We start from the raw sequence: 57,114 nt of genomic DNA, 5'->3' as shown, positions 1-57,114 counted from the left end.
ACAAGAACGGCAAGGAGCTGTTCTCGGCGCTGGTGCGGGCCGGCGAGACGAAGCAGGTCGCCGGCGAGGGGCCGTTCAAGGTCACGATCGGCAACAAGGCAGGCATGGACGCGGTCGCGTTCGACGGAAAACCTGTCGATCCGGCAAAATATTCGGCAGCGCGGGGTAACGTGGCGCGGTTCACGTTGCCCTGACGTCAAGCGCCGTGGCGAGGGCCTGTCCAGGACAGGCCGCGAGGGCACGGCGCTTTTTCAATTCATGCGCCGCTTCGCGGCGCATTCCGCGTAAATGGATCTATCGATGCAATCCGAAGCTCAATCCCCACGCAGCAGTCAGATTTGTTCAACCGAGCCGGTGTTCGGCGGGCATCAGCCGCGTCGCGTGTCGCATGCGGTGGATGTTCGTTGGGGCGGGCAGCTCGTGACGATCGGCGGCGATGCGCCGGTGCGCGTCCAGTCGATGACGAATACCGACACGGCCGACGCGATCGGCACGGCGATCCAGATCAAGGAACTCGCGAACGCGGGCTCCGAACTGGTTCGCATCACCGTCAACACGCCGGAGGCCGCGGCCGCCGTGCCGGCGATCCGCGAACAGCTCGACCGGATGGGCGTGAGCGTGCCGCTCGTCGGCGATTTCCACTACAACGGCCACCTGCTGCTGCGCGACTACCCGGGCTGCGCGGAAGCGCTGTCGAAGTACCGGATCAATCCCGGCAACGTCGGCCAGGGTGCGAAGCGCGACACGCAGTTCGCGCTGATGATCGAAGCCGCGGCCAAGTACGACAAGGCGGTGCGGATCGGCGTGAACTGGGGCAGCCTCGACCAGGACCTGCTCGCGCGCATGATGGACGAGAACGGCGCGCGTGCGCAGCCGTGGGACGCGCAAAGCGTGATGTACGAGGCGCTGATCCAGTCGGCGATCGGCTCGGCCGAGCGCGCGGTCGAACTCGGTCTCGGCCGTGATCGCATCGTGCTGTCGTGCAAGGTCAGCGGCGTGCAGGACCTGATCGCCGTGTACCGCGAACTCGGCCGCCGCTGCGGCTTCGCGCTGCACCTCGGTCTGACCGAGGCCGGCATGGGCTCGAAGGGCATCGTTGCCTCGACGGCCGCGCTCGGCGTGCTGCTGCAGGAAGGGATCGGCGACACGATCCGCATCTCGCTGACGCCGGAACCGGGCGCGCCGCGCACGGGCGAGGTGATCGTCGGCCAGGAAATCCTGCAGACGATGGGCCTGCGCTCGTTTGCGCCGATGGTGATCGCGTGTCCGGGCTGCGGCCGCACGACGAGCACGCTGTTCCAGGAGCTCGCGATGCAGATCCAGACCTACCTGCGCGAGCAGATGCCCGTATGGCGCAAGGAATATCCGGGCGTCGAGAAGATGAACGTCGCGGTGATGGGCTGCATCGTCAACGGCCCGGGCGAATCGAAGCACGCGAACATCGGCATCAGCCTGCCGGGTTCGGGCGAGAACCCGGCCGCGCCCGTCTTCATCGACGGCGAGAAGGTCAAGACGCTGCGCGGCGAGCGGATCGCCGAGGAATTCCAGCAGATCGTCAGCGACTACGTCGCACGCAACTACGGCCGCACCGAAGCCCTGAATTAATTCGTCCACACAACACGATGACTGAACAGAAACGCAAGATCGAGAAGCTCACCGGTGTCAAAGGCATGAACGACATCCTTCCGCAGGATGCCGGCCTGTGGGAGTTCTTCGAAGCTACCGTGAAATCGTTGCTGCGCGCGTACGGCTACCAGAACATCCGCACGCCGATCGTCGAACACACGCAGCTCTTCACGCGCGGCATCGGCGAAGTCACGGACATCGTCGAGAAGGAAATGTACAGCTTCACCGACGCGCTGAACGGCGAGAACCTGACGATGCGCCCGGAGAACACCGCGGCCGTCGTGCGTGCGTCGATCGAGCACAACATGCTGTACGACGGCCCGAAGCGCCTGTGGTACATCGGCCCGATGTTCCGTCACGAGCGTCCGCAGCGCGGCCGCTACCGCCAGTTCCACCAGGTCGGCGTCGAGGCGCTCGGCTTCGCGGGCCCGGATGCGGACGCCGAGATCATCATGATGTGCCAGCGCCTGTGGGACGACCTCGGGCTGACCGGCATCAAGCTCGAGATCAACTCGCTCGGCCTCGCGGAAGAGCGGGCCGCGCACCGCGTCGAACTGATCAAGTACCTCGAGCAGTTCGCTGACGTACTGGACGAGGACGCGAAGCGCCGCCTGTATACGAACCCGCTGCGCGTGCTCGACACGAAGAATCCCGCGCTGCAGGAAATCGCGCAGAACGCGCCGAAGCTGATCGACTTCCTCGGCGACGAATCGCGTGCGCACTTCGAAGGGTTGCAGCGCCTGCTGCTCGCGAACAACATTCCGTTCAAGATCAACCCGCGTCTCGTGCGCGGCCTCGACTACTACAACCTGACCGTGTTCGAGTGGGTGACCGACAAGCTCGGCGCACAGGGCACCGTCGCGGCCGGCGGCCGCTATGATCCGCTGATCGAGCAGCTCGGCGGCAAGCCGACCGCCGCATGCGGTTGGGCGATGGGCATCGAGCGCATTCTCGAACTGCTGAAGGAAGAGGATCTCGTGCCCGAGCAGGAAGGTGTCGACGTGTACGTGGTGCACCAGGGCGAGACGGCGCGCGAACAGGCGTTCATCGCGGCCGAGCGTCTGCGCGATACGGGCCTTGACGTGATTTTCCACTGCAGCGCCGACGGCGCGCCGGCAAGCTTCAAGTCGCAGATGAAGCGGGCCGATGCAAGCGGTGCCGCGTTCGCGGTGATCTTCGGCGAAGAAGAGGTCGCGAACGGCACGGTGGGCGTGAAAGCGCTGCGCGGTGCAGGCGAGGAAGGGGAAAAGAACGTTCAGCAGACCGTACCGGTCGAAAGCTTGACCGAATTCCTAATCAATGCGATGGTTGCATCCGCCGAAGACGGCGACGACTGATCGCGCTGGCATTCGCTCGACAAGAAAAAGCCTGAACAGGAAGGAATCGCTCGCCGATGAGTTATCACGACGAACAAGAATCGATTGAAAGTGTCAAGGCGTGGTGGGCCCGCTGGGGCAACCTCACCACGTGGATCGTGCTCGCGGCGCTGGTCGTCGCGGCCGGTTTCAACGGCTGGAATTACTGGCAGCGCCGTCAGGCCGCCGAGGCTTCCGGGTTGTACGAGCAGGTCCAGAAGGCCGCCGCCGCGAACGACAAGGCGACGATGGCCCGCGCGGCCGCCGACATGGAAGACAAGTTCGGCCGCACGCCGTATGCGCAGATGACGGCCCTGTCGGCCGCGAAGACACTCTACGCGGCAGGCGACGCCGCCGGCGCGAAGGCACAGTTGCAATGGGCTGTCGATCACGCCAGGGATGACGAGTACAAGCAGATCGCGAAGCTGCGTCTCGCGTCGCTGCTGCTCGACGAGAAGGCGTACGATGCGGGCCTCGCGCTGCTGTCCGGCACGCCGGTCGATGCATTCAAGGGCGTCGTGGCGGATCGCCGCGGCGATCTGCTGGCCGCGCAAGGCAAGACCGACGACGCGCGCGCTGCGTACAAGCTTGCGCTCGATGGCCTGTCGAAGGACGACCAGTCCGCGCGCCAGCTCGTGCAGTTCAAGCTCGACGCGCTCGGCGGCTGATTCCGGCCCCCTCAACCTCTTAACTCTGCTTCGCTAACCGATGAATTTGCTGAAACGTTACGCTGTGCCCGTAGCCTGCGCGGCGGCTGTCCTGGCATTGGCGGCCTGCTCGTCGTCGAAGGACGCGCGCCGCGTGCCGACGCCGCTCACCGAGTTCAAGCCCGTCATGGACGTGCAACAGGTCTGGAAGGCGAGCGTCGGCAAGGGCGGGCGCTACCTGTTCACGCCGGTGGCCGTGGGCGATGCCGTCTATGCCGCGGGTGAGAACGGTTCGGTCGAGAAGATCGACGCGAAGACGGGCCAGACGCTGTGGCGCTCGAAAGTCGGTTCGGACCTGTCGGCCGGTGTCGGCAGTGACGGCAACCTGACCGCGGTCGGCGCGCTCAAGGGCGGCGTGTTCGTCCTCGGCCCCGACGGCAAGCTGCTGTGGAAGACGAGCGTGCAGGGCGAGATCTTCTCGCCGCCGCTGGTCGGCAACGGCCTCGTGGTCGTGCGCACGATCGACGGCCAGGTGATCGCGTTCAACGCGCAGACGGGCGAGCAGAAGTGGAACTACCGCAACCGCGCGGTGCCGCTGAACCTGCGCGTGTCGGCCGGCATGACCTTCGCGGGCGATGCGGCCGTGCTGGCGGGCTTCCCCGGCGGCGGTCTGGTTGCGATCAACCTGCAGACGGGCGAACCGTTCTGGCAGACTCCGGTGTCGTTCCCGAAGGGTGTGACCGAAGTGGAGCGCATCAACGACGTCAGCGGTCCGCCGACGCTCGTGGGTGCCGAAGCGTGCGCGGTTACGTTCCAGGGGCAGATCGGCTGCTTCGACGCGAACTCGGGCCGTCCGCTGTGGGAAAAGTCGTTCTCGAGCCGCAGCGGCCTGGCGCAGGACGATTCGGTCGTCGCCGGCGGCGACGACTGGTCGGTCGTGACGGCCTATGACGCGGCGAGCGGCAACCAGATCTGGCGCAACGACAAGCTGAAGAGCCGCGACGTCGGCGTGCCTTACCTGCTTGGCCATGCGGTCGTGATGGGCGACTACAAGGGCTTCGTGCACTTCCTGTCGCGCGAGGACGGCAGCTTCATCGCCCGGATGAAGACCGACGGCAGCGCGATTACCGCGGCGCCGGTCCTGGCGGGCAATACGCTCGTCGTGCAGACGACGGACGGCGGCCTGTACGGGTTCCGTCCGCGCTGACGCGCACGCAACAGGCGCAATCGCGGCGCGACGGGCCTGGTCCCGCGCGCCGCGGTCGCGCGACACGAAGGCGGCCGGTGTCCCCGGCCGCTCGGTATTTGAAAGGCAGTTCGAAACGAAAGACCACGGCGTGCAACGCGCGCCCGGCGCGCGCATCCGGCGCGGCGCGAATTCGTGATATTTTCATTCAGCGCAGCCGCCCGCAGCAGCGGGCCTCCCGCTGCTGCGCATCACCGTAGAAAACACAGATGAAACCGGTCATTGCCCTTGTTGGGCGCCCCAATGTGGGGAAATCCACGCTGTTCAACCGGCTCACGCGCTCGCGTGATGCGCTGGTCGCCGACTTGCCGGGCCTCACGCGCGATCGCCATTACGGCGAAGGGCGGGTCGGCGAACGGCCGTACCTGGTCGTCGATACCGGCGGCTTCGAACCCGTCGCGAAGGACGGCATCCTGCACCAGATGGCGCGTCAGACGCGGCAGGCCGTCGAGGAAGCCGACGTGGTCGTATTCATCGTCGACGGCCGTAACGGGCTCGCGCCGCAGGACAAGTCGATCGCCGACTACCTGCGCAAGACCGGCCGCCCGATCTTCCTGGTCGTCAACAAGGCCGAGGGGATGAAGTACACGGCGGTCGCGACGGACTTCTACGAGCTCGGCCTCGGCGATCCGCGCGCGATCTCGGCCGCGCACGGCGACGGCGTGACCGACATGATCAACGAGGCGCTGGAAGTCGCGTACGCGGGCCAGCCCGAGGAAGCGGACGAAGACGATCCGTCGCGCGGCATCAAGATCGCGATCGTGGGCCGCCCGAACGTCGGCAAGTCGACGCTCGTGAACGCGCTGATCGGCGAGGACCGCGTGATCGCGTTCGACATGCCGGGCACGACGCGCGATTCGATCTACGTCGACTTCGAGCGTAACGGCAAGAAATACACGCTGATCGACACGGCGGGCCTGCGACGCCGCGGCAAGGTGTTCGAGGCGATCGAGAAATTCTCGGTCGTGAAGACGCTGCAATCGATTTCCGACGCGAACGTCGTCATTCTTCTGCTGGATGCGCAGCAGGACATTTCCGATCAGGACGCGCACATCGCCGGCTTCGTCGTCGAACAGGGCCGCGCGCTCGTGATCGGCGTCAACAAGTGGGACGGTCTCGACGACCACGCGCGCGATCGCGCGAAAGCGGATTTGACCCGCAAGCTGAAATTCCTCGACTTCGCGAAATCGCACTACATTTCGGCCGCGAAGAAGACGGGCATCGGCGCGCTGATGCGCTCGGTCGACGATGCGTACGCGGCGGCCATGGCGAAACTGCCGACGCCGAAGCTCACGCGCGCGCTGATCGAGGCCGTCGAGTTCCAGCAGCCGCGCCGTCGCGGTCCGGTGCGTCCGAAGCTGCGCTACGCGCACCAGGGCGGACAGAATCCGCCGCTGATCGTGATCCACGGCAACGCGCTCGACGCGGTGACCGAAACGTACAAGCGCTACCTCGAAAACCGATTCCGCGAAACTTTCTCCCTGACCGGGACTCCATTGCGCATAGAGTTCCGTTCGTCGAACAATCCGTACGCGGACAAGGGCTGAACATGCCTGCCACGCACGTCCCGCAAGGGATAGGCCGCATGGCCTGCTGCCGGGCGGGGCAGGCAAAATCAGCTATAGTGTAGCGATTGGCGCCGGATCTCTTTTTCTTCGGCGCCAAATTCAGATCAACCTGCAAAAAAAGATGGAGTACGCCATGAGCAACAAAGGGCAATTGTTACAAGACCCGTTTTTGAACGCACTGCGCAAAGAGCACGTTCCCGTTTCGATCTATCTCGTCAACGGCATCAAGCTCCAAGGGAACATTGAATCGTTCGACCAGTACGTCGTGTTGCTCCGTAATACGGTGACCCAGATGGTCTACAAGCACGCCATCTCGACGGTCGTGCCGGCGCGCCCGGTGAATTTCCACCCGGACGCGGAAGCCACCACGTCCTAACCTATCGCAGCGGCCGGCATCCGGTCGCCGCGAGCGACCGATGCCAGCCGCCTTATCTTGACACCCGATAATTTGATCAACGCAGCGCTCGTCGGCATCGACTTCGGCAAGACCGATTTCGAAGCCAGTCTCGAAGAACTCAGTCTTCTCGCCTCAAGTGCGGGGGCACGTCCCGCCGTCACCCTCACGGGTCGTCGCGCCAGTCCCGATGCCAAGATGTTCATCGGCAGCGGCAAAGCCGAAGAACTACGGCTTGCCTGCGACGCACACAACGTCGAAATCGTCATCTTCAACCACGCACTGGCGCCGGCTCAGCAACGCAACCTGGAGCAGGCGCTTAACAGGCGGGTGGTCGATCGCACGAGTCTCATCCTCGATATCTTTGCGCAGCGCGCCCGCAGCCACGAAGGCAAGCTGCAGGTCGAGCTTGCGCAGCTGCAATACCTGTCGACCCGTCTGATTCGCGCGTGGACCCACCTGGAGCGGCAAAAGGGTGGTATCGGCCTGCGCGGCCCCGGCGAAACCCAGCTCGAAACCGACCGCCGGCTGATCGGCGAGCGCATCAAGATGCTGAAGTCGCGGCTCGACCGGCTGCGCCGGCAACACAGCACGCAGCGTCGCCAGCGCGCGCGCAGCGGCACGATGTCGGTGTCGCTCGTCGGCTATACGAACGCGGGCAAGTCGACGCTGTTCAATGCGCTGACGAAGGCGCAGGCCTATGCGGCCGATCAACTGTTCGCCACGCTCGATACGACGTCGCGGCGCGTGTACCTGGGCGACGAGGTCGGCCAGATCGTCGTGTCCGATACGGTCGGGTTCATCCGCGAACTGCCTCACCAACTGGTTGCCGCGTTCCGCGCGACCCTCGAGGAAACGATCCATGCGGATTTGCTGCTGCACGTGGTCGATGCGTCGAGCGCGGTGCGGCTCGAACAGATCGAGCAGGTGAACGGCGTGCTGCACGAAATCGGCGCGGACACGATCCGGCAGGTGCTGGTGTTCAACAAGATCGACGCCGTGCCCGAGCTGGCGGCCCGCGGCGACGCGGTCGAGCGCGACGAGTATGGTAATATTTCGCGCGTCTTTTTGAGCGCGCGCACGGGTCAGGGTCTCGACACGTTGCGTGCCGCTATCGCCGAAATCGCCTCCGCGGAACACCTTTCCAGCGCGACGTTACCCAACGGCGCGCTCGACGGCGCTCCCGCTGAACCACACGAAGACCACACGATTTCCGAACACGGGCGCTAACCGGCCCCGGCCGGTTCGCTGGCGTCCCATCTGGTGAACAAACTCTGGTGAACGAATACAACGAGCGGAGTACCTGGCGGCGGATGCGCGCCTTGCTGTCGAACAACGATCCCCGCTGGGGACGCGGCGAAGGCAAGGGCAACGACGCATCCCGTCCGCGTGCGAACGAATCGAAGCGTCCGCCCGGTGGCGACGGTGACGGTCCGCCCGATCTCGACGAGATGTGGCGCAACTTCAACCGGCGTCTGAGCGGCCTGTTCGGCGGCAAGGGCGGCAACGGCTTCCGGCCCGACAACGGCCGGGCCGCGCGCGTCGGCGTCGGCATCGTGATCGGCGTGCTGGTCGCGGTCTACGCGGGCAGCGGGCTGTTCGTCGTGCAGGACGGCCAGACGGGCGTCGTGCTGCAGTTCGGCAAATTGTCCGGCACGGTCGGTCAGGGCGTGCACTGGCGCGCGCCGTATCCGTTCGCGTCGCACGAGATCGTCGACACGTCGCAGGTCCGTTCGATCGAGATCGGCCGCAACAACGTCGTGCGTCTCGCGAACGTGAAGGAAGCCGCGATGCTGACGCGCGACGCCGACATCGTCGACGTGCGTTTCGTCGTCCAGTACCGGATCCGTTCGGCAACCGATTACCTGTTCCGCAGCGTCGACCCCGAGCGCAGCGTGTCGCAGGCCGCCCAGGCCGCGGTGCGCGCGATCGTCGGCACGCGCAGCGCAGCCGACATGCTGAGCCAGGACCGCGACGCGCTGCGCGAGCAGCTGTCCGCCGCGATCCAGCGCGATCTCGATCGCTATCAGTCGGGGCTCGAGGTCACGGCCGTCACGATGCAGAGCGTCGCGGCGCCGGAGCAGACGCAAGCCGCGTACGCCGAAGTCGCGAAGGCGCGCGACGACCGCGAGGCCGCCAAGCGTACCGCGCAGGCCTATGCGAACGACTTGCTGCCCAAGGCGCAGGGCGATGCCGCGAAACTCGCCGACGAAGCGAAGGCGTATGCCGATCGCGTGGTCACCGAGGCCGAAGGCGACGCCGACCGGTTCAAGCAAGTCTATGCGCAGTATTCGAAGGCGCCCGCGGTGATCCGCGAGCGGATGTACCTCGAGACGATGCAGGAAATCTATTCGAACGCGACGAAGGTGTTCGTCGGCAACAAGGGCAGCAACGTCGTGTACCTGCCGCTCGACAAGCTCGTCGAGCAGGGGCGACAAAACGCCACGAGCACCGCGAATGCCGCGACGCCCGCCGGCGCATCTGCGCCCGACGCAGCGTCGGCTCCGGCCGCCGCGGCGGCGAGCGTGCCCGCGAGCGCGGCTTCGGCCGCGGCGGCGCCCGCACCGGGCAGCGACGTGCTGCGGTCGCGCGAAGCGTTCCGCAGCCGCTCGCGCGAAGACGATACGAAGTAACGGGAGCGCAGAACATGAACCGAATCATTGCGCTCGTCGTCGCAATCGTGATCGTCGCCTTCGCGGCGTCGTCGACCGTGCTGACCGTCGATCCGCGCCATACGGCCGTGCTGTCGGGCCGCGACGGCACGCAGCCCGAACTCGCGGGCCCCGGCATCCATTTCAAGCTGCCGCCGCCGCTGCAGACGGCGACGCTGATCGACACGCGCCTGCAATCGCTCGAATCATCGGATCCGCTGCAACTGGCGACCGAAGACAAGCACGATCTGCTCGTCACCTATGCGGTCAAGTACCGGATCAGCGATCCGATGAAGTACTTCGCGGCTACGGGCGGCGACTCGGCCGCCGCCACCGAGCGTCTGGCCGGCGCGCTGAAGAGCGCGCTCGGTGACGCGTTCGGCAAGCGCGCGCTCGACGACGCGCTCGGCGGACAGCGCGACGTCGCCAATGCGGCTCGCGATGCGGTGCGCGCGAAGGCATCCGGCTTCGGCGTCGACGTGGTCGATGTCCAGTTGACGCGTGTCGACTTGCCGGCTGCGCAGGCTGACGCCGTCTATCAGCGGATGATTGCCGCGCTGCGCGCCCAGGCCGCACAGGTGCGCGCGGATGGCGCTGCGGATGTCGAACAGATCAAGGCCGATGCGGAACGCGAACAGCAGGCGGTGCTCGCGAATGCGTACAAGTCCGCGCAGACGATCAAGGGCGAGGGCGATGCAAAGGCCGCGTCGATCGCCGCCGACGCGTTCGGCCGCGATCCGCAGTTCTACCAGTTCTACGCGAGCCTGCAGGCTTACCGGAATACCTTCAAGCGCAACGACATCATCGTTGTCGATCCCGACAGCGAGTTTTTCCGTTTCATGCGCAGCCCGACGGGCGGTGCCGCACCGGCGGCACCTGCTCCCCGCAAACACTGACCTTGGGGCGCCGCGTCGAGCGGCGCCGTCGCTCGCATGGATCTGGCTGGTTCGTTGTTGCTCGCGGTAGCACTGATGCTGATCATCGAGGGGGCGTTTCCCTTCGTGTTTCCCGTCGCCTGGCGCGACACGTTTCGTAGAATAGCGGAGCGGCCGCCGCATCATATCCGGATCGGCGGGCTCATCGTGATGGCGCTGGGGCTCATCCTGCTGCTGCTCGCCACCTGACGGAGACCTGAACCGGACGGCGCATCCGCCGTCCGTTCCGCACGATTCCGATTTCCGATTCATCTCGTGGCGCGCGCGTCGCGCCCTGTTTCCCGTCGTAGGACCGTACCGATGTCGACCTGGTTACTTCCCGAGAATATCGCCGACGTACTGCCGTCGGAAGCGCGCAAGATCGAGGAGCTGCGCCGCAGGCTGCTCGACCGCTTCCGTTCGTACGGCTACGAAATGGTGATGCCGCCGCTGCTCGAATACCTCGAGTCGCTCCTGACGAGCGGCGGCACCGACCTGCGCCTGCGCACCTTCAAGCTGGTCGACCAGCTGTCGGGCCGCACGCTCGGCCTGCGCGCGGACATCACGCCGCAGGTCGCGCGCATCGACGCGCACCTGCTGAACCGCCAGGGCGTCACGCGCCTTTGCTATGCGGGGCATGTGATGCATACGCGTCCGCGCGGCCTGCACGCGACGCGCGAACAGATTCAGATCGGCGCCGAAATCTATGGGCATGCCGGGCTGGAAGCCGATCTCGAGATCCAGCAACTGATGCTCGACGCGCTGCACCTCGCGGGGCTGTCGCGAATCCGTCTGGACCTCTGCCATGCAGGTGTGCTCGCGGCGCTGCTCGCGCGCGACGCGCAGGCCGCCGAGCGTGGCGAGTCGCTGTACGACGCGCTGTCGGGCAAGGACGTGCCGCTGCTGAACGAACTCACCGACGATCTCGGCGCCGACACGCGCGCGGCGCTGCGTGCGCTGCCGCATCTGTATGGCGATGCGAGCGTGCTCGACGAGGCGCGCGCACGGCTGCCGGTGCTGCCCGAGATCACGCGCGCGCTCGACGATCTCGCGCAGCTCGCGGCTCAGGCGAAGGGCGTCGAGGTGGCGATCGATCTGGCCGACCTGCGCGGCTACGCGTACCACAGCGGCGCGATGTTTACGGCGTACATCGACGGCGTGCCGAACGCGATCGCGCGCGGCGGCCGTTATGACCACGTGGGGCAGGCTTACGGTCGCGCCCGCCCGGCGACGGGCTTCTCGCTCGACCTGCGCGAGCTCGCGCGCATTTCACCGATCGAGGCGCGCGGCACCGCGATTCTCGCGCCGTGGGCGCAGGACGATGCGCTGGGCGCGGCCGTTGCGGCGCTGCGCGATGCGGGCGAGGTCGTGATCCAGGCATTGCCGGGGCACGACCACGTGCTCGACGAATTCGCGTGCGACCGTTCGCTCGTCGAGCGCAACGGCGCATGGGTGGTCGAACCCCGTTAAACAGGTGTTCGCGGGCCGTCGTTCAGCGTGCATATCGTTGAAGCGAAACGGAAAAATTCGGAAACGCCCGCGAACATAGGTAGAATACGTTTTTAACCAGCTAACGAATCAACATGTCTGCCAGCGCAGTGAACGTGACTCCCGGGCGCAATGTCGTCGTCGTGGGAACGCAATGGGGTGATGAAGGCAAGGGCAAGATCGTCGACTGGCTGACGGACCACGCTCAGGGCGTCGTGCGTTTCCAGGGCGGTCACAACGCCGGCCACACCCTCATCATCGGCGGCAAGAAAACCATCTTGCGCCTCATTCCGTCGGGCATCATGCGTGAAGGCGTCGCCTGCTACATCGGCAACGGCGTCGTCCTGTCCCCCGAGGCACTGTTCAAGGAAATCGGCGAGCTGGAAGAAGCCGGCGTGAACGTTCGCGATCGCCTGTTCATTTCCGAAGCCACGACGCTGATCCTGCCGTACCACATCGCGATCGACCAGGCGCGCGAAGCGCGCAAGGGCGCGGGCAAGATCGGTACGACCGGCCGCGGCATCGGCCCCGCGTACGAAGACAAGGTCGGCCGCCGCGCGCTGCGCGTGCAGGACCTGTTCGACGCGAAGACCTTCGCCGACCGCCTGCGCGAAAACCTCGATTTCCACAACTTCGTGCTGACCCAGTACCTGGGTGGCGCAGCCGTCGATTTCCAGGCCACGCTCGACACGATGCTCGGCTATGCCGATCGCCTGAAGCCGATGGTGGCCGACGTGTCGCGCCGCCTGTACGACGCGAACAACGCCGGTCAGAACCTGCTGTTCGAAGGCGCGCAAGGCACGCTGCTCGACATCGACCACGGCACTTATCCGTTCGTCACGTCGAGCAATTGCGTCGCGGGTGCGGCATCGGCCGGCGCCGGCGTCGGTCCGCAGAAGCTGGACTACATCCTCGGCATCACGAAGGCGTATTGCACGCGCGTCGGCGCAGGCCCGTTCCCGAGCGAGCTGTACGATGCGGACAACCCGCAGCGTCAGGATCAGGTCGGCGTCACGCTGGCGAACGTCGGCAAGGAATTCGGCTCGGTCACCGGCCGTCCGCGCCGCACCGGCTGGCTCGACGCAGCCGCACTGCGCCGCTCGATCCAGATCAACGGCGTGTCGGGCCTGTGCATGACGAAGCTCGACGTGCTCGACGGCCTCGATGAAGTCAAGCTGTGCGTCGGCTACAAGATCGACGGCAAGGACGTGGACATCCTGCCGCGCGGTGCGGCCGATGTCGCGCGTTGCGAGCCCGTGTACGAAACCTTCGCCGGCTGGAAGGAAAGCACCGTCGGCATCAAGACGTGGGACGCGCTGCCGGCGAACGCGCAGGCATACCTGAGCCGTGTCCAGGAAGTGGCCGGCGTGCCGGTCGACATGGTTTCGACCGGCCCGGATCGCGACGAAACGATCCTGCTCCGCCATCCGTTCAAGGTGTAATTTTCAGCATGACGCAGCAAATCACGATGACGGCGGCAGACTTGATGACCGATCCGCGCAACGACGACAAGAACCTGTGGGTGGGCTGGGACGAATACCATCGTCTGATCGAGCTGCTCGCGCTTCAGGTGCATGAATCGGGCTGGAAGTTCGACCAGATCCTGTGCCTCGCGCGCGGCGGTCTGCGGGTCGGCGATCAGCTCTCGCGCATCTATGACGTTCCGCTCGCGATCCTCGCGACGAGTTCGTACCGCGAAGCAGCCGGCACCGAGCAGGGTGAGCTCGACATCGCGCAGTACATCACGATGACGCGCGGCAACCTCGCGGGCAACGTGCTGCTGGTCGACGATCTCGTCGATTCGGGCGTCACGCTCGCGCGCGTGCAGGAGCACCTTAAGGAGCGCTATCCGTCCGTCACGGCCGTGCGTTCGGCCGTGCTCTGGTACAAGGGCTGTTCGAAGGTGAGGCCCGACTATCACACGCAGTATCTGCCGACGAACCCGTGGATTCATCAGCCGTTCGAAGAGTGGGACACTGTTCGTCCGCACAACATCGAGGCGTGGATCAAGCGTGGTCGCTCGCAGCGCGACGGTTCGGGCGCGTAAGCGCCCGGCCGATCGAAGGAAAGCCTTGTACGGCGCCGCTTGCGGCGCCGTTTTTCATTGGGGCGCCACGCCGGCGGGCGCGGCGATCGGGCATTCGCGGTAGGCAGGCGGCGCGGCCCCGGCTATGATGGCAGCCCTGCCACAGCTTGCGTGGGATTGCATGCGCGGCGTGGATCACGTGGTGTCAGGGCAACACGGCAGGGCGGTGTTTCAGGGGGGGCGCGAGTAGAATAGCGCTCGTTTTGTCCGAACCGGACCCGATTATTACGCTTCATATGAACGACACGATCCAGGCGACCGACGCAGCCCATGCGCATTCGACGCACCAACACTCGATGCGGGCGCTTGCGATAGCGGCCATTGGCGTCGTGTTTGGCGACATCGGCACCAGCCCGCTGTATTCGCTGAAGGAGGCGTTCAGCCCCGCACACGGCATCCCGCTGACCGAAAGCTCGATTCTGGGGGTGATCTCGCTGCTGTTCTGGGCGATCATCCTGGTGGTCGGTATCAAATATCTGCTGTTCGTGATGCGGGCCGACAACAACGGCGAGGGCGGCGTGCTCGCGCTGATGGCCCTGTCGCTGCGGCCCCTCGACTCGAAAACCCGCGTCGCGGGCGCGCTGATGGCGCTCGGGATATTCGGCGCGTGCATGTTCTACGGGGACGCGGTGATCACGCCGGCGATCTCGGTGATGTCGGCGGTCGAAGGTCTCGAAATCGCGACGCCACACTTGTCCCACCTCGTACTGCCGATCACGATCGTGATCCTGATCGCGCTGTTCTGGATCCAGCGCCACGGCACCGCACTGGTCGGCAAGCTATTCGGCCCGATCATGGTCGTGTGGTTCGTCGTGATCGCGGCACTCGGCGTGTACCACATCGTGCGCGTGCCGGGCATCATGGCGGCGATCAATCCGTACTACGCGGCGTCGTTCATGGCGGACCACCTGCTGCAGGCCTACGTCGTGCTGGGTTCGGTCGTGCTGGTGCTGACCGGTGCGGAGGCGCTCTACGCGGACATGGGGCACTTTGGTGCGAAGCCGATCCGTCTCGCCGCGTACGGGCTCGTGATGCCGTCGCTCGTGCTGAACTACTTCGGCCAGGGCGCGCTGCTGATCCAGAACCCGAAAGCGATCGAAAACCCGTTCTTCCTGCTGGCGCCCGAATGGGGGTTGCTGCCGCTCGTCGTGCTGTCGACGGTCGCGACCGTGATCGCGTCGCAGGCCGTGATCTCGGGCGCGTATTCTCTGACGTCGCAGGCGATCCAGCTCGGCTACGTGCCGCGCATGAAGGTGCTGCATACGTCCGAGCTGGCGATCGGCCAGATCTACGTGCCGGTGGTGAACTGGCTGCTGCTGTTCGTGATTCTCTGCATCGTGATCGGCTTCAAGAGCTCCGACAACCTGGCGGCAGCGTACGGTATCGCGGTGACGGCGACGATGGTCATCACCACCGTGCTGGCGTGCGTCGTGATGGTGAAGGTGTGGAACTGGAACCGGCTGCTCGTCGGCGCGATCATCGCGGTGTTCCTCGCGATCGACCTGGGCTTCTTCGGCGCGAATCTGCTGAAGGTCGCGCAGGGCGGCTGGCTGCCGATCGGCATCGGCGCGCTGCTGTTCTTCCTGCTGATGACCTGGTACAAGGGTCGCCACATCGTCAAGGAGCGCACGGCCGCGGACGGTATCCCGCTCGAGCCGTTCCTGCAGGGGCTGCTCGCGCATCCGCCGCACCGCGTGTCGGGCACCGCGATCTACCTGACCGGCAACGACAAGCTCGTGCCCGTCAGCCTGCTGCACAACCTGAAGCACAACAAGGTGCTCCACGAGCGGACCATCTTCCTGACGTTCGTCACGCGCGACATTCCGTACGTGCGCGACGACACGCGCCTGAGTTCGCGCGATGCGGGTGGCGGCCTGTACATCGTCAAGGCCCAGTACGGCTTCAACGAGACACCGGACGTGAAGGCCGTGCTCGAGGAATTCGGCCGCTCGCACGACATGACGTTCGAGCTGATGGACACGTCGTTCTTCCTCGCGCGCGAAACGGTCGTGCCGACGCATCTGCCCGGCATGTCGATCTGGCGCGAGCGCGTGTTCGCCTGGATGCATCAGAACGCGGCGAAGCCGACCGATTTCTTCTCGATCCCAGCGAACCGCGTCGTCGAGCTCGGCACCAAGATCGAGATCTGACCGACGCGCGTGGGCCGCGGATGCGGCCCAATTCGGCAGTGCGCTTGCCGACGCCATGAAAAAGCCCGCCTGTCGGCGGGCTTTTTTTCGTGCGTCGACGACCTTCGCGCGTTTAGCGCTTCAGCTTCGCGAACGCCGCGGCCATCGCGCCGGCCGGTTCCGGCTCGCGCGAACGCTGCGGGCGGGCCGCGCCGCGGCCGGCATTGCCGCGATCCTGACTGCTGCGCGGCGCCATGCCGGGCGCGGCCGCTTCGTCGTCGAGGCGCATCGTCAGCGCAATGCGCTGGCGCTTCACGTCGACGTCGAGCACCTTGACCTTGACGACCTGGCCGGCCTTCACGACTTCGTGCGGATCCTTGATGAACTTCGTCGACATCGCCGACACGTGGACGAGACCGTCCTGGTGCACGCCGATATCCACAAACGCGCCGAATGCCGCGACGTTCGTCACGACCCCTTCAAGGAGCATGCCGGGCATCAGATCGGACACCTTCTCGACGCCGTCGCGGAACGTTGCGGTCTTGAATTCAGGCCGCGGGTCGCGACCCGGTTTTTCGAGTTCGGACAGAATGTCGCGCACGGTCGGCAGGCCGAAACGTTCGTCAACAAATTCCGTCGGCGACAGTCCGGACAGCGCGTCGCGGCTGCCGAGCACGTCGTCGATCCGCTTGCTGATCTTCGCGAGGATCCGTTCGACGACCGGATAGGCCTCCGGGTGGACCGACGAGCGGTCGAGCGGATTCTCGCCGCCGTTGATGCGCAGGAAGCCGGCCGCCTGTTCGAAGGTCTTGTCGCCGAGACGCGGCACCTTGCGCAGATGATCGCGCGACGGGAACGGCCCGTTCGCGTCGCGGTAGTCGACGATGTTGCGCGCGAGCGTGGCGTTCAGGCCCGATACGCGTGCAAGCAGCGCGACCGACGCGGTATTCGCGTCGACGCCGACCGCGTTCACGCAATCCTCGACGACCGCGTCGAGCGAGCGGGCGAGTTCGCGCTGGTTCACGTCGTGCTGGTACTGGCCGACGCCGATCGCCTTCGGCTCGATCTTCACGAGCTCGGCGAGCGGATCCTGCAGGCGGCGCGCGATCGACACGGCGCCGCGCAGCGACACGTCGAGTTCCGGAAATTCCTTCGCGGCCAGCTCGGACGCCGAGTAGACCGACGCGCCGGCTTCCGACACGACGATCTTCTGCAGCCGCAGTTCGGGGTGCTTCGAGATCAGCTCGCTCGCGAGCTTGTCGGTTTCACGGGACGCGGTGCCGTTGCCGATGCTGATCAGCTCCGCCTGCGTCTGCGCGGCGATGCGCGCGAGCTTCGCGAGCGAGCCGTCCCAGTCGCGGCGCGGCTCGTGCGGGTAGATCGTGTCGGTCGCGAGCAGCTTGCCGGTGCGGTCGACCACGGCGACCTTCACGCCCGTGCGCAGGCCGGGGTCGAGACCGATCACGGCCTTCGGGCCGGCCGGCGCGGCCAGCAGCAGGTCCTTCAGGTTGCGCGCGAACACGCGGATCGCCTCGGCTTCCGCCGTTTCACGCAGTTGCGTGAGCAGTTCGTTCTCGATGTGCGGCTGCACCTTCACGCGCCAGCACCAGCGGCACACGTCGGACAGCCACTTGTCGGCGGGACGGCTCTGGTTCGCGATCCCGAAATGGCGCGCGATCATCGCTTCGCCGGGATGCGGTACCTGCGCGTCGAGTTCCTCGCCGAGGCCCAGCTTGACGGTCAGCACACCGGCGTTGCGGCCGCGGAACAGCGCAAGCGCGCGGTGCGACGGCACGGTCCGGATCGTCTCCGCGTAGTCGTAGTAGTCGCGGAACTTCTCGCCTTCCTCGTTTTCCTTGCCTTCGACCACGGCCGACGACACGACGCCCTGGCTGTGCAGGTAGTCGCGCAGCTTGCCGAGCAGTTCGGCCGTTTCGCCGAACTGTTCGGACAGGATGTCGCGCGCGCCGTCGAGCGCGCCCTTCACGTCGGCGACACCCTTGTCGGCATCGACGTACGCGGCGGCTTCCGCCTGCGGGTCGAGCAGCGGATTCGCGAGCAGCGCCTGCGCGAGCGGCTCGAGGCCGGCTTCGCGGGCGATCTGCGCGCGCGTGCGGCGCTTCGGCTTGTACGGCAGATAAAGGTCTTCGAGCACCTGCTTGCTGTCGGCCGCGTCGATCGCGGCGCGCAGTTCGTCGGTCAGCTTGCCCTGTTCGTCGATGCTCGACAGGATCGTCGCGCGGCGATCCTCGAGTTCGCGCAGATACAGGAGGCGTTCCTCGAGCTGGCGCAGCTGCGTGTCGTCCAGGTTGCCGGTCACTTCCTTGCGGTATCGGGCAATGAACGGAACGGTCGAGCCTTCGTCGAGGAGTTGCACTGCCGCCGCGACCTGGCGCGGCTGGACGGACAGTTCGGTGGCGATGCGCTGTACGATCTTGAGTGCTACGGTTTCCGTCATGTCGTGGATGATGTGCCTGCTGAAATCGCGGCGCGGGCCGGCAGACCGCGCGCGGCGGGCTGCGAGACGGGCCCGCCGGACCAGATGCCGCGGGTGAGTGAAGCGGGGCATTTTGCCATAAATGGCGGAGCGTCCAGCCGGGGGTGATAGAATTTGACACATGTCCCGCAGCTTTCCTACGACGTTGCCAACTTCCCGCATTTCTCTCGTCGCGCTCGGCGCAGCGCTTGCCGCGGCTTTGTCCGCCGGGTCCACCGTCGCGTACGCACAGGCATCGGGCGCAAGCGCGCCTGACGCCGCTGCCGCCGTGCCCGTCGCAGCCTCCGCCACGCAGGATTTTGACGCCCGTCAAAAAGTGCTCAATCAACGTTCCGCGGAAAACGATTATCGTTATGCCGTGGCGGAGCACGATTGCTACAGCAAGTTCTTCGTCAATCACTGTCTCGGCAATGCGCGCGACCGGATGCGCGAGGAGCGGGCGAGCATCCGTCAGGAGCAACTCGCGCTCGACGACGAACAGCGTGCGGTGCGGGCGCAGCAGCGCGACCAGCAGCAGGCGCTGAAGCAGGCGCAGAATGCGGCGGAGGCACCGCAGCGCGCGGCGAACGACGCGGCGAACGCGGCTGCATTCCGCGACAAGCAGGAGCAGAATGCAGTGAAGCAGGCGCAGCGCGGCGCGGAAGGGCCGCAGCACGCCGCGAGCAAGCAGGCATACGACCAGAAGCAGGCCGACTTCCAGCGCAAGCTCGACCAGGCGCACCAGCAGGCTGCGCAGAAGGCGCAGGAGCGGGCGGACAACGCCACGCGCTACGAGCAGAAGCAGAAGGAAGCCGCGCAGCACAAGGCCGATGTCGAGCGGCGTCAGCAGGAAGCGGCCCAAAAGGCCAAGCAGCAGCAACAGCAGGGGCAGTAACGTATTGGATTGATCCGGACCAGTCTCGTGCGTGCCGGCACGCCAGTCGGCGCGCTGCTTTCGATGAGGAGGCGCATATGCAAAACCGTCCCACGGAACAGCAGCAGGAATTGCACAACCGTTTGGCAGCATTGCAGGAGCAGCACCAGCAGCTCGCTCGAGAGATCGAGCTGAAGGAAGGACACTCCGACATCGACGACATTACGCTGCACCGGCTGAAGAAGGAAAAGCTGGCGGCCAAGGACAAAATCATTTTGCTGCAATCGCAGCTGGAACCGGATAAGCGCGCCTGAGCGCGGCCTGGCAAGCGCCGGCGCCGCCTGGGCGCTGGACACAGGAACGCTTGCCTTGAATTCACCGCTTGAAGCCAACCCCGATGCCCGGCGTGACGCGTCGTCTGCCGGGCGCGTTCGTGCGCCCGAAGGCACCTTCGAGCTGAGCCGCAAGCGCGTCGACGAACTCGACACGATCTTCGGTGAAGGCGGACTGCTTGCGCGCGCGCTCGACGGCTATCATCCGCGCCTGTCGCAGATCGAGATGGCGCGTGCGGTCGCGTCCGCGATGGAGGCGTCCGCGCGCCGTCTGCCCGAACCGGAAATCTTCGAAACCCGCAAGCGGCCGGCGCGCCGTCTCGGCGAAGGCGACAAGGCGGCCGAATCCGCCGCGGACGGTGCGGCGGCCGACACCGACAGCGACGCCGGCGACAACACGCTGATCGTCGAGGCCGGCACCGGTACCGGCAAGACCTATGCGTACCTGGTGCCCGCGATGCTGTGGGGCGGCAAGGTGATCGTGTCGACCGGCACGAAGCACCTGCAGGATCAGCTGTTCCAGCGCGACATCCCGACCGTGCGCAACGCGCTCGCGGTGCCGGTGACGGTCGCGATGCTCAAGGGCCGCTCGAACTACCTGTGCCATTACTATCTGCAGCGCACGGCCGACAACGGCCGCCTGCCGTCGCGACAGGACACCGCATACCTGCAGGAAATCGTCCGGTTCGCGAAGCTCACGAAAAGCGGCGACAAGGCCGAGCTCGCGAGCGTGCCGGAGACGGCGCCGGTGTGGTCGATGGTCACGTCGACGCGCGACAACTGCCTCGGCCAGGAGTGCCCGCATTACAAGGAGTGCTTCGTGATGCAGGCGCGGCGCGAGGCGCAGCAGGCCGACGTCGTCGTCGTCAACCATCACCTGTTCTTCGCGGACATCATGCTGCGCGACACCGGGATGGCCGAGCTGCTGCCGAACGCGAACACGGTGATCTTCGACGAGGCGCACCAGCTGCCGGAGACGGCGACGCTGTTCTTCGGCGAGACGCTGTCGACCACGCAGATCCTCGAACTCGCACGCGACACGGTCGCCGAAGGCCTGAGCCATGCGCGCGATGCGGTCGAGTGGGTGAAGCTCGGCGGCGATCTCGAACGCGCGGCGCGCGACCTGCGCCTCGCATTCGCGAATGACCAGATCGTGCGCATGTCGCTCGCGCAACTGGGCGACGATCACCCGATGTTCGGCGCGCTCGACGCGCTCGAAGCGGCGCTCGATGCGCTCGCATCGGCGCTCGCGAGCCAGGCCGAGCGGGCGGAATCGCTCGGTGCGTGCCTGCGGCGCGCGCGCGAGCTGCAGGACCTGCTCGCGGGTTGGGTCGCGCCCGGTGCCGCGCAAGCGGCCGCGCAGGCCGACGCCGCGGCGGCCGGCGACAAGGCGGCTGCCGACGACCCGAACGAGAAGGTGCGCTGGGTCGAAGTGTTCGCGCATACCGTCCAGCTGCACGAGACGCCGTTGTCGGTCGCGCCGATCTTCGCGAAGCAGCGCGCCGGCGTGCCGCGCGCGTGGGTCTTCACGTCGGCGACGCTGTCGGTGCGCGGCGACTTCACGCACTACGCGGCCCAGATGGGCCTCAGCTCGCGGCGCTCGATGACGCTCGCAAGCCCGTTCGACTATCAGACGCAGGGCCTGCTGTACGTGCCGCGCAACCTGCCGCAGCCGTCGTCGCCGACGTTTACCGACGCCGTATTCGATGCCGCGCTACCGGCGATCGAGGCGTCGGGCGGCGGTGTCTTCATGCTGTGCACGACGCTGCGCGCGGTCGACCGGATCGCGTCGAAGCTGCGCGACGTGATCGAGTCGCGCGGCTGGAACACGCCGCTGCTGGTGCAGGGCGATGCCAGCCGCACCGAGCTGCTCGACCGCTTCCGTTCGTACGGCAATGCGATCCTCGTGGGCAGCCAGAGCTTCTGGGAAGGCGTCGACGTGCGCGGAGATGCGCTGTCGCTCGTCGTGATCGACAAGCTGCCGTTCGCGCCGCCCGACGATCCGGTGCTGGCCGCGCGACTCGATGCGCTGACCAAGAAGGGCTTGAGCCCGTTCGCGGTTCACCAACTGCCGCAGGCCGTGATCACGCTGAAGCAGGGCGCGGGCCGCCTGATTCGCGCGGAGACGGATCGCGGCGTGCTGATGATCTGCGACACGCGGCTTGTCGACAAGCCGTACGGTCGCCGGATCTGGCAGAGCCTGCCGCCGTTCAAGCGCACGCGCGAGATCGCGGTCGTGCAGGACTTTTTCGACGAACATCGCGCGAAAAAGCGCGCGTGACGCATCGCCGCCTGCTACGGGCGGCGCCAATAAAAAACCCGGCTCGATGGCCGGGTTTTTTGTGCAGCGGGCGTCGCTCAGAACTGCCACCACGACTTCTTCGTGCCGGGGCGCGAGTGGCCGGTGATGTACGGGCTGTCCGGGAAGGTCCCCGCGAGCACGCGCTTCGTGTCTTCCGCGAGTTGCGGCTGGTTCAGCTTGCCGTACGACAGGATCATGATGTGCAGCGCGTCCTCGATCGCCGGCGCGCCCTTGTAGTCCTTGATCGCGAGCTGCGCGCGGTTGATTGCCGCGACGTAGGCGCCGCGCCGATAGTAGTAGTCGGCCGCGTGTACTTCGTGCGAGGCGAGCGCGTTGACGATGTAGCGCATCCGCGCCGCGGCGTCGGGCGCATACTTGCTCTTCGGGTAGCGGTCGACGACGACCTTGAACGCATCGTACGATTCACGCAGTGCCTGCGGATCGCGCTCGCTCATGTCCTGGCCGGAGAAGCGGCCGAACAGGCCGAGATCGTCGTTGAAGTGGATCATCCCCTTCAGGTAGTACGCGTACGGGATATCCGGGTGATCCGGGTGCAGCTGGATGAAGCGGTCGACGGCCTGGTCGGCGGCTGCCGCTTCGTTGTCCTTCCAGTTGCAGTACGCGACGTTGATCTGCGCCTGTTGCGCGAAATGACCGAACGGATCGCGGCCTTGCAGCGATTCGAAATATTTCGCGCACTTGCCCCAGTCGCCGCCGGACAGCGCGTCCTGGGCCTCTGAGTATAATTTGTTGTTCGACCAGGTAGCCGTCTCGTCCTGCTTCTGCGGTAAGCCGTGGCAGCCGGCGATGAGGGCCGCGGCCGCTACCGCCGCAGCTCGGGCGGCGACGGTTTTGGCCGTACGTTTGGTCGAATTCATCATGCTCGCATGTCCTAGCTTCAAGTCTCGGTGACCCAGTCTAAATGACCCGTTCAAGTTCGCAGAATGCCCCGCGGGGCAAGTCAAATCGCGAAGATTATAGCCCAAGCGATCGGCCCGCCGACGCTGCATCGGGGGATTCTCCCGATGACGGCCCGGCTGCAGGCGCGATGCAACCGCCTGTCGTGCCGTCCGCGGCGGCCGATGAGACGCCGCGCGTCGTCGAAGTGCCGCTGTCGCTCGCGGGCGAACGCCTTGACAAGGCGCTTGCCCAGCTATTCCCCGAATTCTCCCGCAGCCGCCTGCAGAGCTGGATCGAGGCGCAGCGCGTGCTGATCGACGGCGCGCCGGCGAAGATCCGCCAGCCGGTGCCGCTCGGCGCCAGGATCGAGCTCGTGCCCGACCTGCTGCCGGAGCAACTGGCGTTCACGCCGGAGCCGGTGCCGCTCGACGTGATCTACGAGGACGACGCGCTCCTCGTCATCAACAAGCCGGCCGGCGTCGTCGTCCATCCCGCCGCCGGCAACTGGAGCGGCACGATTCTCAACGGGCTGCTGCATCGCTACGGCGACGCCGCGGCCGGCCTGCCGCGTGCCGGGATCGTGCACCGGCTCGATAAGGAAACGTCCGGCCTGATGGTGGTCGCACGCACGCTTGCCGCGCAGACCGACCTCGTGCGCCAGTTGCAGGCGCGCACGGTGAAGCGCCGCTATTTCGCGCTCGTCTGGGGCACGATGCCCGAAGACGGCACGATCGACGCGCCGATCGGCCGCGACCCGCGCGAGCGCACGCGCATGGCCGTCGTCACCGGTGCGTCGGGCAAGCCCGCGCGCACCCATTTCCGCACGGTTGACACATGCCTGTGGCAACGTCAGCCCGTGTCCGCGATCCAGTGCGACCTCGAAACCGGCCGCACGCACCAGATCCGCGTGCACTGCGCGCATATCGGGCATCCGCTGCTCGGCGATCCGGTGTACGGGCGCGCGCGCGGCAAGCGCTCGGTCGCGCCGCTGCCGGACGGGTTCGCGCGGCAGGCGCTGCACGCATGGCGGCTCGGCCTCGTGCATCCGCTCACGGGCAAGACGATGCAGTGGCGCTGCCCGTTGCCGGACGACATGAACGCGCTGATCGCGGCCCTCGGTTTCGGGCAGGCCGACGAGGAATTCGACGATGACGACGGCGTCTACGACGATGACGATTTCGCCGGCGAATATCAGGATCACGACGAGGATTACGATGACGAGTCGGATCCGGACGACGAGGAGGAGTGAGTGCCGATGACGAACCTGGCGCCGTTGACGTGGCAGGACTGCGTACAGCCCGACTGGCAGGTGTCACCGCGCGTTCGCGCGCTGATCACGACCCGCGACGGCGGTGTGAGCGACGGTCCTTACGGGCGCTGGCAGGACGGTGCCGAGTTGCCGGGCGGGATGAATCTCGGCTTGCATACCGGTGACGATCCGACCCATGTCGCCGCGAATCGCGCGCGCTTGCTCGCGCTGGCCGGCCAGTCGCGCGCGGCCTGGCTCGAGCAGGTTCACGGCGCGCGGATCGTGCGCGCGGACGAGGTGATCGAGGCCGCGTCGGCTGCCGCGGCGCCCGTGCAGGCCGACGCGAGCGTGACGGACCGCGCGGGCGCGGTCTGTGTCGTGATGGTCGCGGATTGCCTGCCGGTGCTGCTGTGCGACGCGCAGGGCCGGGCGGTCGGCGCCGCGCACGCAGGCTGGCGCGGGCTCGCGGCCGGCATCATTGAACAGACCGCGGCCCGCGTCGCGGCGCTCGCCGGCGGCGGGGCGGATGAAGTCCATGCGTACCTCGGGCCCGCAATCGGCCCGCAGGCGTTCGAAGTCGGCGCCGACGTGCGCGACGCGTTTCTCGACACGGCTGCGCAGTCGGAGCATGATGAAACGCGGCAAGCGTTCGTCGCGATCGACGGCGCGCCCGGCAAGTTCCTCGCCGACCTCCATGCGCTCGCGCGCCTGCGCCTCGCGCGTGCAGGTGTTGCGCACGTGAGCGGCGGGTCCGCCTGCACGGTCACCGAACCAGCGCGCTTCTATTCATATCGGCGCGACCGCGTGACCGGCCGCATGGCGGCGGCGATCTGGCTGGCCGATTGACGACTGACCGCGCGCTTGCGCGCGTGGTTTGTTGCGCTGCAAAATCGGGTTATCTCGATATTGACGCGGCAATGCGGCGTTGCATGGACAACCGAATGAATAATCCCGAAGTCAAGTCAACCAAAATATTTTATGGTTCGCCGGAAGCCTTGTCCCGCCTGTTGCGCGCGGATTATCTCCGAGCAGAAATGTTCAGTGGTTTGACGCAGGGCTTCACATGGGGAAAACGATAATGATAAAAGTACCGCACTGCGGCAGAATCTGGAGACGCCTCTCCAGAGCATGACGGCCCGGCTCGCACCGGCACGCCGCGCGCGAGCAGGATTTCACGATTGACGCTCACGAATCACCGGTAAGGCAGGTAATGACAGCATCGAAAAATTCGTCGACGTCCGCTCAGGCGGGCACTTCCGCAAGCAGCGCCGGATTCGGCCAGGCGGTCCAGCCGATGCAGCAGATGTTCGAAGCATGGCTGAACGCCTGGCGTGGTTTCGCTGATCCGGCACGCGCCGCAACGGCGGCGACCACCGCGAACCCGTTCGCCGCATTCCAGTTCCCGACAGCGGTTCCGTTCCAGATGCCGTCGATGCCCGATCTGAGCAGCTTCGGCGGTCTGGCGTCGCCGTTCGCGGGGCTGAAGCTGCCGGCGGCCGCGATCTCGCCCGAACGGCTCCAGAAGTTGCAGACCGACTATGCGCGCGACTGCGTGACGCTGATGCAGCAGGCGGCCGCCGCGACGCTCGAGTCGCCCGAGCTTAAGGACCGCCGCTTCAGCTCGGATGCGTGGAAGGCCTCGCCCGCGCATGCGTTCGCGGCGGCGTGGTATCTGCTCAATGCGCGTTACCTGCAGGAACTGGCCGACGCGCTCGAGACCGATCCGAAGACGCGCGAACGCATTCGTTTCTCCGTCCAGCAATGGACGGCTGCCGCCGCGCCGAGCAACTTCCTCGCGCTCAATCCCGATGCACAGAAGTCGATCCTCGAGACGCAGGGCGAAAGCCTGCGGCAGGGGATGATGAACCTGCTCGGCGACATGCAGCGCGGCAAGATTTCGCAGACCGACGAATCGCAATTCGTGGTCGGCAAGAACCTCGGGTGTACCGAAGGCGCGGTCGTCTACGAGAACGACCTGATCCAGCTGATCCAGTACTCGCCGAAGACGGACAAGGTGTTCGAGCGGCCGCTGCTGATCGTGCCACCGTGCATCAACAAGTTCTACATCCTCGACCTGCAGCCCGAGAATTCGCTCGTCGCGCATGCGCTGTCGAGCGGCCATCAGGTGTTCCTCGTGTCGTGGCGCAATGCCGATGCGTCGGTCGCGCACAAGACGTGGGACGACTACATGAACGAAGGGCTGCTCGCCGCGATCGACGCGGTGCAGCAGGTCAGCGGCCGCGAGCAGATCAACACGCTCGGCTTCTGCGTCGGCGGCACGATGCTCGCGACCGCGCTGGCGGTGCTCGCCGCGCGCGGCGAACATCCGGCCGCGTCGATGACGCTGCTGACCGCGATGCTCGACTTCACCGACACCGGCATCCTCGACGTGTTCGTCGACGAGGCGCACGTGCAGATGCGCGAGCAGACCATCGGCGGCAAGAACGGCACGGCGCCGGGGCTGATGCGCGGCGTCGAGTTCGCGAACACGTTCTCGTTCCTGCGGCCGAACGACCTCGTGTGGAACTACGTCGTCGACAACTACCTGAAGGGCCGCACGCCCGCGGCGTTCGACCTGCTGTACTGGAACAGCGACTCGACGAGCCTGCCCGGTCCGATGTACGCGTGGTACCTGCGCAATACCTATCTCGAGAACAAGCTCCGCGTGCCGGGCGCGCTGACCGTGTGCGGCGAATCCGTCGACCTGTCGCGCATCGACGTGCCGACCTTCATCTACGGGTCGCGCGAGGATCACATCGTGCCGTGGCAGACGGCCTACGCGTCGACGTCGATCCTGACGGGGCCGCTGAAGTTCGTGCTGGGCGCGTCGGGTCACATCGCGGGCGTGATCAATCCGCCGGCGAAGAAGAAGCGCAGCTTCTGGGTCAACGACGGCGACCTGCCCGAATCCGCGGACGACTGGCTTGCCGGGGCGACCGAGCAGCCGGGCAGCTGGTGGGCGACCTGGGTCGAGTGGCTCGACCAGTACGGCGGCCGCAAGGTGGCGCCGCCCGCCAAACCCGGTTCCGCGCAGTTCCCGGTGATCGAGCCGGCGCCGGGCCGTTACGTGTTGCAGCGCGATTGACGAAAGCCGGACAGCAGCGCACGCTGTCCGGTGCACCGCAGTTTTTTTAACAGGGCCGGCAGCGATGCGCCGTGTCGTGCGGGCCTGGAGGAAAGGGAAATGACGGACGTAGTGATCGTATCGGCCGCGCGGACCGCGGTCGGCAAATTCGGCGGCTCGCTCGCGAAGATCGCGGCACCGGAACTGGGCGCGACGGTGATTCGCGCGGTGCTGGAGCGCTCGGGCGTGAAACCCGAGCAGGTGAGCGAAGTGATCATGGGGCAGGTGCTGGCGGCAGGCTCGGGGCAGAACCCGGCGCGTCAGTCGCTGATCAAGGCCGGCCTGCCGAGTGCGGTGCCGGGCATGACGATCAACAAGGTGTGCGGCTCGGGCCTGAAGGCCGTGATGCTGGCGGCGAACGCGATCGCGGCGGGCGACGCGGAGATCGTGATCGCGGGCGGCCAGGAAAACATGAGCGCGGCGCCGCACGTGCTGCCGGGCTCGCGCGACGGGTTCCGGATGGGTGACGCGAAGCTGGTCGACACGATGATCGTCGACGGCCTGTGGGACGTGTACAACCAGTACCACATGGGCATCACGGCGGAGAACGTCGCGAAGGAATACGGGATCACGCGCGACGAGCAGGATGCGTTCGCGGCACTGTCGCAGAACAAGGCGGAAGCCGCGCAGAAGGCCGGCCGCTTCAACGACGAGATCGTGCCGGTGTCGATTCCGCAGCGCAAGGGCGAGCCGCTGCAGTTCGCGACCGACGAGTTCGTGCGTCACGGCGTGACGGCGGAATCGCTGGCGGGTCTGAAGCCGGCGTTCGCGAAGGAAGGCACGGTGACGGCGGCGAACGCGTCGGGGCTGAACGACGGCGCGGCGGCGGTGCTGGTGATGTCGGCGCAGAAGGCGGCGGCGCTGGGGCTGACGCCGCTGGCGCGGATCAAGGCGTACGCGAATGCGGGGGTGGATCCGAGCGTGATGGGCATGGGTCCGGTGCCGGCATCGCGCCGTTGCCTGGAGCGTGCGGGCTGGACGCCGGGCGACCTGGACCTGATGGAAATCAACGAGGCATTCGCGGCGCAGGCGCTGGCGGTGCACAAGCAGATGGGCTGGGACACGTCGAAGGTGAACGTGAACGGCGGGGCGATCGCGATCGGTCACCCGATCGGCGCGTCGGGCTGCCGGATCCTGGTGACGCTGCTGCACGAGATGGTCAAGCGCGATGCGAAGCGGGGGCTGGCGTCGCTGTGCATCGGCGGCGGGATGGGTGTTGCACTCGCGGTCGAACGTCCGTAACCGGCCGTCCGTCAACGCCAAACCAATCCGTGCGCCGGTCGATTGCGGCTTCGGCCGGCGCCACGTGAAGTCAGAGGGGCCTCCGGCGGCTCTCGAAACCAAAAAATGGAGTGAGATTCATGTCACAGCGAATTGCGTACGTAACGGGCGGGATGGGCGGCATCGGCACCAGCATCTGCCAGCGTCTGTTGAAAGACGGCTTCAAGGTGGTCGCGGGTTGCGGCCCGAACTCGCCGCGCCGTGTGAAATGGATCGAGGACCAGAAGGCGCTCGGCTACGATTTCATCGCGTCGGAAGGCAACGTCGGCGACTGGGACTCGACCAAGGCAGCGTTCGACAAGGTCAAGGCTGAAGTCGGCGAGATCGACGTGCTGGTCAACAACGCGGGCATCACGCGCGACGTCGTGTTCCGCAAGATGACGCACGAAGACTGGACGGCCGTGATCGACACCAACCTGACGAGCCTGTTCAACGTGACGAAGCAGGTGATCGACGGCATGGTCGAGCGCGGATGGGGCCGGATCATCAACATTTCGTCGGTGAACGGCCAGAAGGGGCAATTCGGCCAGACGAACTACTCGACCGCGAAGGCCGGCATCCACGGTTTCACGATGTCGCTCGCGCAGGAAGTCGCAACGAAGGGCGTGACGGTCAACACCGTTTCGCCCGGCTACATCGGCACCGACATGGTGAAGGCGATCCGTCCGGACGTGCTCGAGAAGATTGTCGCGACGATCCCGGTGCGTCGTCTTGGCGGGCCGGAGGAAATCGGTTCGATCGTCGCGTGGCTCGCGTCGAACGACTCGGGTTTCGCGACGGGCGCCGACTTCTCGCTGAACGGCGGCCTGCACATGGGCTGAACGTCCGGCTGCGCGGGCCGGTTCGGCCGCGCGGCCTGGCGTTTCCGAAAGCCCCCGCCTCCCGGATTCGGGAGGCGGGGATTTGTCACTTGCGCTACGCTGCACTCAAAGGCGTTACATGACTACTACAAAGAAAACGGCCGAGCGGCTCATCAAGAAGTACCCGAACCGCCGGCTCTACGATACCGAGACGAGCACGTACATCACGCTGACCGACGTCAAGCAACTCGTGCTGGAACAAGAGGACTTCAAGGTCGTCGATGCGAAATCCAACGAGGACCTGACGCGCAGCATCCTGCTGCAGATCATCCTCGAGGAGGAGAGTGGCGGCGTGCCGATGTTCTCGTCGTCGATGCTGTCGCAGATCATCCGTTTCTACGGTCATGCGATGCAGGGCATGATGGGCACGTACCTGGAAAAGAACATCCAGGCGTTCATCGACATCCAGAACAAGCTTACCGATCAGTCGAAGAACCTTTACGAAGGCAACGCGATGAATCCGGAAGTCTGGTCGCAGTTCATGAACATGCAGGCGCCGATGATGCAAGGGATGATGACGAGCTACATCGAGCAGTCGAAGAACATGTTCGTGCAGATGCAGGAGCAGATGCAGAACCAGGCGAAGTCGATGTTCAGCACGTTCCCGTTCAAGCAACCGGGCGCGCCGGAGCCGGAGAAGAAGTAACGCTTGCGCGGCAGCCGGCCGCCGCGGCGCAAGCCGCCGGACGGCCGGTGCCGCGGCGTGCGGCGGTGCGATGCGGCCGATCGTGTGCTCAGGCACGATGATGATTGGTGGCTCGCTGCCGCGAGATGTCGCCGACGGTCGTTCTTGATCGTCGGCACCGAATGCCCGTGCCCTCGCGTGCGGCGGGCATGACCGTCGTCCGGTCGATCGAATTCCAACAAGCAGCGAACACAACCGGGACATGTCGCGCCTGACGGCACGCGCTTTTGCTATGGCGGCGTGCTGAAGGCTTCGGCGGGGCGTCGCCATCCGCGACATGCTGGTGCACAGCCTGCGTCGCTGGATCAACGCGCGCAACACGCGTCTCGGGCTCCGTGAGCGCCGGACGGGATGCGCGGAAGCCCGCTTCGGCGGGCTTGCTTACGCGCCCGTTGCGGGGGCGTTTTCGCGCAAGGCGGTCCGCACGTCTGCGATTGCCCGCGGCAACGCCGACGTTACCGGACCGGATGGGTTCAGAGTGCAGGGAATCCCGGCTCGTCGTCGTGCGGAGGCAGGTCGAGCACGAGCTTGACGGCGCTGTAGTTGGCCTTGAGCGAAAACACGCGACCGATCACGAGAAACGTCTGCCGCGAATTCTCGAGTTCGACGAAGTCGCCGGGTTGCGGCACATGGGCACCCTGGTCATAGGAAAAGCTGGTGCTGGTCTGCTCATCGATGGCTTCGGTGGCGTGCTCGGTGAATTCGATCGTGATGTGCGTGGTCATGCGAACCCCGTTGGGTAAGTGAAGAGAGCGGATGTCGGGATTTTCGCATGGCGGAGGGGTGGTTTCGGAGCGATTGTCGCGCGGCGGCCAGCGATGATCGTATCGGTCGCTTCATCGCCGCCGGCGTGAAAGGGCACGATCAACAGTCCGCAGTGGCCCGATGCAATCGCGTGCGCCGCATATTGGGGGCGCCATCCGCGGCGTCGCGACCGCCGGTTTTGCCTCGCTGACCCATAAATAGCTGTAAACTCACGCTTTTGCCGCCACGCCCCCACATTCCAGATGTCCCAGTCCCCCAAAGTAGGTTTCGTATCCCTCGGGTGCCCGAAAGCCCTCGTCGACTCCGAACAAATCATCACGCAGCTGCGCGCCGAAGGTTATGAAATCTCCGGCACGTACGACGGCGCCGACCTCGTCGTCGTCAATACCTGCGGTTTCATCGACGAAGCCGTGCAGGAAAGCCTCGATGCGATCGGCGAAGCGCTGACCGAGAACGGCAAGGTGATCGTCACCGGCTGCCTCGGCGCGAAGTCGAGCGCCAGCGGCTCGAACCTCATCGAGGAAGTCCACCCGAAGGTGCTCGCCGTCACCGGCCCGCACGCGGTGGGCGAAGTGATGCAGGCCGTGCATTCGCACCTGCCGAAGCCGCACGACCCGTTCGTCGATCTCGTGCCGGCCGCCGGCATCAAGCTCACGCCGCGCCACTACGCATACCTGAAGATCTCCGAAGGCTGCAACCATCGCTGCACGTTCTGCATCATCCCGTCGATGCGCGGCGATCTCGTGTCGCGTCCGGTCGCCGAAGTGATGCTCGAGGCGGAGAACCTGTTCAAGTCGGGCGTGAAGGAACTGCTCGTGATCTCGCAGGATACGAGCGCGTACGGCGTCGACGTGAAATACCGCACGGGCTTCTGGAACGGCAAGCCGATCAAGACGCGCATGACCGACCTCGTCGCCGCGCTCGGCGAACTCGCCGCGCAGTACGGCGCATGGGTGCGCCTGCACTACGTGTATCCGTATCCGAGCGTCGACGAAGTCATTCCGCTGATGGCCGAAGGCCCGTTCAAGGGCCACGTGCTGCCGTATCTCGACGTGCCGTTCCAGCACGCGCATCCGGAAGTGCTGAAGCGCATGAAGCGCCCGGCCAACGCGGAGAAGGTGCTCGAGCGCGTGCAGAAGTGGCGCGAGATCTGCCCGGACCTGACGATCCGCAGCACGTTCATCGCCGGTTTCCCCGGCGAGACGGAAGAGCAGTTCGAAACGCTGCTCGACTTCATCCGCGAGGCGGAACTCGATCGCGTCGGCTGCTTTGCGTATTCGCCGGTCGAAGGCGCGACCGCGAACGAACTGGACGGCGCGCTGCCGGACGACGTTCGCGAAGCGCGCCGCGCGCGCTTCATGGAAGTCGCCGAGGAAGTGTCGGCGCAGCGCATCCAGCGCAAGGTCGGCAAGACCCTCAAGGTGCTGATCGACGAAGTCAGCGCAGAAGGCGGCATCGGCCGCACGGCGGCGGATGCGCCGGAGATCGACGGGGTCGTCTATGTCGAGCCGGCGACGAAGGCGTCGAAGCGCTACAAGGTCGGCGATTTCGTGTCGGTGAAGATCACGGGCGCGGACGGCCACGACCTGTGGGGCGAGGTTTAAGCGATGACCGCCGCATTTCCGGAGATCCTCGCGCTCGGCGAGGCGATGATCGAATTCAACCAGTCGCAGCCGGGCCGTCCTGAGTTCCTGCAGGGCTTCGGCGGCGACACGTCGAACTTCTGCATCGCCGCGGCGCGCCAGGGCGCGTCGACGGGCTTCGTGTCGGCGATCGGTGACGATCCGTTCGGCCGCTTGCTGACCGGGATGTGGGCGGCGGAGCAGGTCGACACGACCTACGTGCGGATCGACCGCACGGCGCCGACCGGCGTGTATTTCGTCACGCACGGCGCCGACGGCCACCAGTTCGACTATCTGCGCGCGGGCTCCGCGGCGAGCCGCTACACGGTGGCCGACCTGCCGCTCGACGCGCTGGCCGCGGCGAAGGCCGTGCACCTGTCGGGCATCAGCCTCGCGATCAGCGCGGCCGCGTGCGATGCCGCGTTCGCGGCGATCGACCATGCGCGCAGCAACGGCGCGCAGGTCAGCTTCGACACGAACCTGCGCCTGAAGCTGTGGCCGCTGCCGCGCGCCCGTGCGGTGATGCGCGAGGCGCTGCGCCAGACGGACATCTGCCTGCCGAGCTGGGACGACGTCACGGCGCTCACGGGCGCGAACGATCGCGATGCGATCGTCGATGCGATGCTCGAACACGGGCCGCGGGTCGTCGCGCTGAAGCTCGGCAAGGAAGGCGCGTATGTCGCGACCCCGAACGAACGGCGCGTGGTGCCGGGCTTCGCGGTCGAGGCCGTCGACGCGACGGGCGCGGGCGACTGCTTCGGCGGCGCGTTCGTCGCGCGGATCGTCGCGGGCGACGATCCGTTCGCGGCCGCGCGTTATGCGAACGCGGCGGCGGCGCTGTCGACGACGGGCTACGGCGCGGTCGCGCCGATTCCGCACCGCGATGCGGTGGAACGCCTGGTGCAGGGCTGACGCGGATCCCGCACGCCGGCCACGCGACGCACTCATTCGAACCCCGGATGACGGGCGACCTGAACGGGGGCGGGCGGCGTGCATGCCGCATCGGCGGCTGCTAAACGCTCGTGACGATGTGCATCGGCGACCAGCAACTTATCGCCGCGTTTGTCGAGCGAATCTGAAGCAAGGGAGCAACACAAGGTGGGTCGATATCTGGAATGGCAACGGGCGCTGGTGATTGCCGGCGCGCTGGCGGCGGGCCTCGCGATGCCTGGCATGGTCGCGGCCCAGGCCGCCGCGCCGGGCGCGCAGCAGGATGAAGCGGCGCCCGTACGGCCGTTGCGGCCGAACCCGGAATTCGCCCGCTTGCCGCGCTATGAGGGCACGCTTGGCGACCGGCCGATCGTCGCGCATCTCGGCCCGAAGACGGACGAGGAAGGCGTGCACGGCGAATACCAGTTCACGGACACGGGCGAGGTGATCCTGCTCGCCGGCGATCGCGACGGCGACACGCTCGAAATCGAGGAATCGAACGACGGCACGAACATCACGGGCGTGTGGATCGGGCGCTTCGATTCGACGGGCGAGCTGAAGGCCGACCGGATGAACTCGGACGAATCGGATCCGCAACCGGTCGTGCTGCGCGCGGCGCCGGGCAAGCGCGCGGCGCTGCAGGTACGCGACGGCCGCGTGCACGAAATCGAGACGGTCGGCGGCATCGTCAACCTGCGCACCGACGACTGAGCGCGCTGGCTCGGTGCGTGCGGCGCGCATTGTACCGGGCCAACCGCGCCGAATTTGGCTAATCTAGCGACACATTCCGCAACCGAACGGCCTTTCCCCCGGCCTCCTGCCATGACTGCATCCACTCCGAAGCGCGCACTCCAGACCCGCATCGTTCAACCCGACGACGTCATTCCGGAAGGCTTCCGTTCGTTCGTGCCGCCGGTTGCGCGTGCGTCGACGGTCGTGTTCCCCGATCTCGCGACGATGCGCGCGCTGGTCTGGCACAACGACAACCAATGGCGCTACGGCCTGCACGCGACCCCGACGTCGCTGGCGCTCGCGCAGCGGCTTGCCGACATCGAGGGCGGCACGCATGCGCTGCTGCAGCCGTCGGGCCTCGCGGCGATCATGAACGTCTATTTCGGGATCGTGAAGGCGGGCGACGACGTGCTGATCCCGCACAACGTCTACGGGCCGAACGCCGATTTCGGCAACTGGCTCGCGAAGGATTTCGGCATTACCGCACGCTTCTACGATCCGCTCGTCGGCACCGGGATTGCCGACCTGATCCAGCCGAACACGCGGTTGATCTGGATCGAGGCGCCGGGCTCGGTGACGATGGAAGTGCCGGACGTGCGCGCGATCACGACCGTCGCGCAGGCGCGCGGCATCGTCACCGCGATCGACAACACGTATTCGGCCGGGCTCGCGTTCAAGCCGTTCGAGCATGGCGTCGACATCTCGGTGCAGGCGTTGACCAAGTATCAATCGGGCGGCAGCGACGTGCTGATGGGCGCGACGATCACCGCGAACGCCGAATTGCACGCGCAAGTGAAGCTCGCGCGGATGCGCTGCGGGATCGGCGTTTCGGTCGACGATTGCTCGCTCGTGCTGCGCAGCCTGCCGAGCATGCAGGTGCGCTTCGATGCACACAGCAAGAGCGCGCTTGCGCTCGCGCAGTGGCTGAAGGCGCGGCCGGAGATCGCGGCCGTGCTGCATCCGCAGTTGGCCGATTGTCCGGGACACGCGTCGTTCGTGCGCGACTTCACCGGCGCGGGCGGGCTGTTCTCGGTGATATTCGACGAACGCTACAGCAGCGAGCAGATCGATCGTTTCGTCGAGGCGCTCGAACTGTTCGCGATCGGCTGGAGCTGGGGCGGCGCGTGCAGCCTCGCGATGCCTTACGACGTGGCGTCGATGCGTGCGGACTGGCCGCATCGCGGCACGCTGGTGCGCTTCTACGTCGGTCTCGAGGACGAAGCCGACCTGCGCGCGGACATCGAGCGCGCGATGCAGGCTACGCTCGGCTGATAACGAAACCGCAGCGAAAAAACACAACGCCGGCGCGATGCAACATCGCGCCGGCGTTTTTCATTGGCGGCTTGCGCGATCAGAACAGCCGCAGCAGCCCGTCGAGGCCGACATGGTCGAATGCGACGGTGGCCGCACCGCGCACGACGGGCTTCGCGTGGAACGCGATCGACAGCCCGGCTTCGGCCATCATCTTCATGTCGTTCGACCCGTCGCCCATTGCAATCGCGCGGCTCGGCTCGATGCCGAGCGATGCACAGGTCTCGCGCAGCAGGCGCGCCTTCACGTCCGCGTTGACGATCTCGCCGAGCACCTTGCCGGTCAGCTTGCCGTCGACGATCTCGAGCGTGTTCGCATACGCGTAGTCGAGGCCGAGACGTGCCTTCAGGCGCTCGGTGAAGAACGTGAAGCCGCCCGACACGAGCAGCGTCTTCAGGCCCGCGGCCTTCACGCCGGCGAGCATTGTCTCCGCGCCCGGCGACAGCTGCAGCCGTTCCTCGTACACGCGCTCGAGCGCCTGCGCGTCGAGGCCCGCGAGCAGCGCGACGCGGCGTGTGAGGCTTTCGTTGAAGTCGAGGATCTCGCCGCGCATCGCCGCTTCGGTGATCTCCGCGACCTGCGTCTTCAGCCCGCAGAAATCGGCGATCTCGTCGATGCATTCGATCGTGATCAGCGTCGAATCCATGTCCATCACGGCGAGCCCGAAGTCGCCGAGCGTGCGGCCGGCTTCGACGAAGCCGAAGTCGAGCGCATGCGTGCCGCAGTACGCGTCGATGTCGAGACGCTGCGCAGGGTTCGCGTTTTCGATGCGCAGCGCGTGATCGTGGGTCTGCACGATGCGGGCGCCGCGCGACAGCGCGAGCAGCGGTTTGTGATGCGCGTCCGACAGCGGCGCGAGACTCTGGATGACGAGGTTGTGGGTCATGGCGGAATGATTGAAAGCGAATGAAACGCGTGCGCGGCCGGCATGCGGCCGCCTGCGAACGCGGGCCCTGTCCGGCGTCGGGCCGCTGCGCCGCGGACGCGCCATTGTAGCCGGTTGGTATCCGATAGCTATCCGACAGGTATCCGGTTGGTATCCAGTTGCTATCCGGTCGCAGCCGGATCGCCGCGGATGGCCGGCCGGCGCTGCCGCCAGCACCGCCCACAGGATGGCGTTCAGCGTTCGTCCGCGCGATCCCAGTAAGGCGGATCGCCGAAGTGTTCGGCCAGGAACGCGATGAACGCAAGCGTCTTCAGCGGCACGTGCGCGCGGCTCGGATAGACGGCCCAGATCGCGACGTCCTGCGCGAACGGGTAATCGTCGAGCACGGTGACGAGCGTGCCGTTCGCGAGCAGCGGGCCGACGTCCCAGGTCGACTTGATCGCGATGCCGAAGCCGTCGACGAGCGCTTCGCGGATCGCCTCGCCGTTGCTCGCGACGAGTCGGCCGCCGACCCGCACGGTGAGCGGGCCCTGCGGCGTGACGAACGACCAGTCGCGCTGGTCGCCGAGGATCACGCATTCGTGCTGCGCGAGGTCGGCCGGATGGCGCGGCGTCCCGTGTTCGGCGAGATACGCGGGCGAGCAGCACAGCACGCGCCGGTTCGCGGCGAGCTTGCGCGCGACCAGCGTCGAATCCTTCAGCGCGCCGAGGCGGATCGCGACGTCGTAGCCGTCGTCGACGAGATCGACGATCTCGTCGGAGAGCCGCAGGTCCAGCGACACGGACGGGTAGCGGCGCAGGAACGCGGGAATCACGGGCGCGACGTGCTGGCGGCCGAACGACGACGACATCGACACTTTCAGCCGTCCGTACGGCTCGCTGCGGCCGTGGCCGACCGACGCCCGCGCGGCGTCGGCGGCCGACAGCAGCGCTTCGGCCCGGGCCATGAAGACTTCGCCGTCCTGCGTGAGGCTGATGCGGCGGGTGGTGCGGTGCAGCAATCGCGCACCAAGCTGGCGCTCGAGCTGCGCGATGCGCGCGCTGGCGACCGCGGCCGACACGCCGAACTCGCGCCCGGCCGCCGTCACGTTCGCGAGCAGCGCGGCGCGCACGAACAGGCCGACGTCGAGCAGGTCGAGCGGCTTGTCCGGGGCGGGAATCGGATCGGACCTCATTGTTCGGAAATTCCTGAAAATGTTTCAGGAAATATAGCGGTTTTCGCGAAAGATCGGGCGGCCTACGATGGCATGCATGGGGCTGCGCCGCGGCCCGCCCGATTTCCCTGAAGGAGTTTCGTGATGAAAGCCGTTGGACTGACCCGTTACCTGCCGATCGACGACCCGCACGCACTGCTCGACGTGGAACTGCCGCAACCGGTGCCGGGCCCGCGCGACCTGCTCGTGAAGGTCGAGGCGATTTCCGTGAACCCGGTCGACACCAAGGTGCGCGCGCCGAAGGCGCAGGTCGAGGCGGTGCCGCGCGTGCTCGGCTGGGATGCGGCCGGCACGGTCGTCGCGGTCGGTGCCGAGGTCACGCTGTTTCGGCCCGGCGACGAGGTGTTCTACGCGGGCAGCATCACGCGCCCCGGCGCGAACAGCGAATTCCACACGGTCGACGAGCGGATCGTCGCACGCAAGCCGCGCACGCTCGATTTCGCGGCGTCGGCCGCGTTGCCGCTCACCGCGCTGACCGCGTGGGAGGCGCTGTTCGACCGGCTGCGCGTGTCGCCGCAGGGCGCGGACGCGGGCAAGTCGGTGCTGATCATCGGCGGCGCGGGCGGGGTGGGGTCGATCGCGATCCAGCTCGCGAAGACGCTCGCCAAGCTGCGCGTGATCGCGACCGCGTCGCGTCCGGCGTCGGCCGAATGGGTGCGCTCGCTCGGCGCGGACGACGTGGTCGATCATTTCGGCGACCTGCCCGCGCAGTTGCGTGACATCGGCCATCCGGACGTCGACTACGTGCTGATCTTCAACGATACGGACCGTCATTTCCCGGCCGCGGCGGAAGTCATCCGGCCGCAGGGCGGCATTTGCACGATCGTCGAGAACGGCAAGCCGGTGCCGGTCGAACTGCTGAAGGCGAAGAGCGCGGCGTTTCACTGGGAATTCATGTTCACGCGCGCGATGTTCGAGACGCCGGACATGATCGAGCAGCACAAGATCCTGAGCGAGGTCGCCCGGCTCGTCGACGGCGGCACGCTGCGCACGACCGTCGGCGAACAGCTCGGCACGATCAACGCGGCGAACGTGCGGCGCGCGCACCAGCTGCTCGAGGCCGGCCGCGCGATCGGCAAGCTGGTGCTGAGCGGCTTCTGAGCCGGCGTCGCGCGTAAGAGGGGCGCAGCGTCGCGAACGCAAGCGGGGTAACACCCGATGCGTTTGCGGCGCATTGCATGCCGCTTGGCGGTAGACTGGCAACGCATCATGCATCGAAAACCGCGCGGCACGCGCGTGCCGCCGCATTACAAGGAGGTCAGCATGAGCCAACGCAGCTTGTCAGTCGCCGCATCGTGGTCGGCCGTGTTCGCGGCGGCGTGCGTCAGCGCGAGCGTATTCGCGGCGCCGCCGGTCAAGGGCAGCCTGAAGGGCGGCGGGACAGGGCAGCTCGAATACACCGTCAAGGTCGACTCGAAGACCTTCGGCAATACGCAGGAGACCCGCAAGATCCGCTCGGGCGAAACGGACGACTTCAACTGGAAGTCGGTGCCGCCGAGCGGCGCGGTCGCGATGCCGGACGGTTGTCCGAACGCCGACAACCTGCCGCGCGACGCGAACGGCGCGATGGTGCGCCAGACCCAGGTGCGGCTCGCGCCGTCGGTCGACGCGAAGGGGATCGCGAACGTGCAGATGAGCTTCCAGGCGGCCGCGCCGAAAGGCACGCGCAACGCGAGCGCGGGCGGCAAGTCGCTGCAATGCCCGGACGTCGTGTCGGTGAGCCAGGTCAAGTGGGTGTCGATTTCGACCAATGGCGGTTCGAAGTCCGTCACGATGAGCGACGGCACCAGGGTGACGGTGTCGATCAAGCGCTGAGCGCTGAGCGCTGCGCGCGGGCCGGCGGCGTCCGGTGCGCGCGCAACCAATCGCGATGCGTTGCAGAGCCGCGCGTGACGGTTTCGTGGCGCGCGGCTTCGGGCTTTTCGTCGTTTGATGAGCGACTTCGTCGAGCCGGGCGTGCGTGACGTCATGCCGGTGTCACGCTATCCTCGCGGCATCCGCCACCTCCTTTCCCGAACGACATTCCATGAAACACCGCATGCGCGCGCTGCTGTCGGCCGCTGCGTTCGTCGCCGCCCATGCGCAGGCGGCCGACGATTGCAGCTTCGTGAAAAAAGTCGAGCTGCCGTCACGACAGCAGACCGCCGTCGTGTCGAGCGGCGCGCTCGAACCGTGCTCGGCGGGCAGCTATGCGGTGCGCGTGTATTCGACCGTGCATGCCGCGCCCGGCTTCGATACGGATGACTACGTGACGGGCGTGCTGCATGCGCGTGACGGCACCGTCGCCGATGCGTTCACCGCCGATCTCGGCGCACGTGCGCCGCAGGCGCTCGTCGTCACGACGCGCTCGGCCGGCAGCGGCGGTTATGTCGGTGCACAGGCCTATGTGACGACGCCGCGCGCGGTGCGGCTCGTCGCGTCGGTGGACGGGCTTGCGCCCGACGCCGACGTGACGGCCGCGTTGCGTCAGGCCCTCGAAAAACGCCGCGCCGCCCGCTGACCGCCCGCCGCGCGAAGGCCGCGTGCGTGGCGGCATGCGCGCGTCACTGCGCGCGCTCCTCGAGCCGCGACGCGAGAAAGCGGTGGTCGGCCGAGAACAGCCGGCGATACGTCATCAGCACCGCGCCGACGGTACCGAGCGCGGACGCCGCGGCGATCAGGAACATGATCACGATCTGGTAGCGCACCGCCTGCAGCGGCGACTGGCCGGCCAGCACCTGGCCCGTCATCATCCCCGGCAGGCTCACGACGCCGACCACGGCCATCTGGTTGAGCGTCGGCAGCATGCCCGCGCGCACGGCCTGGCGCGCGGCGTCCTGCGCGGCTTCCCAGCGCGTTGCGCCGAGCGCGAGTGCGGTCTCGACGCGGTCGCGCCGCGCGGTCAGTTCCTCCATCATCCGTTCGACGCCGAGCGACACGCCCGTCAGCGTATTGCCGAGGATCATCCCGAGGATCGGGATCGCATATTGCGGCGCGTACCACGGATGAATGCGGATCACGACGAACAGCCCGATCGCCGCGACGAACCAGCTGCTGAACCAGATCGATGCGATGCTGTCGACGCGTTGTCCGCGATATGCATGCTTGCCGCGACCGGCGCCCGCCAAGCCGGCGATCAACGTCATCAGCGCGGTGATCGGCAGCACGACGCTCCAGTGCGGGTGGCCGAACACCCAGCCGAGCACGTAGCCGATCGCGAGCAGCTGCACGACGGTGCGCACGGCGGCGAGCGCGAGCTTGCGCCCGAGGCCGAGCGACAGCGCGGCCGAGATCGCGCCGTTGACCGCGACGAGCGCGGCGGCGATACCGACGTCGACGAGACTCAGGTCCTGCAGTGACGGGCTCATTGCGCCGCCTGCGTCGCGCGCGCGGTGTGCAGCACGCCGGCCTGCATCACGAGCCGCATCGTGCCGATTCGTGCGACCTGCGCCGGATCGTGCGAGATCCACATGTACGCGCGCGCGTCGGGCGCCGCGTCGAACCAGGCGCCGACGAGCGCTTCGATCGCGCGCGTCGAGTCGGGGTCGAGCGCGGACGTCGGCTCGTCGAGCAGCAGTACGTCGGGGTCGAGCTGCAGCACGCGCAGCAGCGCGGCGATCTGCGCTTCGCCGCCCGACAATTCGCTCGCACGCTTGTCGAGAAAGTCGGCGCCGCGACCCGCGCGCGCCGCGAGCGCTTCGGCGCGCGCGCGGTCGAACGTCGCGTCGCGATAGATCGCGAGCGAGTACGGGTAGCGCAATTGCGCTTCGACGGTACCGTCCATCTGCGCGGGTCGCTGGCGCACGTACGCAACACGGCGCCGGTAGCCCGGAATCGCGCCGCGCCGGATGCGTTTGCCGCGCCACAGGATGTGACCGCCGTCGAGCGGATCGAGCAACGCGAGCGCGCGCAGCAGCACGCTCTTGCCGGAACCCGACGCTCCGGTGATAGCAATTCGCGATCCCGCGGCGAGGCTGAAGTCGGTCGGCGTCAGCAATGTCTTGCCGCTGCTGGCGTCGCGGCGCGTGATCTGTTGCGCATCGATGAGACCGGTGGGGGCTGTCATGTCACAAATGAAAAAAAGCGTTAATGGCGCCGAAGCGTTGCCGCAGCGTGCGCCATAATACCGATTGAAAGCCGCCGGTGTCGTGTTCCGTTCACTCACGCGAGGGGCCCGACATGGCGCGCAAACTCTGCAGAACAACAACGGAACCGCCATGACGCTAGCCCGAGCCATCGGCAAATCGGCTGCATGGACCGTCGGTATCGTCGCACTGATCATCGCGGCCACCGGCGTCTTTATTTTCACGTTCGATTGGAACCGCGCGAAACCGTGGGTCAACGAACATGTGAGTACCGCACTTGGCCGTTCGTTTGCGATCAACGGCGATCTCAAGGTCGACTGGCGACGCCCGCAAGGCGAGACCGGCTGGCGCGCCTGGGTGCCTTGGCCGCGGTTCTCGGCCACGCAGCTCGAGATCGGCAACCCCGACTGGGCGAAGGGCCCGAAGTTCGTCACGCTCGACGCCGCCCACTTCGATCTCGCGATTCTCCCGCTCTTCGCGCACCAGATCGTCGTTCCGTCGATCGACGTCGTCAATCCCGCGGTCGACCTCGAGCGGCTCGCCGACGGCCGCAACACGTGGACCTTCGAGTTCAAGCAATCGGGGCAGCCGTCGGCCTGGAAGCTGCGGCTCGACAGCTTCGGGTTCGCGAAGGGGACCATCGTCTATCGCGACGCGATCACCAAGGCCGATCTCACGATCGCCGTTGATACGCTTGGTCATCCGATTCCGATCGGCGACGTGCTGAAGGAGCAGGAACAGACTTCGCGCGCGGCGTCGGCAGAGCGCGTCGGCAAGCATGGGGCCGCGCAATTGAGCGCGAAGGCGAATGCCGAGGGCGCATCGGGTGCATCGGCGGCGCAGGGCGCGAGCGCGGCGTCGACGCCGGTGGCCGCATCGGGGGCGGCGTCCGCTTCCGCGGCGACGCCGGTTTCCTCCGCATCGACGGCCGTGCCGGCATCCGGCGCTGCGGTGCCCGCGAAGCCGTCGGAGCCGACGTATGCGTTCGGCCTCAAGGTCGACGGCCGCTACAAGAACGTGCCGATCAACGGTACAGGCAAGGTGGGCGGCGTGCTGGCGGTCGAAAACGCGACGCAGCCGTTCCCGCTGCAGGCCGACGTGAAGGCCGGCGATACGCGGCTCGCGCTCGTCGGCACGCTGACCGATCCGAGGCATCTCGCGGCGCTCGACCTGCGGCTGTGGCTGCAGGGCACGTCGATGTCGCACCTCTACCAACTCACCGGCATCACGCTGCCCGACACGCCGCCGTATGCGACCGAAGGGCGGCTGATCGGCAACTTCAATCCGCCCGCGAGCACGTTCCGCTACGAGAACTTCAACGGCCGCGTGGGCAGCAGTGATCTGCGCGGCACGCTCACCTGGGCGCAGCGTCAGCCGCGGCCGAAGCTGTCGGGCGAAGTCGTGTCGAACCTGCTGCAGTTCTCCGACCTCGCGCCGGTGATCGGCGCCGACTCGGCCGCGAGCAAGGCGAAGCGCGGCGACACGACGCGCCAGCCGCCGGACCGCGTGCTGCCGGTCGCGGCGTTCCGCACCGAGCGCTGGAGCGCGATCGACGCGGACGTGAAATTCACCGGTCGCAAGCTGATCAAGAGCCCGCAGTTGCCGATCACCAACCTCTACACGCACATCCTGTTGCAGGACGGCGTGCTGACGCTCGAGCCGCTGCAATTCGGCGTCGCGGGCGGCACGCTCTCGACGAATGCGCATCTCGACGGCAGCCGCACGCCGCTCAAGGGCCGCTTCACGCTGAGCGCGCGCCACCTGAAGCTCAAGCAGCTGTTCCCGACGCAGAAGGTGATGCAGACCGCGCTCGGCGAGATCAACGGCGACGCGTCGCTGTCGGCGACCGGCAACTCGCCGGCCGCGCTCGCCGCGACGTCGACCGGCGAAGTGAAGGCGCTCATCACGGACGGCCGCATCAGCCTCCTGCTGATGGAGGCGGCGGGCCTGAACGTCGCGAACGTCGTCTACGAGAAGCTGTTCGGCACCCGCGACGTGAACATCAATTGCGCGGCGTTCGATTTCGTCGCGAATGACGGCATGCTCGACCCGAAAGTCTTCGCGCTCGATACGGACGATGCGCTGATCAACGTCGACGGCCCGATCAACCTGCGCGACGAATCGATCGACCTGAAGATCCATCCGCACACGAAGGGTTTCCGGATCTTCTCGCTGCGCTCGCCGCTCTACGCGAAGGGCACGTTCAAGAACCCGAAGGTCGGTGTCGAGGCGGGCGCGCTCGCGCTGCGCGCCGGCGCGATGGTCGGGCTCGGGCTGATCAACCCGTTCGCGGCGCTGATTCCGCTGATCGCGCCGAGCAACAACCGCGACGTGCCGTGTTCGCAGCTGTTCGGGCAGATGAAGGCCAAGGCGGCGCAGAAAGAAGCGGCGAAAGCCGGCAAGTGACCCGCGACGGCGGTGCGGCATGCGGCGCGGCTGCGCGCTGGCCGGCCGCGCTCGTTGCGACGCCGGGCGTGGTCGGCCCGTGTGGTTCCGTCACCGTCGCGCCGTGTCTCCCGCGGCCGCTGCTCAGCGGCGGGCGCGCACCCAGACGAGTACCGCGTCAACCTGCCGGCCGCTGATGACGACGGGCCCGGCGGTGCCGAGTTGCAGCCGGTCGCCGTCGATACTGACCACGCGCTGCTGGACGTTGCCGATCCAGTTCGGATACAGGCTCACGTCCATTTCATGGGTCAGCGTGCCGTTGTCGTCGACGTTAAAAGGGCCTGAATACGCGATGTAGCCGTGCGCCGCGGCGGCGCGTTCCTCGGCGCTGCCGCCCTGCAGGTCGCCGTCCGCATAAGGGGGCCGGCCGGGCGCCATCAACTGCGCGGACATGTAGCCGTCCGGCGTGTACAGGATCCAGCCGCGCGCGTCGCGGCCGAGCGGGTAGGTGATGGTGCCGCCGTCGCGCGGGCGGATCTCGTACGAAACGAGGCGCCATGCGCCGACGAGTTGATCGCGAAGCTGGCTGGTTGGCATGCGGGGTTCCGGTGTGACGGCGAGGGTGCGTATGCCGTCGTGTTGACGGGACAGCTCGGCACCGGCCAGCGACCGTATCACGGGGGCCGCAGCGGTGCGGTCGGCAGTTTCTCCGACACCTGCTAAAATACACGGTTTTCCGTCGATTTCTCTCTTACGGGACCTGCCGTGCTTTCTACTGCCAACATCACGATGCAATTCGGGCCGAAGCCCTTGTTCGAGAATATCTCGGTCAAATTCGGCGAGGGCAACCGCTATGGTCTGATCGGCGCGAACGGCTGTGGCAAGTCGACCTTCATGAAGATCCTCGGCGGCGACCTCGAGCCGAGCGGCGGCAACGTCGCGCTGGAGCCGAACGTGCGTCTCGGCAAGCTGCGCCAGGACCAGTTCGCGTATGAAGACGTGCGCGTGCTCGACGTCGTGATGATGGGTCACACCGAGATGTGGGCCGCGATGACCGAGCGCGACGCGATCTACGCGAACCCGGAAGCCACCGACGACGACTACATGCACGCGGCCGAGCTCGAAGGCAAGTTCGCCGAATACGGCGGCTACGACGCCGAGGCGCGCGCGGGCGCGCTGCTGCTCGGCATCGGCATCGAGGAGAAGTTCCACACCGGCACGATGGCCGACGTCGCGCCGGGCTGGAAGCTGCGCGTGCTGCTCGCGCAGGCGCTGTTCTCGAAGCCGGACGTGCTGCTGCTCGACGAACCGACCAACAACCTCGACATCAACTCGATCCGTTGGCTCGAGCAAACGCTCAACGAGTACAACTCGACGATGATCATCATCTCGCACGATCGTCACTTCCTGAACTCGGTGTGCACGCACATGGCCGACATGGACTTCGGCACGCTGAAGGTCTGGCCGGGCAACTACGACGACTACATGCTGGCATCGGCACAGGCGCGCGAGCGCCAGGCTGCGGCGAACACGCGGGCGAAGGAACGTGTGGCCGAGCTGCAGGACTTCGTGCGCCGCTTCTCGGCGAACAAGTCGAAGGCTCGCCAGGCAACGAGCCGCGCGAAGCAGATCGACAAGATCAAGATCGAGGAATTCAAGCCGTCGTCGCGTCAGAACCCGTTCATCCGCTTCGAGTTCGAGAAGAAGCTGCACAACGTCGCGGTGGTTGCCGAAGACATCACGAAGAAGTACGAGCGCACGATCTTCCAGAACTTCAACCTGTCGGTGCAGCCGGGCGAGCGCATCGCGATCATCGGCGAGAACGGCGCGGGCAAGACGACGCTGCTGCGTTCGCTGCTCGGCGCGCTCTCGCTCGATCACGGCACGGTGAAGTGGTCCGAGAACGCGAATGTCGGCTACATGCCGCAGGATACGTACGAGGAGTTCCCGAACGACATCACGCTGATGGACTGGATCGACCAGTACCGCAAGGACGGCGATGACGAGACGATGGTGCGCGGCACGCTGGGCCGCCTGCTGTTTTCGTCGGACGACATCAAGAAGTCGGTGAAGGTGCTGTCGGGCGGAGAGAAGGGCCGCATGATCTGGGGCAAGCTGATGCTCGGCCGCCACAACGTGCTGCTGATGGACGAGCCGACCAACCACATGGACATGGAATCGATCGAGTCGCTGCAGATCGCGCTCGAGCAGTTCGAAGGCACGCTGATCTTCGTGTCGCACGACCGCGAGTTCGTGAGCGGGCTGGCGAACCGGATCATCGAAGTGCGCACGGACGGCACGCTGTTCGACTTCGGCGGCAATTACGAGGAATTCCTGACGAGTCAGGGGCAGGAGTAATACCGCCGGATGCCTGAGTGCCGCGGCGAGCGAGTACGACGCCGCGCGCGTGAAGCGCAGCCGCTGGCAATCCGTCAGGCCCGCATCGGCACCGCGCCGATGCGGGTTTTTCATTTCCGGGCCGGTGAAGCGCGGCAGCTCCCGCATATTCCGTTGTCGTGCGGCTTACGGCCGGCTACGTCGCCCGACGCCATCGACAAGCCCCACGGCCCTCATACCCATCCCCGCGTCATGCGTCGAACGCAACGGCAACATCATCCGGAATCGCGCGTTCGGCCAGCGCGACGTAGTCGCCCGACGCCGTGCGCTCGATCCGCGCATCGACGCGGTACGCGCGCCGCAGGTTTTGCGGCGTCAGCACGTCGACCGGCGCACCATCCGCGACGAGCCCGTCGGCGCCCAGCAGCACGAGCCGGTCGCAGAAGCGCGACGCGAGATTCAGGTCATGCATCGCGACAAGCACGATTGCGCTGCACCGGCGGGCCGCGTCGCCGACCGCCTCCAGCGCGAGCAATTGCCAGCGTAGATCGAGTGCACTGGTCGGCTCGTCGAGCAGCAGCAGCGGCGTGTCGCGCACGAGCACCTGCGCGAGCCCGACCATCTGCCGCTGGCCGCCCGACAACCGGTCGAGCGGCGACATCGCCAGCGCGTGCAGCCGCAACCGCGTGAACACCTGTTGCAGCCGGTGGTCGCGCGTGGCGTCGGAGAGGCCGCCGCAGGTCGCGCGCAACGCGCTCCGCACGGCTTCGTACACGAGCAGCGATGAAGGCTGCGGCAAGGTCTGCGGCAGGTAGCCGACTTGTCGTGTGTGCTCGAGGCGCGGCCCGTGCAGGAGGTCGAAGCCGCCGAACGTCGCGCGGCCGGTTGCGTCCGCGAGCCGCGCCAGCGCGCGCAGCAGCGTCGATTTGCCGACGCCGTTCGGCCCGAGCAGCCCGATCGTCGCGCCCGGTTCGACAGGCGCCAGGGACAGGCCGTCGAGCACGACCCGGGCGCCGTAGCGGGCGGACAACGAGTCGAGATGCAGCATCGGCTCAGCCATCGAGCCTCCTGCGCCGGCTGACGAGCAGCATGAACAGGGGCACGCCGACCAGCGCCGTGATGATGCCGATCGGCAGCGTTACACCCGGAATCAGCGTCTTGCTGAGCACCGACGCGCCGGCCAGCATGATCGCACCGGCGAGCGCCGCGCCCGGCAGATAGTAGCGATGCTCGTCGCCGACCAGCAGCCGTGCGACGTGCGGCCCGACGAGACCGACGAAGCCGATCGTGCCGACGAACGAGAGCGCCGTCGCAGACAAGAGGCTGATGCGCACGAGTGCGACGAGTCGTAGCCGTTCGACCGCAATACCCATGCTGCGCGCTTGCTCGTCGCCCGCGCGCAGCGCCGTCAGCGCGGCGACGTCGATGGCTCGCCCACAGCGCGCAGACGGCGAACACGCAGGTCAGCAGCGCGATCTTGCCCCAGGTCGCTCGCGCCAGACTGCCCATGCTCCAGAACACGATCTGCTGCAGCGCATTCGCGTCGGCGAGAAACTGGAGCAGCCACAGCAGCGCCTCGAAACTGAACATCAGGCCGATGCCGAATAGCACGACGGTTTCGGTCGTCGCGCCGTGGCGCCACGCGAGCCAGACGATCAGCAGCGTTGCGGCGCTGGCACATGCGAACGCGCCGAGCGACAGCGCGACGTTCTCGTTCCACAGCACGAGGTGCCAGCCGGAAATCACGACGAGGGACGCGCCGACGCTCGCGGCAGCCGACATGCCGAGCGTGAACGGGCTGGCGAGCGGGTTGTTCAGGACAGTCTGCATTTCCGCGCCGGCAAGGCCGAGCGACGCACCGACGAGCACGGCCATCAGCGCGTAAGGCAGGCGCACGTCCCACAGGATCACGCGCTGTTCGAGCGGCAGGCCGTCGGGCCGGAACAGGCCGCCGACCAGGTCGGCGACCGGAAACGGCGACGGGCCGGTCGAGATGTCGACGACGAGTAGCGCGACGAGCACGCATGCGAGCATGGCGAGCGCGCCGATGCGCCGTGCTGCGATCGCCCGGTAGCGTAGCCGCAGCGACGCGGGTGAAACGGGTGTCGTCGTGCTCATGCGGGGGCTCCTGTCGACGGCGCGTAGAGCACGCGTGCCGCAAGCGCGAGGCTCGGCATCACGACGCCGCCGTGATCCTCGCCGTCGATCAGGCGGAACGCGGCGTCGAGGCCGGCGCGGCCGCTCACGCGCGCGACGAAGTCGCGGGCGGAACTGACCTGCTTGCGCACCTGCTGGCGGCGCATCCGCTCGGCATCGGGGTTCGGCGCACCCTCCTCGAGGCTGCCGACGGTGACGAGCAGACGCAGCGGCGGCGCGAGCCGGGCCGTCTGCGCGGCGAACCGCTCGGCATAGGGCAGCAGCGCACGATCGCCCCACCAGATCGACGGGCTGGCGGCCACGTAGCGCCGGAACAAGTGCGGGCGCGTGAGCATCGCGTACAGCGTCAGCAGGCCGCCGTACGAGTGGCCGAACAACGTCTGCCGCTCAAGGTCGACGGGCAACTGGCGGGCAAGCCACGGCTGCACGTCGTGCTCGACGAAGTCGAGAAAGCGGTCCGCGACGACACCGCGGCCGTCCGGCAATGGCGCGAGCGTGTAGTCGGCCGCGCGCGCGGCCATGTCGTAGGGGCCGTCCACCGGATAACCGATGCCGATCACGACGGCCTCGGCATCGCGCGCGCCCTCCGGGCGTGCGCGGCGATTGCGGACGAGCTGGGCGGCGAGCGGGAACGTCGCGTTGCCGTCCAGCACGGTGAGCACCGGATGGGGCGAGGTGTTCGATCGTTCGGCCGGCAATGCGACGAACAGGCGTCGCGTGTGGCCGGCGATCGTGACGTCGAACTGGCGGCTGTGCGGCACCGCGACCGGCGGCGCGGCGTCGAGGTCGGGCCAGGTGGGCGCATCGGCGGCGAGCGCGGGCGCGAGGCGGCCGCCGAGCGGGCTAGCCAGCCCCGCGACGAGCAGGGAGCGGCGCATGGAGGAGGGCGGCATGCGCATGTCAGGATCCTTCCTGTACCCAGTATTCGCCTTGCAGCGCAACGGGCTGGAAGCGCCGCACCATCGTGTCGAACGTGGCGCGCGGATCGAGATCGGCGAACAGCGCCGGATGCAGCCACTTGGCCATCGCCTGTACGGCGACGACGTTGAACGGCGAATTGTAGAAGTGATGCCAGATTGCATACGCACGCCGTTCGCGCACCGCGCGCAGCGGCGCGAGTTGCGGCCGCTGCAGCGAGCGGTCGAGCGAGCGTGCGGCGACGTCGTGCGGCACGCCGGCGCCGAGCGCGATGCGCTGCGGCGCGCTCGGCAGCGTCTGGACCGAGCCGATCGCGGTGCCGATATAGAAGTCGGGCTGACTGCTCAGCAGGTACTCCGGATTCAGCGTACCGTGTTCGCCTGGCACGCGGCCTTTCGCGACGTTGTTGCCGCCGGCCGCATCGAGCAGATGGCCCATCATGCCGGTCATGGTGTCGCAGCAGCCGTTCGACAGGCCGACGCGGCTCTCCAGGAACACGCTCGGTGGGGCAGGGTGCGCGGCCGCGAGCCGGGTGCGGACGATCTCGAGCTGCTGCCGCCAGTACGCGTTGAATTTCGCCGCGCGCTGCGGCGAACCGAGCACCTGGCCGAGCAGCGCGACACTGCGCGGGGTATTGGCGAGCGGATCGTGCCGGAAATCGACGAATACGATCGCGACGCCGGCCGCCTCGAGCCGCGCGAGCGTTTCGCGATCGCGCTCGCCGGGGCCGTGGCCGCCGCCGAGCCCGAAGATCGCGACCTGTGGGCGCAGGGCGAGCGCGCGCTCGTCGCTGAAGCTGCCCGACTGCGAACGCCCGATCCGCGGCACCGCCTTCAAGTGCGGGAAACGGGCGAGCCATTGCGCGTAGCTTGCAGGGTCGAGTTGCTCGAAGTCGCCCATCATGCCGACGAGGCGCCGCGTCGGGTCATCGCCGTCGACGACCGCGAGCGCCGGCAGCAGACGGCCTTCGCCGAGCAGTACGCGCTCGACGCGCGCGGGGATTCGGACCTGCCTTCCAGCGAGGTCCGTGACGGTCGTGTCCGCCTGTGCGGCGTGCATCACCAGCCAGCCGCATAGCCATACGCCGAGTCGGGCCCACATTCCGCTTGTCTTTCTCATGCCACTCCCGATACGATATAAACGAGAATAATTCTCATTTGATTGTAGCCGAGCCGATGCCGTGACAGCGGAGGTCGGCTGTTTGATCGAACGCCAAAATAGTTTGTGCGGGCGCAACGGGCCTGCGCGGGGGTAAGACCATATGACGGCGTTGCCGCCAACTGCTTTCCAATCCGACCGGCATCGGCACGATGCGCACGTCGCGCGAATCCGTGAAGTGCGGCCGGGCCTGCGGGTTCACTCGGACGACGCCACCGATGAATTCGATGCCGTGTTGTCGGGGCAGTGTTCGCCGGGCCTGCATCTGGTGCTGCTGCTAGAGGGTGCGCTCGACGTGTCGTATGGCGACCGTCGCGTGGTGCTGACGACGGGCGGGCGCCGTGCGGGGCGCGACGATGCGCAGCCTGCCGTGCGGATGCAGTCGTTCCTGCTCAACGCGGTCGAGCCGGACACGTTCCGCCGGCGGCTCAGCAAGGGCGGTTACGCGCGGCGGCTGAGCCTTGCGATGTCCGGCGAATGGCTGGGCCATCTGCAGACGGCATGCCGCGGCAGGTTGCCGCAGCAACTCGATGCGATGTTGTCAGCGCATCTGGCGATCCGCTTCTGGCGGCCGACGCCGCGCGCGACGGCGCTCGCCGAGCAGATCGTGCGGCCACCGGCCTATCAGCCGATGCTGCAGGCGATCTATCTGGAGAGCCGCATGCTCGAACTGCTTGCCGAAGCGTTCGCGCCGCTCGAAAACGACGCGGGGCACGTGGTGGAGACGTCGCTTGGGTCGCGGGACTACCGCCGGATGGCCGAGCTGCGCGCATTCCTTGCGAGCGACGCGGCGCAGGCGCTGTCGCTCGACGACATCGCCCGCCATGTCGGGATGAGCGCGAACGCGATGCAGCGGCAGTTCCGCTCGGCTTACGGCACGACCGTTTTCGACTTCATCCGCGAGCATCATCTGCAGCGCGCGCGGCTCGCGCTCGAGCGCGATGCGGTGAGCGTCAAACAGGCCGCGGCGCTGGCGGGCTATACGAGCCCTGCGAATTTCGCGACGGCGTACAAGCGTCGTTTCGGCGTGACGCCGACGCTCGCGCGGCGCAGCGACCGCCGTTGACGGAGTCGGGGCGGCGCTCAAACGAGTTTGAAGTTTGCGCAAATATTTCGGTTGCTTTCATATTTCATAATGCAAATGAGAATCAATTCCATTGTGAAACATCGAAAGCGCCATCATGTCGAGTCAAGCCGCAAGCTTTGCATTGAAACCGGTCGTCGTTGCCGGCCTGTATCTGATGGGTGCGTCGTGCGCATGGGCGCAGACGCCCGAACCGGCGGCGGAACCCGTCGCTGCGTCCTCGGCCGCCGCCGTGCGTGCCGCCGCCGGACCTGGCGAACCGGACAAGCCGGGTGAACCGCCGCCGCCGAACGCGGTCGCCGGTCCGACGATGAAGGAAATCGTCATTACGGCAAGCCGCCGCGAGCAGGCGATCCGCGAAGCGCCCGCGAGCATTTCGGTGATCAGCCGCGAAGACATCGAGGCGAAACCCTATACGTCGGTCGCGGAGATCGTCGCCAACGTGGAAGGGGTGAGCGTGGTGGGGTCGTCGCCGAACGATCAGGACATCTCGGTTCGCGGGATGCCGGGCGAGTACACGCTGATCCTCGTCGACGGCCGTCGTCAGAATACGCGCGAAACGATGAACCGCGGCACGGCCGGCGTGCAATCGAACCTGATGCCGCCGCTGTCGGCGATCGAGCGCATCGAGGTCGTGCGCGGGCCGATGTCGTCGCTCTACGGCGCGGACGCGATGGGCGGCGTGATCAACGTGATCACGCGCAAGGTGCCGAAGCGCTGGGGGGGCACGATCACGGCCGGCAGCGTATGGCAGCTCGAATCGAACCAGGGCGACACGCAGAGCGTCGACTTCTGGCTCGGCGGCCCGCTGAAATCCGACGTGCTCGGGCTGCAGGCGTCGGGGCGGCTGCTGCATCGCGGCGAGGACGACATCTATTACCCGAACAGCGGCACGGGCGGTGCGAACGGGCAACGAATCGGCAGCTTCGACGTGAAGCTGTCCGCGAAACCCGCGCGCAACCAGGACGTGAGCCTGAGCGTCGGCCGCGAGCAGCTCACCTATCTCAGCACGCCGGGCAAGAGCGCTGCGCCGCTCACGCCGCGGACGGCCGAGTCCGCCGTCACGGAGACGCGGCACGTGCGCGACTACTGGGGCATCGCGCACGACGGCCGCTGGGGCTTCGGCAATACGACGGTGTCGCTGTACGGCGAGCGCGGCGTGCAGGATCAGTGGACGCCGGTAGGGCGCACGGCGGTGCAGCCGGTGCTCACCGACACGATCCTCGAAGGCAAGGCCGAGGTGCCGTGGTGGGGCGAACGCAACATCCTGACGGTGGGCGGCCAGCACATCTGGTCGCGACTGTCGGGCGTCAGCGTGCAGGACGCAGTGCCGAAAGGCCATGGCACCAATGCGGCTCGCGTGACGCGCAACGCATGGGCGCTGTTCGGCGAGAACGACTACTTCTTCAACGACCGTTTCACGCTGACGACCGGCGTGCGGCTCGATCACGATGACCGATACGGCAGCCACGTGAGCCCGCGCATTTACGGCGTGTACCAGCTCAGCAATGCATGGACGGTGCGCGGCGGCATGTCGACGGGCTTTCGACCGCCGGCGCTGCGTCAGAGCACAGGCGGCTATTGCATGACGTCGGGCGGCGCGGCTGGCGCGACCCCCGGCACGCTGTGCGGCAATCCGGACCTCAAGCCGGAGACGAGCCTGACCGAGGAACTCGGAGTGCGCTACGACATGGGCGATACCTATGCGGGCCTGACGCTGTTCAACAACCTGTTCAAGAACAAGGTGTCGAGTTACGACACGGGCAAGCCCGATCCGCGCTCGCCGGGGCGCAACATCTATGTGTACGACAACATCGATCGGGTCAAGCTGTACGGGCTCGAGATCGGCGCGGGCACGCGCCTGTCGCGCACGCTGAAAGTGTCCGGTGCGTACACGCTGACCGAATCGCGCCGCGAGGGCAGCGGCGAGAAGGCATTCAACGGCAGCTCGCTCGACGGCTACCCGCTCGACAAGACGCCGAAGAACAAATTCAACGTGCAGGTCGACTGGATCCCGACGGCCAAACTCGATCTCTATGCGGCGGCGAACTATATCGGCAGCCAGTACTGGGCTGCATTCCGCAACGGCGCGCAGGGCGTGCGCGAACGGCCGTCGACAACGACCTTCGATCTCGGCGGCCGTTACCGGATCGACAAGCGTTTCTCCGTCAATTTCGCGGTGCTGAACCTCACCAACAAGAGGGTGCCGATCGACGATCGTACCCGGACGACCGGGCTGAGCGACAACTGGCTCGTCGACCAGGGGCGCCGCATCGCGGTGAGCCTGACCGCCGAAATGTGACGGCATCGCCGGCACCGGGCGCCGGCTCGTTCAATCTGGAGGCAAATGTCATGAATGCGATTTCCCGATCGTCCGATCTATTAGCATTCCACAACGTATGGGATGTTTATCGTGCGGATACCCCGCTGTTTCTGGCGACGCCGGCCCATACGCTGCTGGCCGGCGACGTTGCCGAGGCGATTGCGCATGCGGATGTTCCGCTCGCGGCGCGCGTGAACGATGCGCTGCGTCGCGCGCGGGCAGACGGTCATGCCGGCGCGGCCGTGGTCGGCGCCGTGCCGTTCGATGCCGACGCGCCGGCCGCATTGCGGGTCGCGCGCACGATGCTGCGCGCCCGGCCTCTCGGCGCGCTGAGCGCACCCGAGCCGGGCGGCATGCGCTACGCGACGCGCGAGGTGCCGCCGGCGGAGGCTTACGCGGAGGCGGTCGCGCATGCGATCGCCCGGGTCCGTGCGGGCGAGCTCGACAAGGTCGTGCTGGCGCGCACGCTGGAGGCGACCGGTGACGCCGCGGTGGACGTCGCCTCGCTCGTGGCACGGCTCGCGGCGCGCAATCCGCACGGCTATACGTTCTCGGTCGATCTCGGCGCGGGCCGCACGCTGCTCGGCGCGAGTCCGGAACTGCTCGTGAACCGCTTCGACGGCGTCGTACGGGCGAACCCGCTCGCGGGATCTGCGCCGCGCAGCTGCGATCCCGTCGAGGACCGGCGCCGCGCGCAGGCGCTGCTGGCGTCCGCGAAGGACCTCGACGAGCATCGGGTCGTCGTCGAAGCGGTGCGCGATTGCCTCGCACCGCTGTGTCGGCGCCTCGACGTACCGGCACGCCCGTCGCTCGTTCACACGGAAACGATGTGGCATCTGTCCACCGAAGTGTGCGGCGAGACCGATGCGGATGCGTTGACGCTTGCGCTCGCGCTGCATCCGACGCCCGCCGTCTGCGGCACGCCGCGCGCAGCGGCGCGCGACTGCATCCGCGATGCAGAGCCGTTCGATCGCGGTTTTTATGCGGGGATGCTCGGTTGGGTCGATGGACAGGGCGACGGCGAGTGGGTGGTGACGATTCGTTGCGCCGAAGCATGCGACCGCACGCTTCGGCTGTATGCGGGCGCGGGTATCGTCGGCGAATCGACGCCCGAGGGCGAATGTGCGGAAACCGCCGCCAAATTCCGCACGATGCTGGATGCGCTCGGCATTCGTCACGATGCGGCGTCGGGCGCCGCGCGGGAGGCCGCATGACGTTGGAGAGCCGCACGCCCTGGCCGGACGCGTTCGCCGACGCATACCGTCGCAAGGGATACTGGCGTGGTCAGTCGTTCGACCAGTGGCTCGACGAACGTGTCGCGCGGCATGGCGAGCGCATCGCGCTGGTGCAGGGCGACTTGCGCTGGTCGTACCGCACGCTCGCGGCCGAGGCGGAACGCACGGCGCACGCATTGACGGCCATCGGGATCGTGCCGGGCGACCGGGTCGTCGTGCAATTGCCGAACTGCGTCGCGTTTTTCGCGTTGACGTTCGCATTGTTCAGGATCGGCGCACTGCCGGTGTTTGCGTTGCCCGCGCATCGCCGGCGCGAGATCGGCTACTTTTGCCGTCACGCGGGGGCGGTCGCCTATGTCGCGGCGGAACGCCACGACGGATTCGATTACCGGACGCTTGCGGGCGAGATCGGTGCCGATGCGCCGACGCTGCGCCACGTGCTGTTCACGGCACCCGGTAACGCGCGGGTTGCGTTGCCCCACGCGCTGGACGCGGCTGGCGAACGCACGCTGCCGCCGGGGCCCGGCGCGCACGCGACCGCGTTCCTGCAATTGTCGGGCGGCAGCACGGGGACGCCGAAGCTGATTCCGCGCACGCACGACGACTATCTGTACAGCGTGCGGGAGAGCGCGCGTCTCTGCGGACTCTCTGAGCGCAGCGTCTATCTCGCGGCGCTGCCGGCCGCGCATAACTATGCGCTGAGCTCGCCGGGTTCGTTCGGCGTTTTTCATGCCGGCGGCATCGTCGTGCTTGCCGACGGTGCGAGCCCCGATGTCGCGTTTGCGTTGATCGAACGCGAGCGCGTGACGGTGGCGGCGCTCGTGCCGCCGCTCGTACCCGTGTGGCTGGCCGCCGCCGCGCAGCGGCGCGAGGCGCTGGCCAGCCTCGAGCTCGTGCAGGTCGGCGGCGCGCGTTTCGATCCGGCGCTCGCGACCCGTGCGGCGGACGGCTTCGGTGCGCAATTGCAGCAGGTATTCGGGATGGCGGAAGGGCTCGTCAATTACACGCGGCTCGACGATCCGCTCGACGTGGTGACTGCCACGCAAGGGCGCCCGATCTCGCCGGACGACGAGATCCTCATCGTCGACGACGACGATCGTCCGGTCCGGCCCGGTGAAGTCGGCCATCTGCTGACGCGCGGCCCGTACACGATCCGCGGCTATTACGACGCGGCCGCGCACAACGCGCGTGCGTTCACGGCGGACGGCTTCTATCGCACGGGTGATCGCGTTCGTCTGACGGCGAATGGCCATCTTGTCGTCGAGGGGCGCGCAAAGGATCAGATCAACCGCGGCGGCGAGAAGATTCCGGCCGAAGAGATCGAGCACCTGCTGCTCGCGCATCCGGGCGTCGTCGACGCCGCCCTGGTGGCGATGCCGGACCCGTATCTCGGTGAACGCAGTTGCGCATACGTGATTCGCGGCGCGCCCGCACCGGGCGCGGCGGACCTGGTGCGATTCGTGCGCGGGCAGGGCGTGGCCGCCTACAAGGTGCCCGACCGGATCGAGTTCGTCGACGCATTCCCGAAGACGCCGGTGGGCAAGATCGACAAGCGTGCGCTGCGCCAGCACATCGCCGCTCGGCTGGCCGCCGTTGCGTGACCGCGCCGGCACTGCCGCACCTATTTCCGCATTCCAGATCAGGACCATCATGGCCATTCCGAAAATCGCTTCCTATCCGATGCCGGCGGAGTTGCCGGCGAACCGCGTGAACTGGCAGTTCGAACCACGCCGTGCGGCGCTGCTCGTGCACGACATGCAGGACTACTTCCTCGACTTCTACGACCGCACGGCGGCGCCGGTGCCG

At 67.0% G+C, this 57,114-nt stretch carries 50 protein-coding genes and 1 pseudogene (2 of these 51 cut by a window edge); 39 read left to right on the top strand and 12 right to left on the bottom strand.

From position 1 onward, the window contains the following. The 15 genes from ACVK00_RS21320 to ACVK00_RS21250 form a co-directional block, all read left to right on the top strand. A protein-coding gene (locus tag ACVK00_RS21320; protein WP_284890830.1) for a helix-turn-helix domain-containing protein crosses the window boundary here: on the top strand, nt 1-194 show its 3' end. The gene continues 823 nt to the left of window position 1, outside the view; 194 of the gene's 1,017 nt are visible here — the last part of the coding sequence; the start codon falls outside the window, past its left edge; its stop codon occupies nt 192-194. A 106-nt stretch (nt 195-300) separates the two neighbouring features. Continuing rightward, nucleotides 301-1,605 (top strand): flavodoxin-dependent (E)-4-hydroxy-3-methylbut-2-enyl-diphosphate synthase, encoded by a 1,305-nt coding sequence (gene ispG, locus ACVK00_RS21315; protein WP_228904440.1) that lies wholly within the window; start codon nt 301-303, stop codon nt 1,603-1,605. A gap of 17 nt (nt 1,606-1,622) precedes the next feature. After that, complete coding sequence (gene hisS / locus ACVK00_RS21310) at nt 1,623-2,963, top strand: histidine--tRNA ligase (RefSeq protein ID WP_126227980.1); 1,341 nt, start codon at nt 1,623-1,625, stop codon at nt 2,961-2,963. A gap of 56 nt (nt 2,964-3,019) precedes the next feature. Then, nucleotides 3,020-3,649: a tetratricopeptide repeat protein gene (locus ACVK00_RS21305; RefSeq protein ID WP_175730877.1), complete on the top strand. Its 630-nt coding sequence runs from the start codon at nt 3,020-3,022 to the stop codon at nt 3,647-3,649. Between the two features lie 40 nt (nt 3,650-3,689). Beyond that, the gene (gene bamB / locus ACVK00_RS21300; RefSeq protein WP_228904438.1) at nt 3,690-4,835 is read left to right on the top strand and encodes an outer membrane protein assembly factor BamB; all 1,146 of its coding nucleotides are present in this window, start codon (nt 3,690-3,692) and stop codon (nt 4,833-4,835) included. Nucleotides 4,836-5,083: 248 nt separating this feature from the next. Further along, entirely contained in the window at nt 5,084-6,421 is a 1,338-nt protein-coding gene (gene der / locus ACVK00_RS21295) for a ribosome biogenesis GTPase Der (protein ID WP_006754898.1), read from the top strand. Between the two features lie 154 nt (nt 6,422-6,575). Beyond that, nucleotides 6,576-6,818, top strand: a complete 243-nt coding sequence (hfq, locus tag ACVK00_RS21290; protein ID WP_006754897.1) for an RNA chaperone Hfq — start codon at nt 6,576-6,578, stop codon at nt 6,816-6,818. A 72-nt stretch (nt 6,819-6,890) separates the two neighbouring features. Further along, complete coding sequence (gene hflX, locus ACVK00_RS21285; protein WP_174959440.1) at nt 6,891-8,066, top strand: GTPase HflX; 1,176 nt, start codon at nt 6,891-6,893, stop codon at nt 8,064-8,066. A 47-nt stretch (nt 8,067-8,113) separates the two neighbouring features. After that, complete coding sequence (hflK, locus tag ACVK00_RS21280) at nt 8,114-9,469, top strand: FtsH protease activity modulator HflK (protein ID WP_228904435.1); 1,356 nt, start codon at nt 8,114-8,116, stop codon at nt 9,467-9,469. A 14-nt stretch (nt 9,470-9,483) separates the two neighbouring features. Continuing rightward, nucleotides 9,484-10,383: a protease modulator HflC gene (hflC, locus tag ACVK00_RS21275; protein ID WP_284890832.1), complete on the top strand. Its 900-nt coding sequence runs from the start codon at nt 9,484-9,486 to the stop codon at nt 10,381-10,383. Nucleotides 10,384-10,419: 36 nt separating this feature from the next. Continuing rightward, nucleotides 10,420-10,611: a DUF2065 domain-containing protein gene (locus tag ACVK00_RS21270; protein ID WP_006755322.1), complete on the top strand. Its 192-nt coding sequence runs from the start codon at nt 10,420-10,422 to the stop codon at nt 10,609-10,611. A 111-nt stretch (nt 10,612-10,722) separates the two neighbouring features. Then, nucleotides 10,723-11,871, top strand: a complete 1,149-nt coding sequence (locus tag ACVK00_RS21265) for an ATP phosphoribosyltransferase regulatory subunit (protein ID WP_166723188.1) — start codon at nt 10,723-10,725, stop codon at nt 11,869-11,871. Between the two features lie 113 nt (nt 11,872-11,984). Then, a complete protein-coding gene (locus ACVK00_RS21260; RefSeq protein WP_284890833.1) occupies nt 11,985-13,331 on the top strand; it encodes an adenylosuccinate synthase in 1,347 nt (448 codons plus the stop codon). Between the two features lie 8 nt (nt 13,332-13,339). Further along, entirely contained in the window at nt 13,340-13,936 is a 597-nt protein-coding gene (locus ACVK00_RS21255; protein WP_284890834.1) for a phosphoribosyltransferase, read from the top strand. 275 nt (nt 13,937-14,211) lie between these two features. Next, nucleotides 14,212-16,125 (top strand): potassium transporter Kup, encoded by a 1,914-nt coding sequence (locus ACVK00_RS21250; protein ID WP_228904429.1) that lies wholly within the window; start codon nt 14,212-14,214, stop codon nt 16,123-16,125. 112 nt (nt 16,126-16,237) lie between these two features. Here ACVK00_RS21250 and ACVK00_RS21245 read toward each other — a convergent pair whose 3' ends face one another. Beyond that, complete coding sequence (locus ACVK00_RS21245; protein ID WP_284890835.1) at nt 16,238-18,562, bottom strand: Tex family protein; 2,325 nt, start codon at nt 18,560-18,562, stop codon at nt 16,238-16,240. A 160-nt stretch (nt 18,563-18,722) separates the two neighbouring features. Between ACVK00_RS21245 and ACVK00_RS21240 the strand changes: the two genes are divergently transcribed. The 3 genes from ACVK00_RS21240 to ACVK00_RS21230 all read left to right on the top strand — a co-directional run bounded on the left by ACVK00_RS21240 (nt 18,723) and on the right by ACVK00_RS21230 (nt 22,067). Continuing rightward, a complete protein-coding gene (locus ACVK00_RS21240) occupies nt 18,723-19,475 on the top strand; it encodes a hypothetical protein (protein ID WP_006760647.1) in 753 nt (250 codons plus the stop codon). Between the two features lie 77 nt (nt 19,476-19,552). After that, nucleotides 19,553-19,768 (top strand): YdcH family protein, encoded by a 216-nt coding sequence (locus ACVK00_RS21235; RefSeq protein WP_006755091.1) that lies wholly within the window; start codon nt 19,553-19,555, stop codon nt 19,766-19,768. Between the two features lie 55 nt (nt 19,769-19,823). After that, nucleotides 19,824-22,067 carry an ATP-dependent DNA helicase gene (locus ACVK00_RS21230; protein ID WP_228904424.1) on the top strand — a complete coding sequence of 748 codons (2,244 nt, stop codon included), beginning with the start codon at nt 19,824-19,826 and terminating at the stop codon, nt 22,065-22,067. Between the two features lie 77 nt (nt 22,068-22,144). On the opposite strand, the gene ACVK00_RS21225 is transcribed toward ACVK00_RS21230, so the two are convergent. Continuing rightward, the gene (locus ACVK00_RS21225) at nt 22,145-22,969 is read right to left on the bottom strand and encodes an outer membrane protein assembly factor BamD (RefSeq protein WP_006755093.1); all 825 of its coding nucleotides are present in this window, start codon (nt 22,967-22,969) and stop codon (nt 22,145-22,147) included. 41 nt (nt 22,970-23,010) lie between these two features. Between ACVK00_RS21225 and ACVK00_RS21220 the strand changes: the two genes are divergently transcribed. The 7 genes from ACVK00_RS21220 (at nt 23,011) to phaR (ending at nt 30,148) form a co-directional block, all read left to right on the top strand. Then, entirely contained in the window at nt 23,011-24,237 is a 1,227-nt protein-coding gene (locus ACVK00_RS21220; protein WP_228904423.1) for an RluA family pseudouridine synthase, read from the top strand. A gap of 6 nt (nt 24,238-24,243) precedes the next feature. Beyond that, nucleotides 24,244-25,083, top strand: coding sequence for a peptidoglycan editing factor PgeF (pgeF, locus tag ACVK00_RS21215; protein WP_284890837.1), 840 nt, complete (start codon nt 24,244-24,246; stop codon nt 25,081-25,083). A gap of 95 nt (nt 25,084-25,178) precedes the next feature. Continuing rightward, entirely contained in the window at nt 25,179-25,316 is a 138-nt protein-coding gene (locus ACVK00_RS21210; protein ID WP_228904421.1) for a hypothetical protein, read from the top strand. Nucleotides 25,317-25,447: 131 nt separating this feature from the next. Then, nucleotides 25,448-27,322, top strand: a complete 1,875-nt coding sequence (gene phaC, locus ACVK00_RS21205; protein ID WP_284890838.1) for a class I poly(R)-hydroxyalkanoic acid synthase — start codon at nt 25,448-25,450, stop codon at nt 27,320-27,322. 99 nt (nt 27,323-27,421) lie between these two features. Continuing rightward, nucleotides 27,422-28,603, top strand: coding sequence for an acetyl-CoA C-acetyltransferase (locus ACVK00_RS21200; protein ID WP_166723199.1), 1,182 nt, complete (start codon nt 27,422-27,424; stop codon nt 28,601-28,603). Nucleotides 28,604-28,722: 119 nt separating this feature from the next. After that, nucleotides 28,723-29,463, top strand: a complete 741-nt coding sequence (locus ACVK00_RS21195) for a 3-ketoacyl-ACP reductase (RefSeq protein WP_006754348.1) — start codon at nt 28,723-28,725, stop codon at nt 29,461-29,463. 118 nt (nt 29,464-29,581) lie between these two features. Further along, the gene (phaR, locus tag ACVK00_RS21190) at nt 29,582-30,148 is read left to right on the top strand and encodes a polyhydroxyalkanoate synthesis repressor PhaR (RefSeq protein WP_228904418.1); all 567 of its coding nucleotides are present in this window, start codon (nt 29,582-29,584) and stop codon (nt 30,146-30,148) included. 512 nt (nt 30,149-30,660) lie between these two features. Here phaR and ACVK00_RS21185 read toward each other — a convergent pair. Next, nucleotides 30,661-30,912 carry a hypothetical protein gene (locus ACVK00_RS21185; RefSeq protein WP_006754350.1) on the bottom strand — a complete coding sequence of 84 codons (252 nt, stop codon included), beginning with the start codon at nt 30,910-30,912 and terminating at the stop codon, nt 30,661-30,663. Between the two features lie 282 nt (nt 30,913-31,194). Between ACVK00_RS21185 and rimO the strand changes: the two genes are divergently transcribed. The 4 genes from rimO to ACVK00_RS21165 all read left to right on the top strand — a co-directional run bounded on the left by rimO (nt 31,195) and on the right by ACVK00_RS21165 (nt 35,508). Further along, nucleotides 31,195-32,556 carry a 30S ribosomal protein S12 methylthiotransferase RimO gene (gene rimO, locus ACVK00_RS21180; protein ID WP_006754352.1) on the top strand — a complete coding sequence of 454 codons (1,362 nt, stop codon included), beginning with the start codon at nt 31,195-31,197 and terminating at the stop codon, nt 32,554-32,556. A 3-nt stretch (nt 32,557-32,559) separates the two neighbouring features. After that, on the top strand, nt 32,560-33,486 hold the full coding sequence (locus tag ACVK00_RS21175) for a sugar kinase (RefSeq protein WP_228904416.1): 927 nt from the start codon (nt 32,560-32,562) through the stop codon (nt 33,484-33,486). A gap of 186 nt (nt 33,487-33,672) precedes the next feature. Next, a complete protein-coding gene (locus ACVK00_RS21170; RefSeq protein ID WP_228904413.1) occupies nt 33,673-34,215 on the top strand; it encodes a hypothetical protein in 543 nt (180 codons plus the stop codon). Nucleotides 34,216-34,326: 111 nt separating this feature from the next. Beyond that, a complete protein-coding gene (locus ACVK00_RS21165) occupies nt 34,327-35,508 on the top strand; it encodes a cystathionine beta-lyase (RefSeq protein ID WP_284890839.1) in 1,182 nt (393 codons plus the stop codon). A gap of 79 nt (nt 35,509-35,587) precedes the next feature. On the opposite strand, the gene serB is transcribed toward ACVK00_RS21165, so the two are convergent. Together serB and ACVK00_RS21155 are read right to left on the bottom strand one after the other, a co-directional pair. After that, the gene (serB, locus tag ACVK00_RS21160; RefSeq protein WP_284890840.1) at nt 35,588-36,433 is read right to left on the bottom strand and encodes a phosphoserine phosphatase SerB; all 846 of its coding nucleotides are present in this window, start codon (nt 36,431-36,433) and stop codon (nt 35,588-35,590) included. 233 nt (nt 36,434-36,666) lie between these two features. Then, nucleotides 36,667-37,608 carry a LysR family transcriptional regulator gene (locus tag ACVK00_RS21155; RefSeq protein ID WP_284890841.1) on the bottom strand — a complete coding sequence of 314 codons (942 nt, stop codon included), beginning with the start codon at nt 37,606-37,608 and terminating at the stop codon, nt 36,667-36,669. A 123-nt stretch (nt 37,609-37,731) separates the two neighbouring features. Here ACVK00_RS21155 and ACVK00_RS21150 point away from each other — a divergent pair, with 123 nt between their 5' ends. The 3 genes from ACVK00_RS21150 (at nt 37,732) to ACVK00_RS21140 (ending at nt 40,147) form a co-directional block, all read left to right on the top strand. Then, a complete protein-coding gene (locus tag ACVK00_RS21150) occupies nt 37,732-38,748 on the top strand; it encodes a zinc-binding alcohol dehydrogenase family protein (protein WP_284890842.1) in 1,017 nt (338 codons plus the stop codon). Nucleotides 38,749-38,910: 162 nt separating this feature from the next. Next, nucleotides 38,911-39,462: a DUF6013 family protein gene (locus ACVK00_RS21145; RefSeq protein WP_006754360.1), complete on the top strand. Its 552-nt coding sequence runs from the start codon at nt 38,911-38,913 to the stop codon at nt 39,460-39,462. Between the two features lie 211 nt (nt 39,463-39,673). After that, entirely contained in the window at nt 39,674-40,147 is a 474-nt protein-coding gene (locus ACVK00_RS21140) for a PliI family lysozyme inhibitor of I-type lysozyme (protein WP_354122981.1), read from the top strand. A gap of 43 nt (nt 40,148-40,190) precedes the next feature. Here ACVK00_RS21140 and ACVK00_RS21135 read toward each other — a convergent pair whose 3' ends face one another. Together ACVK00_RS21135 and ACVK00_RS21130 are read right to left on the bottom strand one after the other, a co-directional pair. Beyond that, nucleotides 40,191-40,994 carry an ABC transporter permease gene (locus ACVK00_RS21135; RefSeq protein WP_228904403.1) on the bottom strand — a complete coding sequence of 268 codons (804 nt, stop codon included), beginning with the start codon at nt 40,992-40,994 and terminating at the stop codon, nt 40,191-40,193. Beyond that, nucleotides 40,991-41,692 (bottom strand): ABC transporter ATP-binding protein, encoded by a 702-nt coding sequence (locus tag ACVK00_RS21130; RefSeq protein ID WP_284890844.1) that lies wholly within the window; start codon nt 41,690-41,692, stop codon nt 40,991-40,993. The genes ACVK00_RS21135 and ACVK00_RS21130 overlap by 4 nt, the downstream gene beginning before the upstream one ends. Before the next feature lie 151 nt (nt 41,693-41,843). Here ACVK00_RS21130 and ACVK00_RS21125 point away from each other — a divergent pair, with 151 nt between their 5' ends. Beyond that, complete coding sequence (locus ACVK00_RS21125) at nt 41,844-44,117, top strand: AsmA family protein (RefSeq protein ID WP_354122980.1); 2,274 nt, start codon at nt 41,844-41,846, stop codon at nt 44,115-44,117. A 123-nt stretch (nt 44,118-44,240) separates the two neighbouring features. Here the strand turns inward: ACVK00_RS21125 and ACVK00_RS21120 are convergent, their stop codons facing one another. Then, entirely contained in the window at nt 44,241-44,693 is a 453-nt protein-coding gene (locus tag ACVK00_RS21120) for a lipocalin-like domain-containing protein (protein ID WP_284890846.1), read from the bottom strand. Between the two features lie 168 nt (nt 44,694-44,861). Between ACVK00_RS21120 and ACVK00_RS21115 the strand changes: the two genes are divergently transcribed. Then, nucleotides 44,862-46,454 (top strand): ABC-F family ATPase, encoded by a 1,593-nt coding sequence (locus ACVK00_RS21115; protein ID WP_228904397.1) that lies wholly within the window; start codon nt 44,862-44,864, stop codon nt 46,452-46,454. 229 nt (nt 46,455-46,683) lie between these two features. Here ACVK00_RS21115 and ACVK00_RS21110 read toward each other — a convergent pair whose 3' ends face one another. From ACVK00_RS21110 to ACVK00_RS21095, 4 genes and pseudogenes are all read right to left on the bottom strand, one after another. Further along, entirely contained in the window at nt 46,684-47,493 is an 810-nt protein-coding gene (locus tag ACVK00_RS21110) for an ABC transporter ATP-binding protein (protein WP_284890847.1), read from the bottom strand. After that, nucleotides 47,486-48,551, bottom strand: a pseudogene (locus ACVK00_RS21105) (FecCD family ABC transporter permease). The gene ACVK00_RS21110 and the pseudogene ACVK00_RS21105 overlap by 8 nt, the downstream one beginning before the upstream one ends. After that, entirely contained in the window at nt 48,548-49,483 is a 936-nt protein-coding gene (locus ACVK00_RS21100; protein ID WP_284890848.1) for an alpha/beta hydrolase, read from the bottom strand. Before ACVK00_RS21100 ends, ACVK00_RS21105 begins: the two are co-directional and overlap by 4 nt. 7 nt (nt 49,484-49,490) lie before the next feature. Then, entirely contained in the window at nt 49,491-50,609 is a 1,119-nt protein-coding gene (locus ACVK00_RS21095) for an ABC transporter substrate-binding protein (protein WP_284890849.1), read from the bottom strand. A 160-nt stretch (nt 50,610-50,769) separates the two neighbouring features. Between ACVK00_RS21095 and ACVK00_RS21090 the strand changes: the two genes are divergently transcribed. The 5 genes from ACVK00_RS21090 to ACVK00_RS21070 all read left to right on the top strand — a co-directional run. Beyond that, entirely contained in the window at nt 50,770-51,732 is a 963-nt protein-coding gene (locus tag ACVK00_RS21090) for a helix-turn-helix transcriptional regulator (RefSeq protein WP_284890850.1), read from the top strand. A 115-nt stretch (nt 51,733-51,847) separates the two neighbouring features. Continuing rightward, the gene (locus tag ACVK00_RS21085; RefSeq protein ID WP_284890851.1) at nt 51,848-54,052 is read left to right on the top strand and encodes a TonB-dependent receptor domain-containing protein; all 2,205 of its coding nucleotides are present in this window, start codon (nt 51,848-51,850) and stop codon (nt 54,050-54,052) included. 50 nt (nt 54,053-54,102) lie between these two features. After that, nucleotides 54,103-55,287: an isochorismate synthase gene (locus ACVK00_RS21080; protein ID WP_354122979.1), complete on the top strand. Its 1,185-nt coding sequence runs from the start codon at nt 54,103-54,105 to the stop codon at nt 55,285-55,287. After that, nucleotides 55,284-56,909 carry a (2,3-dihydroxybenzoyl)adenylate synthase gene (locus ACVK00_RS21075; RefSeq protein ID WP_354122978.1) on the top strand — a complete coding sequence of 542 codons (1,626 nt, stop codon included), beginning with the start codon at nt 55,284-55,286 and terminating at the stop codon, nt 56,907-56,909. Before ACVK00_RS21080 ends, ACVK00_RS21075 begins: the two co-directional genes overlap by 4 nt. 49 nt (nt 56,910-56,958) lie before the next feature. Then, a protein-coding gene (locus ACVK00_RS21070; protein WP_228904343.1) for an isochorismatase family protein crosses the window boundary here: on the top strand, nt 56,959-57,114 show its beginning. It continues 711 nt past the right edge of the window; the window shows 156 of its 867 coding nt (coding positions 1-156); it begins with the start codon at nt 56,959-56,961; the stop codon falls past the right edge of the window.

It is taken from the genome of Burkholderia sp. PvR073 (genome assembly GCF_054055695.1).
Note: the sequence above shows the minus strand (reverse complement) of the source record. Positions and strands in the feature narration are given on the sequence as shown.

Excerpts from the sequence above, each read along its gene's own strand:
- ACVK00_RS21220 (WP_228904423.1), top strand. The coding sequence starts at position 23,011 with ATGACCCGTTCAAGTTCGCAGAATGCCCCGCGGGGCAAGTCAAATCGC.
- pgeF (WP_284890837.1), top strand. The coding sequence starts at position 24,244 with ATGACGAACCTGGCGCCGTTGACGTGGCAGGACTGCGTACAGCCCGAC.
- ACVK00_RS21110 (WP_284890847.1), bottom strand. The coding sequence starts at position 47,493 with ATGGCTGAGCCGATGCTGCATCTCGACTCGTTGTCCGCCCGCTACGGC.
- ACVK00_RS21225 (WP_006755093.1), bottom strand. The coding sequence starts at position 22,969 with ATGATGAATTCGACCAAACGTACGGCCAAAACCGTCGCCGCCCGAGCT.
- serB (WP_284890840.1), bottom strand. The coding sequence starts at position 36,433 with ATGACCCACAACCTCGTCATCCAGAGTCTCGCGCCGCTGTCGGACGCG.
- ACVK00_RS21095 (WP_284890849.1), bottom strand. The coding sequence starts at position 50,609 with ATGTGGGCCCGACTCGGCGTATGGCTATGCGGCTGGCTGGTGATGCAC.
- ACVK00_RS21125 (WP_354122980.1), top strand. The coding sequence starts at position 41,844 with ATGACGCTAGCCCGAGCCATCGGCAAATCGGCTGCATGGACCGTCGGT.
- ACVK00_RS21145 (WP_006754360.1), top strand. The coding sequence starts at position 38,911 with ATGAGCCAACGCAGCTTGTCAGTCGCCGCATCGTGGTCGGCCGTGTTC.
- ACVK00_RS21265 (WP_166723188.1), top strand. The coding sequence starts at position 10,723 with ATGTCGACCTGGTTACTTCCCGAGAATATCGCCGACGTACTGCCGTCG.
- ACVK00_RS21240 (WP_006760647.1), top strand. The coding sequence starts at position 18,723 with ATGTCCCGCAGCTTTCCTACGACGTTGCCAACTTCCCGCATTTCTCTC.
- ACVK00_RS21255 (WP_284890834.1), top strand. The coding sequence starts at position 13,340 with ATGACGCAGCAAATCACGATGACGGCGGCAGACTTGATGACCGATCCG.
- ACVK00_RS21075 (WP_354122978.1), top strand. The coding sequence starts at position 55,284 with ATGACGTTGGAGAGCCGCACGCCCTGGCCGGACGCGTTCGCCGACGCA.
- der (WP_006754898.1), top strand. The coding sequence starts at position 5,084 with ATGAAACCGGTCATTGCCCTTGTTGGGCGCCCCAATGTGGGGAAATCC.
- ACVK00_RS21270 (WP_006755322.1), top strand. The coding sequence starts at position 10,420 with ATGGATCTGGCTGGTTCGTTGTTGCTCGCGGTAGCACTGATGCTGATC.
- ACVK00_RS21080 (WP_354122979.1), top strand. The coding sequence starts at position 54,103 with ATGAATGCGATTTCCCGATCGTCCGATCTATTAGCATTCCACAACGTA.
- rimO (WP_006754352.1), top strand. The coding sequence starts at position 31,195 with ATGTCCCAGTCCCCCAAAGTAGGTTTCGTATCCCTCGGGTGCCCGAAA.
- hisS (WP_126227980.1), top strand. The coding sequence starts at position 1,623 with ATGACTGAACAGAAACGCAAGATCGAGAAGCTCACCGGTGTCAAAGGC.
- ACVK00_RS21130 (WP_284890844.1), bottom strand. The coding sequence starts at position 41,692 with ATGACAGCCCCCACCGGTCTCATCGATGCGCAACAGATCACGCGCCGC.
- ACVK00_RS21165 (WP_284890839.1), top strand. The coding sequence starts at position 34,327 with ATGACTGCATCCACTCCGAAGCGCGCACTCCAGACCCGCATCGTTCAA.
- ACVK00_RS21200 (WP_166723199.1), top strand. The coding sequence starts at position 27,422 with ATGACGGACGTAGTGATCGTATCGGCCGCGCGGACCGCGGTCGGCAAA.
- ACVK00_RS21120 (WP_284890846.1), bottom strand. The coding sequence starts at position 44,693 with ATGCCAACCAGCCAGCTTCGCGATCAACTCGTCGGCGCATGGCGCCTC.
- ACVK00_RS21100 (WP_284890848.1), bottom strand. The coding sequence starts at position 49,483 with ATGCCGCCCTCCTCCATGCGCCGCTCCCTGCTCGTCGCGGGGCTGGCT.
- ACVK00_RS21250 (WP_228904429.1), top strand. The coding sequence starts at position 14,212 with ATGAACGACACGATCCAGGCGACCGACGCAGCCCATGCGCATTCGACG.
- ACVK00_RS21185 (WP_006754350.1), bottom strand. The coding sequence starts at position 30,912 with ATGACCACGCACATCACGATCGAATTCACCGAGCACGCCACCGAAGCC.
- phaC (WP_284890838.1), top strand. The coding sequence starts at position 25,448 with ATGACAGCATCGAAAAATTCGTCGACGTCCGCTCAGGCGGGCACTTCC.
- ACVK00_RS21210 (WP_228904421.1), top strand. The coding sequence starts at position 25,179 with ATGAATAATCCCGAAGTCAAGTCAACCAAAATATTTTATGGTTCGCCG.
- bamB (WP_228904438.1), top strand. The coding sequence starts at position 3,690 with ATGAATTTGCTGAAACGTTACGCTGTGCCCGTAGCCTGCGCGGCGGCT.
- ACVK00_RS21195 (WP_006754348.1), top strand. The coding sequence starts at position 28,723 with ATGTCACAGCGAATTGCGTACGTAACGGGCGGGATGGGCGGCATCGGC.
- ACVK00_RS21090 (WP_284890850.1), top strand. The coding sequence starts at position 50,770 with ATGACGGCGTTGCCGCCAACTGCTTTCCAATCCGACCGGCATCGGCAC.
- phaR (WP_228904418.1), top strand. The coding sequence starts at position 29,582 with ATGACTACTACAAAGAAAACGGCCGAGCGGCTCATCAAGAAGTACCCG.
- ACVK00_RS21150 (WP_284890842.1), top strand. The coding sequence starts at position 37,732 with ATGAAAGCCGTTGGACTGACCCGTTACCTGCCGATCGACGACCCGCAC.
- ACVK00_RS21260 (WP_284890833.1), top strand. The coding sequence starts at position 11,985 with ATGTCTGCCAGCGCAGTGAACGTGACTCCCGGGCGCAATGTCGTCGTC.
- hflC (WP_284890832.1), top strand. The coding sequence starts at position 9,484 with ATGAACCGAATCATTGCGCTCGTCGTCGCAATCGTGATCGTCGCCTTC.
- ACVK00_RS21305 (WP_175730877.1), top strand. The coding sequence starts at position 3,020 with ATGAGTTATCACGACGAACAAGAATCGATTGAAAGTGTCAAGGCGTGG.
- hfq (WP_006754897.1), top strand. The coding sequence starts at position 6,576 with ATGAGCAACAAAGGGCAATTGTTACAAGACCCGTTTTTGAACGCACTG.
- ACVK00_RS21135 (WP_228904403.1), bottom strand. The coding sequence starts at position 40,994 with ATGAGCCCGTCACTGCAGGACCTGAGTCTCGTCGACGTCGGTATCGCC.
- ACVK00_RS21245 (WP_284890835.1), bottom strand. The coding sequence starts at position 18,562 with ATGACGGAAACCGTAGCACTCAAGATCGTACAGCGCATCGCCACCGAA.
- ispG (WP_228904440.1), top strand. The coding sequence starts at position 301 with ATGCAATCCGAAGCTCAATCCCCACGCAGCAGTCAGATTTGTTCAACC.
- ACVK00_RS21235 (WP_006755091.1), top strand. The coding sequence starts at position 19,553 with ATGCAAAACCGTCCCACGGAACAGCAGCAGGAATTGCACAACCGTTTG.
- ACVK00_RS21175 (WP_228904416.1), top strand. The coding sequence starts at position 32,560 with ATGACCGCCGCATTTCCGGAGATCCTCGCGCTCGGCGAGGCGATGATC.
- ACVK00_RS21140 (WP_354122981.1), top strand. The coding sequence starts at position 39,674 with ATGAAACACCGCATGCGCGCGCTGCTGTCGGCCGCTGCGTTCGTCGCC.
- ACVK00_RS21085 (WP_284890851.1), top strand. The coding sequence starts at position 51,848 with ATGTCGAGTCAAGCCGCAAGCTTTGCATTGAAACCGGTCGTCGTTGCC.
- ACVK00_RS21155 (WP_284890841.1), bottom strand. The coding sequence starts at position 37,608 with ATGAGGTCCGATCCGATTCCCGCCCCGGACAAGCCGCTCGACCTGCTC.